Origin of the sequence: Pseudomonas rossensis (genome assembly GCF_039888995.1) — a bacterium.
Lineage (GTDB): Bacteria > Pseudomonadota > Gammaproteobacteria > Pseudomonadales > Pseudomonadaceae > Aquipseudomonas > Aquipseudomonas rossensis.
On the sequence record NZ_JBBWCB010000019.1, the window covers coordinates 1 to 57,671 of the forward strand.

54 protein-coding genes and 1 pseudogene (1 of these 55 running past the window's edge) are annotated in these 57,671 nt (G+C 59.1%); 33 read left to right on the top strand and 22 right to left on the bottom strand.

Going from position 1 to position 57,671, the window contains the following annotated elements; genetic code table 11:
- From WLY71_RS07800 to WLY71_RS07830, 7 genes are all read left to right on the top strand, one after another.
- On the top strand, positions 1–1,350 hold a 1,350-nt coding region (locus WLY71_RS07800; RefSeq protein ID WP_347803105.1), incomplete at its 5' end, for a complex I 51 kDa subunit family protein.
- Positions 1,347–4,229, top strand: a complete 2,883-nt coding sequence (gene fdhF / locus WLY71_RS07805; protein WP_347803106.1) for a formate dehydrogenase subunit alpha — start codon at positions 1,347–1,349, stop codon at positions 4,227–4,229. The genes WLY71_RS07800 and fdhF, both read left to right, overlap by 4 nt.
- Positions 4,226–4,447, top strand: coding sequence for a formate dehydrogenase subunit delta (locus WLY71_RS07810; protein ID WP_095131521.1), 222 nt, complete (start codon positions 4,226–4,228; stop codon positions 4,445–4,447). The genes fdhF and WLY71_RS07810 overlap by 4 nt, the downstream gene beginning before the upstream one ends.
- A gap of 173 nt (positions 4,448–4,620) precedes the next feature.
- On the top strand, positions 4,621–6,543 hold the full coding sequence (locus WLY71_RS07815) for an alkaline phosphatase D family protein (protein WP_347803107.1): 1,923 nt from the start codon (positions 4,621–4,623) through the stop codon (positions 6,541–6,543).
- Positions 6,544–6,598: 55 nt separating this feature from the next.
- Positions 6,599–7,108 (top strand): P-loop NTPase family protein, encoded by a 510-nt coding sequence (locus WLY71_RS07820; protein WP_347803108.1) that lies wholly within the window; start codon positions 6,599–6,601, stop codon positions 7,106–7,108.
- A 182-nt stretch (positions 7,109–7,290) separates the two neighbouring features.
- The gene (locus WLY71_RS07825) at positions 7,291–7,545 is read left to right on the top strand and encodes a type II toxin-antitoxin system prevent-host-death family antitoxin (RefSeq protein WP_134096615.1); all 255 of its coding nucleotides are present in this window, start codon (positions 7,291–7,293) and stop codon (positions 7,543–7,545) included.
- Positions 7,542–7,796: a Txe/YoeB family addiction module toxin gene (locus WLY71_RS07830; RefSeq protein WP_140683793.1), complete on the top strand. Its 255-nt coding sequence runs from the start codon at positions 7,542–7,544 to the stop codon at positions 7,794–7,796. The genes WLY71_RS07825 and WLY71_RS07830 overlap by 4 nt, the downstream gene beginning before the upstream one ends.
- A gap of 8 nt (positions 7,797–7,804) precedes the next feature.
- Here the strand turns inward: WLY71_RS07830 and WLY71_RS07835 are convergent, their stop codons facing one another.
- Positions 7,805–8,980 carry an aspartate aminotransferase family protein gene (locus WLY71_RS07835; RefSeq protein ID WP_347803109.1) on the bottom strand — a complete coding sequence of 392 codons (1,176 nt, stop codon included), beginning with the start codon at positions 8,978–8,980 and terminating at the stop codon, positions 7,805–7,807.
- A gap of 102 nt (positions 8,981–9,082) precedes the next feature.
- On the opposite strand from WLY71_RS07835, the gene WLY71_RS07840 reads away from it, so the two are divergent.
- The 3 genes from WLY71_RS07840 to WLY71_RS07850 all read left to right on the top strand — a co-directional run bounded on the left by WLY71_RS07840 (position 9,083) and on the right by WLY71_RS07850 (position 11,478).
- Positions 9,083–9,988: a LysR family transcriptional regulator gene (locus WLY71_RS07840; RefSeq protein ID WP_347803110.1), complete on the top strand. Its 906-nt coding sequence runs from the start codon at positions 9,083–9,085 to the stop codon at positions 9,986–9,988.
- Between the two features lie 75 nt (positions 9,989–10,063).
- Complete coding sequence (locus WLY71_RS07845; protein WP_347803111.1) at positions 10,064–11,077, top strand: sensor domain-containing diguanylate cyclase; 1,014 nt, start codon at positions 10,064–10,066, stop codon at positions 11,075–11,077.
- Positions 11,074–11,478 carry a GNAT family N-acetyltransferase gene (locus tag WLY71_RS07850; RefSeq protein ID WP_347803112.1) on the top strand — a complete coding sequence of 135 codons (405 nt, stop codon included), beginning with the start codon at positions 11,074–11,076 and terminating at the stop codon, positions 11,476–11,478. The genes WLY71_RS07845 and WLY71_RS07850 overlap by 4 nt, the downstream gene beginning before the upstream one ends.
- 12 nt (positions 11,479–11,490) lie before the next feature.
- Here the strand turns inward: WLY71_RS07850 and msrA are convergent, their stop codons facing one another.
- Positions 11,491–12,198, bottom strand: coding sequence for a peptide-methionine (S)-S-oxide reductase MsrA (gene msrA, locus WLY71_RS07855; RefSeq protein ID WP_347803113.1), 708 nt, complete (start codon positions 12,196–12,198; stop codon positions 11,491–11,493).
- A 68-nt stretch (positions 12,199–12,266) separates the two neighbouring features.
- A complete protein-coding gene (gene msrB / locus WLY71_RS07860; protein WP_347803114.1) occupies positions 12,267–12,785 on the bottom strand; it encodes a peptide-methionine (R)-S-oxide reductase MsrB in 519 nt (172 codons plus the stop codon).
- A 151-nt stretch (positions 12,786–12,936) separates the two neighbouring features.
- On the opposite strand from msrB, the gene WLY71_RS07865 reads away from it, so the two are divergent.
- The 3 genes from WLY71_RS07865 (at position 12,937) to WLY71_RS07875 (ending at position 16,119) form a co-directional block, all read left to right on the top strand.
- Positions 12,937–13,653 (top strand): response regulator transcription factor, encoded by a 717-nt coding sequence (locus tag WLY71_RS07865; protein ID WP_347803115.1) that lies wholly within the window; start codon positions 12,937–12,939, stop codon positions 13,651–13,653.
- Positions 13,650–15,167 carry a sensor histidine kinase gene (locus WLY71_RS07870; RefSeq protein ID WP_347803116.1) on the top strand — a complete coding sequence of 506 codons (1,518 nt, stop codon included), beginning with the start codon at positions 13,650–13,652 and terminating at the stop codon, positions 15,165–15,167. The genes WLY71_RS07865 and WLY71_RS07870 overlap by 4 nt, the downstream gene beginning before the upstream one ends.
- A 247-nt stretch (positions 15,168–15,414) precedes the next feature.
- A complete protein-coding gene (locus WLY71_RS07875) occupies positions 15,415–16,119 on the top strand; it encodes a hypothetical protein (RefSeq protein WP_129438257.1) in 705 nt (234 codons plus the stop codon).
- 73 nt (positions 16,120–16,192) lie between these two features.
- Here the strand turns inward: WLY71_RS07875 and WLY71_RS07880 are convergent, their stop codons facing one another.
- Together WLY71_RS07880 and WLY71_RS07885 are read right to left on the bottom strand one after the other, a co-directional pair.
- Positions 16,193–16,687, bottom strand: a complete 495-nt coding sequence (locus tag WLY71_RS07880) for a RidA family protein (protein WP_347803117.1) — start codon at positions 16,685–16,687, stop codon at positions 16,193–16,195.
- Between the two features lie 109 nt (positions 16,688–16,796).
- A complete protein-coding gene (locus WLY71_RS07885) occupies positions 16,797–17,015 on the bottom strand; it encodes a DUF3077 domain-containing protein (protein ID WP_347803150.1) in 219 nt (72 codons plus the stop codon).
- Here WLY71_RS07885 and WLY71_RS07890 point away from each other — a divergent pair.
- Positions 16,972–17,193 (top strand): annotated as a pseudogene (locus tag WLY71_RS07890) (GntR family transcriptional regulator); the annotation flags it as partial. The gene WLY71_RS07885 and the pseudogene WLY71_RS07890 overlap by 44 nt on opposite strands.
- A 65-nt stretch (positions 17,194–17,258) precedes the next feature.
- Here the strand turns inward: WLY71_RS07890 and cyoE are convergent.
- The 12 genes from cyoE to WLY71_RS07950 form a co-directional block, all read right to left on the bottom strand.
- Complete coding sequence (gene cyoE / locus WLY71_RS07895) at positions 17,259–18,146, bottom strand: heme o synthase (RefSeq protein WP_095132943.1); 888 nt, start codon at positions 18,144–18,146, stop codon at positions 17,259–17,261.
- Positions 18,147–18,157: 11 nt separating this feature from the next.
- On the bottom strand, positions 18,158–18,493 hold the full coding sequence (gene cyoD / locus WLY71_RS07900) for a cytochrome o ubiquinol oxidase subunit IV (protein WP_347803118.1): 336 nt from the start codon (positions 18,491–18,493) through the stop codon (positions 18,158–18,160).
- On the bottom strand, positions 18,494–19,120 hold the full coding sequence (locus WLY71_RS07905; RefSeq protein ID WP_347803119.1) for a cytochrome o ubiquinol oxidase subunit III: 627 nt from the start codon (positions 19,118–19,120) through the stop codon (positions 18,494–18,496).
- Between the two features lie 3 nt (positions 19,121–19,123).
- Positions 19,124–21,154: a cytochrome o ubiquinol oxidase subunit I gene (gene cyoB, locus WLY71_RS07910; RefSeq protein ID WP_095132947.1), complete on the bottom strand. Its 2,031-nt coding sequence runs from the start codon at positions 21,152–21,154 to the stop codon at positions 19,124–19,126.
- 3 nt (positions 21,155–21,157) lie between these two features.
- Complete coding sequence (gene cyoA / locus WLY71_RS07915) at positions 21,158–22,102, bottom strand: ubiquinol oxidase subunit II (protein WP_347803120.1); 945 nt, start codon at positions 22,100–22,102, stop codon at positions 21,158–21,160.
- An 826-nt stretch (positions 22,103–22,928) separates the two neighbouring features.
- Entirely contained in the window at positions 22,929–23,438 is a 510-nt protein-coding gene (locus tag WLY71_RS07920) for a disulfide bond formation protein B (protein WP_347803121.1), read from the bottom strand.
- Positions 23,439–23,628: 190 nt separating this feature from the next.
- The gene (locus WLY71_RS07925; protein WP_347803122.1) at positions 23,629–24,405 is read right to left on the bottom strand and encodes an ABC transporter substrate-binding protein; all 777 of its coding nucleotides are present in this window, start codon (positions 24,403–24,405) and stop codon (positions 23,629–23,631) included.
- Between the two features lie 309 nt (positions 24,406–24,714).
- Positions 24,715–25,167, bottom strand: a complete 453-nt coding sequence (moaE, locus tag WLY71_RS07930; protein ID WP_046045949.1) for a molybdopterin synthase catalytic subunit MoaE — start codon at positions 25,165–25,167, stop codon at positions 24,715–24,717.
- 3 nt (positions 25,168–25,170) lie between these two features.
- Positions 25,171–25,413: a molybdopterin converting factor subunit 1 gene (gene moaD, locus WLY71_RS07935; protein WP_347803123.1), complete on the bottom strand. Its 243-nt coding sequence runs from the start codon at positions 25,411–25,413 to the stop codon at positions 25,171–25,173.
- Positions 25,410–25,883, bottom strand: a complete 474-nt coding sequence (gene moaC, locus WLY71_RS07940; RefSeq protein ID WP_033061025.1) for a cyclic pyranopterin monophosphate synthase MoaC — start codon at positions 25,881–25,883, stop codon at positions 25,410–25,412. The genes moaD and moaC overlap by 4 nt, the downstream gene beginning before the upstream one ends.
- A 140-nt stretch (positions 25,884–26,023) precedes the next feature.
- Positions 26,024–27,418, bottom strand: coding sequence for a PhoH family protein (locus WLY71_RS07945; RefSeq protein ID WP_129438280.1), 1,395 nt, complete (start codon positions 27,416–27,418; stop codon positions 26,024–26,026).
- Positions 27,419–27,754: 336 nt separating this feature from the next.
- Positions 27,755–28,879, bottom strand: coding sequence for a polysaccharide deacetylase family protein (locus WLY71_RS07950; RefSeq protein WP_347803124.1), 1,125 nt, complete (start codon positions 28,877–28,879; stop codon positions 27,755–27,757).
- A 232-nt stretch (positions 28,880–29,111) separates the two neighbouring features.
- Here WLY71_RS07950 and yaaA point away from each other — a divergent pair, with 232 nt between their 5' ends.
- The 16 genes from yaaA (at position 29,112) to WLY71_RS08030 (ending at position 49,355) form a co-directional block, all read left to right on the top strand.
- Positions 29,112–29,891, top strand: a complete 780-nt coding sequence (yaaA, locus tag WLY71_RS07955; RefSeq protein ID WP_347803125.1) for a peroxide stress protein YaaA — start codon at positions 29,112–29,114, stop codon at positions 29,889–29,891.
- A gap of 804 nt (positions 29,892–30,695) precedes the next feature.
- Positions 30,696–32,012 (top strand): nucleotide sugar dehydrogenase, encoded by a 1,317-nt coding sequence (locus tag WLY71_RS07960; RefSeq protein ID WP_347803126.1) that lies wholly within the window; start codon positions 30,696–30,698, stop codon positions 32,010–32,012.
- Positions 32,013–32,222: 210 nt separating this feature from the next.
- On the top strand, positions 32,223–33,704 hold the full coding sequence (gene alg8 / locus WLY71_RS07965; RefSeq protein WP_403139969.1) for a mannuronan synthase: 1,482 nt from the start codon (positions 32,223–32,225) through the stop codon (positions 33,702–33,704).
- 35 nt (positions 33,705–33,739) lie between these two features.
- Entirely contained in the window at positions 33,740–34,909 is a 1,170-nt protein-coding gene (locus WLY71_RS07970) for a PilZ domain-containing protein (RefSeq protein ID WP_347803127.1), read from the top strand.
- A 12-nt stretch (positions 34,910–34,921) separates the two neighbouring features.
- Complete coding sequence (gene algK / locus WLY71_RS07975) at positions 34,922–36,328, top strand: alginate biosynthesis TPR repeat lipoprotein AlgK (protein WP_347803128.1); 1,407 nt, start codon at positions 34,922–34,924, stop codon at positions 36,326–36,328.
- Positions 36,325–37,812 carry an alginate export family protein gene (locus tag WLY71_RS07980; protein ID WP_347803129.1) on the top strand — a complete coding sequence of 496 codons (1,488 nt, stop codon included), beginning with the start codon at positions 36,325–36,327 and terminating at the stop codon, positions 37,810–37,812. The genes algK and WLY71_RS07980 overlap by 4 nt, the downstream gene beginning before the upstream one ends.
- Before the next feature lie 26 nt (positions 37,813–37,838).
- Positions 37,839–39,428, top strand: a complete 1,590-nt coding sequence (gene algG, locus WLY71_RS07985; protein WP_347803130.1) for a mannuronan 5-epimerase AlgG — start codon at positions 37,839–37,841, stop codon at positions 39,426–39,428.
- Between the two features lie 10 nt (positions 39,429–39,438).
- Positions 39,439–40,887, top strand: a complete 1,449-nt coding sequence (locus WLY71_RS07990) for an alginate O-acetyltransferase (protein WP_347803131.1) — start codon at positions 39,439–39,441, stop codon at positions 40,885–40,887.
- A 7-nt stretch (positions 40,888–40,894) separates the two neighbouring features.
- Entirely contained in the window at positions 40,895–42,019 is a 1,125-nt protein-coding gene (locus tag WLY71_RS07995; protein WP_347803132.1) for a mannuronate-specific alginate lyase, read from the top strand.
- A gap of 212 nt (positions 42,020–42,231) precedes the next feature.
- A complete protein-coding gene (locus WLY71_RS08000) occupies positions 42,232–43,797 on the top strand; it encodes an MBOAT family O-acyltransferase (RefSeq protein WP_347803133.1) in 1,566 nt (521 codons plus the stop codon).
- 11 nt (positions 43,798–43,808) lie between these two features.
- Positions 43,809–44,987 (top strand): alginate O-acetyltransferase, encoded by a 1,179-nt coding sequence (locus WLY71_RS08005; RefSeq protein WP_347803134.1) that lies wholly within the window; start codon positions 43,809–43,811, stop codon positions 44,985–44,987.
- A 17-nt stretch (positions 44,988–45,004) separates the two neighbouring features.
- Positions 45,005–45,670 (top strand): alginate O-acetyltransferase AlgF, encoded by a 666-nt coding sequence (locus WLY71_RS08010; RefSeq protein WP_347803135.1) that lies wholly within the window; start codon positions 45,005–45,007, stop codon positions 45,668–45,670.
- A 252-nt stretch (positions 45,671–45,922) separates the two neighbouring features.
- On the top strand, positions 45,923–47,374 hold the full coding sequence (locus WLY71_RS08015) for a mannose-1-phosphate guanylyltransferase/mannose-6-phosphate isomerase (protein ID WP_347803136.1): 1,452 nt from the start codon (positions 45,923–45,925) through the stop codon (positions 47,372–47,374).
- Between the two features lie 264 nt (positions 47,375–47,638).
- Positions 47,639–48,103, top strand: a complete 465-nt coding sequence (locus WLY71_RS08020; RefSeq protein WP_347803137.1) for a multidrug transporter — start codon at positions 47,639–47,641, stop codon at positions 48,101–48,103.
- 32 nt (positions 48,104–48,135) lie between these two features.
- Complete coding sequence (locus WLY71_RS08025; RefSeq protein WP_347803138.1) at positions 48,136–48,963, top strand: SDR family oxidoreductase; 828 nt, start codon at positions 48,136–48,138, stop codon at positions 48,961–48,963.
- Entirely contained in the window at positions 48,960–49,355 is a 396-nt protein-coding gene (locus tag WLY71_RS08030) for a DUF4440 domain-containing protein (RefSeq protein WP_347803139.1), read from the top strand. Before WLY71_RS08025 ends, WLY71_RS08030 begins: the two co-directional genes overlap by 4 nt.
- A gap of 93 nt (positions 49,356–49,448) precedes the next feature.
- Here WLY71_RS08030 and WLY71_RS08035 read toward each other — a convergent pair whose 3' ends face one another.
- From WLY71_RS08035 to WLY71_RS08050, 4 genes are all read right to left on the bottom strand, one after another.
- A complete protein-coding gene (locus WLY71_RS08035) occupies positions 49,449–50,300 on the bottom strand; it encodes an efflux RND transporter periplasmic adaptor subunit (RefSeq protein ID WP_347803140.1) in 852 nt (283 codons plus the stop codon).
- A 39-nt stretch (positions 50,301–50,339) separates the two neighbouring features.
- On the bottom strand, positions 50,340–50,540 hold the full coding sequence (locus WLY71_RS08040) for a DUF1656 domain-containing protein (RefSeq protein ID WP_347803141.1): 201 nt from the start codon (positions 50,538–50,540) through the stop codon (positions 50,340–50,342).
- Positions 50,530–52,734, bottom strand: coding sequence for an FUSC family protein (locus tag WLY71_RS08045; RefSeq protein ID WP_347803142.1), 2,205 nt, complete (start codon positions 52,732–52,734; stop codon positions 50,530–50,532). The genes WLY71_RS08040 and WLY71_RS08045 overlap by 11 nt, the downstream gene beginning before the upstream one ends.
- 138 nt (positions 52,735–52,872) lie before the next feature.
- Complete coding sequence (locus tag WLY71_RS08050; protein ID WP_347803143.1) at positions 52,873–54,384, bottom strand: efflux transporter outer membrane subunit; 1,512 nt, start codon at positions 54,382–54,384, stop codon at positions 52,873–52,875.
- Positions 54,385–54,678: 294 nt separating this feature from the next.
- Here WLY71_RS08050 and WLY71_RS08055 point away from each other — a divergent pair, with 294 nt between their 5' ends.
- From WLY71_RS08055 to WLY71_RS08065, 3 genes are all read left to right on the top strand, one after another.
- Positions 54,679–55,647, top strand: a complete 969-nt coding sequence (locus WLY71_RS08055; RefSeq protein ID WP_347803144.1) for a LysR family transcriptional regulator — start codon at positions 54,679–54,681, stop codon at positions 55,645–55,647.
- Positions 55,648–55,791: 144 nt separating this feature from the next.
- Positions 55,792–56,766 (top strand): 2-hydroxyacid dehydrogenase, encoded by a 975-nt coding sequence (locus tag WLY71_RS08060; RefSeq protein WP_347803145.1) that lies wholly within the window; start codon positions 55,792–55,794, stop codon positions 56,764–56,766.
- Between the two features lie 140 nt (positions 56,767–56,906).
- Positions 56,907–57,416 (top strand): DUF2165 family protein, encoded by a 510-nt coding sequence (locus WLY71_RS08065; protein ID WP_347803146.1) that lies wholly within the window; start codon positions 56,907–56,909, stop codon positions 57,414–57,416.
- A 27-nt stretch (positions 57,417–57,443) separates the two neighbouring features.
- Here the strand turns inward: WLY71_RS08065 and WLY71_RS08070 are convergent, their stop codons facing one another.
- Positions 57,444–57,671: the final stretch of a DMT family transporter gene (locus WLY71_RS08070; protein WP_347803147.1), read on the bottom strand. 675 nt of this gene lie beyond the right edge of the window; the window shows 228 of its 903 coding nt (coding positions 676–903); its start codon lies off the right edge, out of view; the stop codon is at positions 57,444–57,446.

A 57,671-nucleotide genomic window follows, 5' to 3' on the forward strand; every position in this document is an offset into this window, starting at 1 on the left:
GTGCCGTCCGTGCTCGAGGCGCTGCGAGGCGAGCCGTCCGCTCATCCGCTGGCCTTGGGTCTTGTAGAAGAGTTGCCTTATCTGAAGACTCAACAACGCCTGCTGTTCGCCCGAGCCGGTATTACCCGGCCGCTGTCGCTGGACGATTACCGGGCCCACGGCGGTTTCGAGGGCTTAAAAAGGGCCGTCACCATTGGCGGCGAGCAGACCGCGACGGAAGTGTTCGATTCGGGCCTGCGTGGCCGTGGCGGCGCGGCTTTCCCGGCCGGGATCAAATGGCGCACGGTGCGCGCCACCCAGGCTGCCCAGAAGTACATTGTGTGCAACGCCGACGAAGGCGACTCCGGCACCTTCGCCGACCGCATGCTGATGGAAGGCGACCCCTTCCTGCTGATCGAAGGCATGGCCATTGCCGGCCTGTGCGTCGGCGCCACCTACGGCTACATCTATGTGCGCTCGGAATACCCGGCTGCCGTGACGACACTGCGTGCGGCACTGGACATCGCCCGGTCCGCCGGTTACCTCGGCGCCAATGTCGGCGGCAGTGGCCAGGCCTTCGATATGGAAGTGCGCGTCGGTGCCGGTGCTTACATCTGCGGTGAGGAAACCGCGCTGCTGGACTCGCTCGAAGGCAAACGCGGGATCGTCCGCGCCAAGCCGCCGATCCCTGCGTTGAAGGGCCTGTTTGGCCTGCCGACCTTGGTACACAACGTGCTGACCCTGGCCTCGGTGCCGCTGATTCTGGCCAAGGGCGCGCAGTTCTATCGCGATTACGGCATGGGCCGTTCCCTCGGCACGATGCCTTTCCAGCTGGCAGGCAATATTCGTCATGGTGGTTTGGTGGAACGGGCCTTTGGCCTGACGTTGCGGGAACTGGTGGAAGACTACGGCGGTGGTACCGCCAGTGGCCGGCCGCTGAAAGCCGCTCAGGTCGGCGGCCCGCTCGGTGCCTGGGTGCCGCCGTCGCAATTCGACACACCGCTGGATTACGAAGCCTTCGCCGCCATCGGGGCGATGCTCGGTCACGGTGGTGTGGTGGTGGCTGACGACAGCCTGGACATGGCCCATATGGCGCGCTTCGCCATGCAGTTCTGTGCCGAGGAATCCTGTGGCAAATGCACCCCCTGCCGCATCGGCTCGACCCGGGGCGTGGAGGTGATCGACCGCCTGCTGGCAGCGCCTGACCAGAGCGGTCGTGATGAGCAGGTAATCATCCTCAAGGACCTGTGCGACACCCTGCAATACGGTTCGCTGTGCGCGTTGGGCGGCATGGTCTCCTTTCCGGTAGCCAGCGCCCTCAAGCACTTCCCCGCCGACTTCGGTCTGCAATCTTCGGAGACCGAGCAATGAATACTCTCTTCGACCCGAACACCGATATCGATCTGGGCACCCCGGCCCGCGAGAGTCAGGTTCAAGTCACCCTGAACATCGACGGCCGCAGCATCAGCGTGCCCGAAGGGACCTCGGTGATGCGCGCCGCCGCGCTGCTGGGCACCACCATTCCCAAACTGTGCGCCACCGACAGCCTGGAAGCCTTCGGCTCCTGCCGCATGTGCCTGGTGGAGATCGACGGCATGCGCGGCTACCCGGCCTCCTGCACCACGCCGGTCACTGAAGGCATGAGCGTGCACACCCAGACGCCGAAGCTCGCAACGCTGCGGCGCAACGTCATGGAGTTGTACATCTCCGATCACCCGCTGGATTGCCTGACCTGCTCGGCCAACGGCAACTGCGAGCTGCAAACCGTCGCCGGCCAGGTCGGCCTGCGGGAGGTGCGTTACGGCTATGAAGGCGACAACCATCTGGCTGACGTGAAGGACACGTCCAACCCGTATTTCGATTACGACCCGAGCAAGTGCATCGTCTGCAACCGCTGCGTACGCGCCTGCGAAGAAACCCAGGGCACCTTTGCCCTGACCATTACCGGACGCGGTTTCGAATCCCGGGTCGCGGCCGCCGGAGGCGAGAACTTCCTCGACTCGGAATGCGTGTCCTGCGGCGCCTGTGTGCAAGCCTGCCCCACCGCGACCCTGATGGAAAAAAGCGTGGTCGAACTGGGTCAGCCCGAGCGCAGCGTGATCACCACCTGTGCCTATTGCGGCGTGGGCTGCTCGTTCCGCGCCGAGATGAAAGGCGACAAACTGGTGCGCATGGTTCCGGACAAGAACGGCCAAGCCAACCACGGCCACTCCTGCGTCAAAGGACGCTTTGCCTGGGGCTACGCCACTCACCCGGATCGCATCACCAAGCCGATGATCCGCCAGAACATCAACGACCCTTGGCAGGAAGTCAGCTGGGATGAAGCGGTGACCTACGCCGCCAGCGAATTCCGCCGGTTGCAGCAAAAATATGGCCGCGACTCCATTGGTGGCATCACCTCCAGCCGCTGCACCAACGAAGAAACCTACCTGGTGCAAAAACTGGTGCGCGCCGCGTTCGGCAACAACAACGTCGACACCTGCGCGCGGGTTTGCCACTCGCCGACCGGCTATGGCCTGAAACAAACCCTGGGCGAGTCCGCCGGCACCCAGAGTTTCGACTCGGTGATGCAGGCCGACGTGATCCTTGTGATGGGCGCCAACCCCAGCGACGCCCACCCGGTGTTTGCCTCCCAGCTCAAACGCCGTCTGCGTGAAGGCGCGAGACTGATCGTCATCGACCCACGACGCATTGATCTGGTGGACTCGGTGCATGCCCGCGCCGAACTGCACCTGGCCCTGCGCCCAGGCACCAACGTCGCCATGCTCAACGCCCTGGCCCACGTCATCGTCACCGAAGGCCTACTCGATCAGGCCTTTATCGACGCCCGTTGCGAGGGCAGCGATTTCGCTCACTGGAGCGAGTTCGTCAGCCGCGCGGAAAACTCGCCGGAAGTCCTTGGCCCCATCTGCGGTGTAGACGCTGCCGACATCCGTGCCGCCGCCCGTCTGTATGCCACCGGCGGCAACGCGGCGATCTACTACGGCCTGGGCGTCACCGAGCACAGCCAGGGCAGCACCGCGGTCATGGGCATCGCCAACCTGGCCATGGCCACTGGCAACATCGGCCGCGAAGGCGTGGGCGTGAATCCGCTGCGTGGGCAGAACAACGTTCAGGGCTCCTGCGACATGGGCTCTTTCCCCCACGAGTTGCCCGGCTACCGGCACATCTCCAACGAAGTGGTTCGGGCGCAGTTCGAACAGGCCTGGAACGTCACCCTGCAACCCGACCCGGGCCTGCGCATCCCCAACATGTTCGAGGCAGCCCTGGGCGGCACCTTCAAGGGCTTGTATTGCCAGGGCGAAGACATCGCCCAAAGCGACCCCAATACCCAGCACGTCACCGCGGCGCTGTCGGCCATGGAGTGCGTGGTGGTGCAGGACATTTTCCTCAACGAAACCGCCAAGTTCGCCCACGTGTTCCTGCCGGGCAGCTCGTTCCTGGAAAAAGACGGCACCTTCACCAACGCCGAGCGGCGCATCTCCCGAGTGCGCAAAGTCATGGAGCCTCTGGGCGGCAAGGCCGATTGGGAAGGCACCGTGGCCTTGGCCAACGCCCTGGGCTACCCGATGAACTACACGCACCCGTCAGAAATCATGGATGAAATCGCCAGCCTGACGCCGACCTTCACCAACGTCAGCTACGCCGCACTGGACAGCCACGGCAGCCTGCAATGGCCGTGCAATGCCGCGGCACCGGACGGCACGCCGACCATGCACATCGAGGAGTTCGTGCGTGGCAAGGGGCGTTTCATGCTCACCGGCTACGTGCCCACCGAGGAAAAGGTCAACAACCGCTATCCGCTGCTGCTGACCACCGGGCGCATCCTCAGCCAGTACAACGTCGGCGCTCAGACCCGGCGTACCGAAAACGTCGCCTGGCACGATGAAGACCGCCTGGAAATCCACCCGACCGATGCCGAGAGCCGTGGCATCAACGAAGGTGACTGGGTCGGCATCGGCAGCCGCGCCGGCCAGACCGTACTGCGTGCGCGGGTCACCGAACGGGTCGCCCCTGGCGTGGTGTACACCACTTTCCACTTCCCTGAATCGGGGGCCAACGTGATCACCACCGACAACTCCGACTGGGCCACCAACTGTCCGGAGTACAAGGTCACGGCCGTGGAAGTCAGCCGCGTCTACCACCCTTCCGAGTGGCAAAAACGCTATCAGGAGTTCAGCGACAACCAACAACGCCTGCTCGACGAACGCCGCCAGGCGCGTGGCTCTAAAGCCGAGGTACGCCGATGAGCACTGAAAATCTGATCAAAATGGCCAACCAGATCGCCCAGTACTTCGCCAGCCAACCGGACCAGCAACAGGCCGTGCTCGGCGTGCGTAATCACCTGCAGATGTACTGGACGCCCGGCATGCGCAAGGAATTACTGGCCTGGCAAACGGAGCATCAGGGGGCAGACTTGCACCCACTGGCGCAGGCCGCGGTCAGTGGGGCGGGCTGGGAGGCTTAGGTTCAGTTCACACGATCCCTTGGAATTAGCCCCGAGTGTTTCGGGGCTTTCAATGGTGCAGTGCTTGGCGGGCGGGCAGCCTGTAGTTGCCTTGACTGTCGGATTCAAGCCCGTTGCAATTCATTGACGTCAGCTGCGTTATCATCCCGCGCTTCTCTGTTCCAAAAAACCGGATGTCCATGTCTTTGCCGCTGCCTGACGATCATCAATCCCTGCCACCTGTCCTGGTCGGGCCGCTGTTGCGGCGTCTGGAGCCCACGCGGCTGGTGATGTGGCTGGTGGGGTCGCGGGCGCTGTCGCTGACGTTGCGTCTGCATGATCGCGACGCTATCCACCTCGACGCGAGTCAGTGCACGGTCATTGCGGTGGGCACCCAGGCCTTTGTTCATTTGATCGATGTGGCGCTGGACGCCGCCCTGCCCTGCGATACGTTAATCGAATACGACCTGCTGATTGACGACGCTGGCACAGGCATCGCCGATTGGGCCCCGCACTTGCTGTACGGAGACGCCCGTTGCCCCAACTTCGTCCTGCGTAAACGGGCCGATCATCTGCTGCACGGTTCCTGCCGCAAACCTCACCATCCGGCCCCGGACGGTTTGCTTTGCGTTGATCGTTTGCTGGAGTCCGAGCCGGACTCACACAAACGTCCGGCGCTGTTGATGATGAGCGGCGATCAGGTTTATGCCGACGATGTCGCGGGGCCGATGCTGCGAGCCATCCATGCCTTGATCAAGCGGCTTGGGTTGTTCGAAGAGCACCTCGAAGGCGCAGTGGTCAGCGACAGCGCCAAACTCTACGAGCACCCCGCCAGCTACTACCATCGTGCGGATTTATTACCGGCGCTGGAGAGCAACGAAACCCTGCGCGAGCGATTTTTCGGTGGGGCGCGTAAGCCGATTTTCACCAGCAGCAGTGCCGACAACCATCTGGTGACGTTCGCCGAAGTCATGGCCATGTACCTGCTGGTCTGGTCGCCAACACCCTGGACATTGATCGCCCCGCAACCACCGGCACTGACGCCTGCAAGACGCGAGCGTTATGCGCTTGAGCAGACGCGCATCGATGGCTTCAAGACCGGCCTTGGAGGCGTCGCCCGAGCACTCGCTCACCTGCCGTGCCTGATGATTTTCGACGATCACGATATTACCGATGACTGGAATCTTTCCGCGCAATGGGAGGAAACGGCCTACGGCCATCCGTTCTCCAGGCGCATCATCGGCAACGCGCTGATTGCTTATATGCTGTGCCAGGGCTGGGGCAACAACCCGGATGCGTTCGGCGCTGTGCTGAAGAAGGCCGGCGGATTGAGCGCGACCGGGCATGACCGCTACCTCGACAGTGACACTCAGGACGAGTTGATTGACGAGCTGCTGAGGTTTCAGAACTGGCATTACGTGCTGCCCACGAGCCCGGCCATCGTGGTGCTCGACACCCGCACCCGACGCTGGCGCAGCGAGATGAACCTCAAGCAGCCATCGGGTTTGCTGGATTGGGAAGCCCTCAGCGAACTGCAACAGGAACTGCTCGATCACCCTTCGGCCATCATCGTTTCGCCGGCACCGATTTTCGGCGTCAAGCTGATCGAAACCGTGCAGCGCGTTTTCAGCTGGTGCGGTTATCCCCTGCTGGTGGACGCCGAAAACTGGATGGCCCATCGCGGCGCAGCCCAGGTGATCCTGAACATTTTCCGACACTCGCGTACACCCGGTAATTACGTGGTGCTGTCGGGCGATGTGCATTATTCCTTCGTCTACGAAGTACTGATCCGACACCGCAAGGCCGGCCCGCGCATCTGGCAGATCACCAGCAGCGGCATCAAAAACGAGTTCCCGCCGGCCCTGCTCGAGTGGTTCGACCGCCTCAACCGCTGGCTCTACTCGCCCCGCTCGCCACTGAATTGGCTGACCAAACGCCGGCGCATGCGCATTGTTCCCCATGTCCCGGAACATGCTGAAGCGGGTGAACGGCTGTGGAATTCGGCGGGGATCGGGCAAGTGTTCTTTAATGAAAAAGGACAGCCGCAGGAGATCTATCAGCACAACTCAAACGGTTCGCCGAAGACGCGGATGGTTGCGCCTGAGAATGACGACTGAAGGCTGATCGTTCCCGCGCTCTGTGGTCTGCGCCCTTACATGATCGGTGTCGCTCATGAACCTCACCCGAACCCTGATCATCGGCAACTCCGGCTCCGGCAAAAGCTGGCTGGCCGAACGGCTGGCCGAGCACCTGCACGTGCCATGGGTCGATCTCGACTCGATTCACTGGTTGTCCGATGAACACAGCATCCCGCGCCCCGGTGCCGAGGCGTTGGGCATTGCACGGGTGCTTGCCGGTGAAGAGCGCTGGGTGATCGAAGGCGTTTACGGCGGGATCGTCAGTGAACTCTTGCACCGGGCAACAGCGCTGATCTGGCTGTGTCTTGATGATGACGAATGTGTCGCCAATGTTCGTCATCGAGAGGCACAACGGGACGAGCATGACGAGTTGTTGATTGCATTGCTGGACTGGGCCCGCAGCTATCGTACGCGCGAAGAGTCCAGTGGATTTGCCGCGCATCAGCGTCTGTTCGATGGGTTTAGCGGTTCGAAACTGCAACTCATGAACCGAGCGCAAACGACCGATTTCATCCATCCCTCATCCCACACCCGGCGCATTTGAGCACAGGGGATGGCGTGTTAATCGGATCGGGATTACATCGATCACGGAAACGTCTCGGAGAATCTTCGGCGATACTCAGTACAAACGTAGATGCATCGTCTGCGTAACGACCACTCGTAGGTATCACCTTGTCATCCTGTACTCATTTCTGTACGTTCTTTGCATCGAGCGAGGACTACAACATGCAAACCATCAACTACACCACAGCACGTGCACACCTTGCCGAAACCATGGATCGGGTCAATGAAGACCGCGCCCCACTGTTGGTCACTCGCCAGAAAGGCGAACCCGTGGTGATGATGTCTCTGGCGGAGTACAACGCTCTCGAAGAGACTGCCTATCTGCTTCGCTCCCCTGCTAATGCTGAACGCCTGATCAAATCGATCGGCAACCTGCGGGCAGGGAAAACCAAAACCAGGCAACTCATCGAAGAATGAATATCGAGTTCACTCCTGAAGGTTGGGAAGACTATCTGTGGTTCCAACAAAACGATAAGGCAGGACTTAAGCGAATCAACCTGCTGATCAAATCAATCCAGCGCGAGCCGTTCGATGGACTCGGAAAACCTGAACCGCTCAAATACAACTTGAGCGGCTTCTGGTCGCGCCGGATTACAGCCGAGCATCGCTTGGTCTATGCAGTCGAGGACGGCGAAATACGCATCGTGATGTGTAGATACCACTACTGAGATAAATCTCAGGCCGCGCTCACCGCCCGACACACCCCTCTCACAATCATCTCAACTTCCCGCTCATCAATCGTCAGCGGCGGCAGCAAGCGAATAGTCTTGCCCCGTGTCACGTTGATCAGCAAGCCGTGATCCCGCGCGGCGATCAGGGTCAGGTCGCGAATCGGCTGTTTGAGTTCGATGCCGATCATTAAACCCTGGCCGCGGATCTCCAGGATGTTCGGGTCGTCCGCCAATTCAATGCGCAATCTGGCCAGCAAACGCTCGCCCTGAAGTTTGGCGTTGTCCAGCAGTCCTTGTTCTTCGATGATCTCCAGCACGGTGCAACCCACGCGACAGGCCAGTGGATTGCCGCCGAAGGTGCTGCCGTGACTGCCGGGGGTGAAGAGGTCGGCGGCTTTGCCCCGGGCCAGGCAGGCGCCGATGGGAATGCCATTGCCCAGGCCTTTGGCCAAGGTCATGACATCCGGAATAATGCCTTCGTGCTGAAAGGCAAACCACTGGCCAGTGCGGCCGATGCCAGTCTGGATTTCGTCGAGCATCAGCAGCCACGAACGCCGAGTGCAGAGTTCGCGAATGGCTTTCAGGTAACCGGGCGGGGCCATTTGGACACCGCTTTCACCCTGAATCGGTTCCATCAGAATCGCCACGATGCGCGGGCCGTGGGCTTGCTGCACCTTGTCCAGCGCCTTGAGGTCACCGAAGGGCACTTTGACGAAGTCCCCCGGCAACTCGTTGAAGCCCAGGCGCACGGCCGGGCCATCACTGGCGGACAAGGTGCCGAGGGTCCGGCCGTGAAAGGCGTTTTCCATGACCACCACCAGCGGTTGCGCAATGCCTTTTTGCCAGCCATATAGCCGCGCCAGTTTCAGCGCCGTCTCGTTGGCTTCGGCACCGGAGTTGTTGAAGAAGGCTCGCTCCATGCCCGCCAATTGCGTCAATTTCTGCGCCAGCCGCTGTTGCCAATCAATGCTGTAAAGGTTGGAAGTGTGCAACAGCAACCCAGCCTGTTCGCTGATGGCTGAGACAATTTTCGGATGGGAGTGACCAACGTTGGTCACTGCTACGCCCGCCACCGCGTCCAGGTATTCACGACCGGCCTGATCCCACAGGCGTGTGCCCAGGCCCTTGCTGAAACTCAAGGCCAAGGGTTGGTAAGTGGTCATCAGGCAGGCGGCGGTCATGACATCAAGCTCCATCAATTGTCGGTGTTTTTGCAGTATGGTTAGCCACCTGAGCTAGATAAACGCTGCAACACTTCAATCATTTTAAAGCTGGGCTTGATAATGGATTTGTTCCAGGCAATGACCGTTTACGTCCGGGTGGTGGAAACCGGCAGCATGACCGCCGCCGCGTTGCAGTGCGAAATGTCCACCACCATGGTGGGCAATCACCTGCGGGCGTTGGAGCAACGCCTGGGTGTGCGTCTGCTCAACCGTACGACGCGACGCCAGCGGTTAACGGAATTCGGCACCGCTTATTACCAGCGCTGCCTCGAAGTGCTGGGGCTGGTGGCCGATTCCGAACGGTTGGCCGAGCAGGCCCTCGACGAGCCGAGCGGCACCTTGCGCATCACCGCACCACTGACGTTCGGCACCGAAAAACTGGCACCCGCCCTGAGTGAATTCACCCTGCTGTGTCCACGCGTCAAATTGGATGTGGTCCTCACCAATCGCCGTCCGGACCTGCTAGAAAACGGTTTCGACGTGGCGTTTCGCCTGGGAAATACAGTGGAGACCCACCTGATCGCCCGTCCACTCCTCGACTACAGCCTGACCATGTGTGCATCACCGGAGTACCTGGCGCGCAAAGGCACACCGGAGAAACCTGATGATCTGCAACACCACGACTGTCTATCCTTTGCCTATCCGGCCGGGGATGACTGGCAGTCGGTGGAAAAACATTGGCGCCTGACCGGTCCCGAGGGCGAAGTGGCGGTAGCGGTCAATGGACCGATGTTGATCAACAGTTCGGCAGGACTGCATCAAGCGGCGCGAACCGGTATGGGCATCGTGGTGTTGCCTGATGCGTTGATGGAGCAAGATCTCAAGGACGGAAAACTGGTGGCATTGATGAAGAATTACTTGCCGCCGAGCCGACCGATGAACCTGATGTATGCCCAGGATCGCTACCGTTTGCCAAAACTGCGTAGTTTCGTCGACTTTGCCTTGCAGAGATGGGGCAAGCACTAGCCGACCGAATACCCCATGCACTAATCTCCTCGACAGGCGGGTCACTTAGATATCAGGGCAGCAAGGAGTGCGGAGATGGGTGAGGCGTCGAATATCGAGCCGTTGAAGTTCAATCTGTCGGATTTGAACGAAGACATGGTGCACACCATTCTGGAACTGGTCAGCGACGGCATCTGGGACTGGAACGCCAACACCGGGTTCGTCTATCGCAACCCCGGTTGGTACGAGATGCTCGGCTACCCGCCTCATTCCCTGGATAACAACGTGTTGACCTGGGAAAACGTGATCCATCCCGACGATTACCAGCAGGTCATGGCCCTGTTCGATGACTACCTGAATCAGCGCGCCCCCCGCTATCAGGCCGAGTATCGCTGCCGCATGCAGGATGGCAGCTACACCTGGATCGAAGACCGTGGCTACGTATTGGCACGCAATGCCGACGGCTCGGTGGCGCGGATGGTCGGCGCGCACCGCAGCATCGAAGACAAGAAGCGCCTGTACGAAGCGCTTGAACGGCGCAACCAATCCCTTGAAGCGATCGTTGAAGAACGCACCCGAGAGTTGTCTCGCGTCAATCAGCAACTGCACATCCAACTCGAAGAAAACCGCAAACTGGCGGAAACCGACACACTGACCTCAATCGCCAATCGCTATCTTCTGGAAAAAGCCCTGCCCCAGGAATGCGAACGCGCCCAACGCTTTCGACAACCGCTGTCGCTGATCGCCATGGACATCGACGACTTCAAGAACATCAACGATCACTATGGCCACGCGCTGGGTGATGCGGCATTGGTGCAGGTGATCGATAGCGTGAAGCACTGCGTACGCGAGGGCGATCTGCTCGCGCGTTGGGGCGGCGACGAGTTCATCCTGATCCTACCCAATACACCACTCGTCGATGCCCGGGCCCTCGCCGAACGTATCCGCCGTGGCCTCGCAAGCCTGCTACCAGTGGGGGACTTTCAAGTGACCATGAGTTTTGGCGTGGTTCAGCGCTTTGAAGAAGAACAACAGACCGGGTTGCTGGCCAGGGCCGATCAAGCGCTGTATCGGTCGAAGATCGCGGGCAAGAATGTGATTTCGGGATGAACAATGCCTTGCATGTCCGCGATGTACTGCCCTCGGAAGTAGAGTCCGTACGCCATTTTCTGGGGCAGAACGGATGGGCTCACCGCACAGGCTCCGCTGAACATTTTGTGCAGTTGATCACTAACTCCCAACGCACCGCCCTTGCTGTGAAGAACTCCCGCATTGTCGGTTTTGCCCGAGGCATCACTGACGGCCTTTCAAACGGTTATCTGTCGATGGTCGTCGTCTGTGCGCAGCATCGACGTGATGGTATCGGGCGTGCACTGGTTGAGCATGTCATGGGCGAGAGCACCGACATTACCTGGGTTCTGCGAGCAGGCCGGGAAGGCGCTTCGGATTTCTTTTCAAGCCTGGGTTTTGAAGCGTCGACCATTGCGATGGAGCGCCCACGTCGTAAATAACACACCCGCCATTCACATCCCCGCCTTCACCAACACCGGTTTCTCCTGATACCGATCCGGATACAGCTGCTTCAACTGCGCGACCTTCGGTAGATCGTTGATCACGATGTAGGGATAGGTCGGATGCTCGGTCAGAAAATCCTGATGCTCCTCCTCCGCCGGGTAGAAACCGTTGTAGGTCTCCAGCTTGGTGACAATGGGTTTGTTGAACGAACGAGCAGCGTCCAGCTGGGCGATGTAGGCCTGAGCGACACGTTGCTGTTCGCTGTTTTCCGGGAAAAGCGCCGAGCGATACTGAGTGCCGCTGTCAGGTCCCTGACGGTTGAGTTCGGTAGGGTTGTGAGCCACCGAGAAGTAGATTTGCAGCAAGGTGCCGTAGCTGACCTGACGGGGGTCGAAGGTGACTTCGACGGATTCCGCATGACCGGTATCGCCATTGCTGACCCGCTCGTACTGAGCAGTGTTGGCTGCACCGCCGGCGTAACCGGAGACAGCTTTCTTCACCCCTTTTACATGCTGGAACACGCCTTGGACGCCCCAGAAGCAACCGCCGGCAAAGACCGCCCTTTCGCTGTCGGCCTGGGTGGTTTCGTCGAGGGTGGGTGGAGGAATAATGACCGCGTCTTCCGCCGCACCGAAGGAGAACGCCAGGCATTGGCCGATGACGCCGGCAGCAGCCAGGCCGAACAGGGTGCGGCGCCAGGTGAATAGGGTTTTCATGAGGCTGACTCCTGAATAAATGGAATGACGATCAACCGAACGTAAACGCGAAAAAGTGTGTCCATGGATCAAGCCGTCTTCGGCACAAAAGTCATCGCCAGGCCGTTCATGCAGTAGCGCAAGCCGGTGGGTTTGGGCCCATCATCGAAGAGATGACCCAAATGACCGCCACAACGCCGACAGTGGACTTCTTCGCGCAGCACCCCGAAGGAACGGTCCTGACGAGTGGCCACAGCCTTGTCCAGCGGTGCCCAGAAGCTCGGCCAACCGGTGCGGCTGTCGAACTTGGTCGTGGAAGAAAACAGCGGCAGATCGCAACCGGCGCAGGCAAAAGTACCTTCACGGTGCTCGTTGTTCAGCGGGCTGCTGTAGGCCCGTTCAGTGCCCTCTTCGCGCAGGATTTCGTACTGCTCGGCGCTGAGCATGGCGCGCCATTCGCTGTCGCTGTGAGTCACCTCGAACACCTCTCCCGCGTCGGCATCACTGACCAGTGCAGAACGCGCGGCAAATTTTGGCAATACACCGATGACCAGGGCTGCAGCGCCTAGCCCGCCGCTTGCTACGAGAAACTGTCGCCGTGAAAACATGGTCGTCTCCGAAAATTCCAGATGCCTGACATGGAACACAGCCTAGGCTTGGGTTGATCGCCAAATCCTCACGAGAAGTTAAACAATTCGTGATAACTCAGGCCCCGGAAAACCCGCACAATGCGCTCATTGCGCCGAAGGATTGAGCTTGATGGAACAGACCAAACGCGTCCTCGTGGTCGAGGACGACCTGCATATCGCCGACCTTATCTGCCTGCATCTACGCGATGAGCAGTTCGAGGTGGTGCACTGCGCCGACGGCGATGAAGGCATGCGCCTGCTGCAGCAAGGAAGCTGGGACGCACTGATCCTCGACCTGATGCTGCCCGGCGTCGACGGCCTGGAAATCTGCCGCCGGGCCCGCGCCATGGCCCGCTACACACCGATCATCATTACCAGTGCGCGCTCCAGCGAAGTGCACCGGATTCTCGGGCTAGAACTCGGCGCCGACGATTACCTGGCCAAACCCTTTTCCATGCTCGAACTGGTGGCCCGGGTCAAAGCGCTGTTGCGACGGGTCGACGCCATGGCTCGCAATCTGAAAATGGACGCCGGCAGCCTGATCTCGGACGGTCTCTCCATCGACCCGATCACTCGCGAGGTGTCCCTTGACGGTCGCCGCCTCGACCTCACGCCACGGGAGTTCGACCTGTTGTATTTCTTCGCCCGTCAGCCCGGCAAAGTGTTCTCGCGCATGGACCTGCTCAACGCCGTCTGGGGCTACAGCCATGAAGGCTACGAGCACACGGTCAACACTCACATCAACCGCCTGCGGGCAAAGATCGAGGCTGATCCGGCACAACCGGCGCGCATCCTCACGGTGTGGGGACGAGGCTACAAATTCGCGGCTAGGGAGGAGCAGCCGTGAGACTGACCCTGACTCATCGCCTGTCGCTGGTGTTCGCCGTGTTGCTGCTGGTGTGCTGCGGCACGTCGGCATGGATGCAGGTGCGGTCCAACAAGATGCATGAGCTGGAAGTGGTGCAAGGGTTGTCGCGGGATCTGGCCCGGCACATCGCCCATGACACCGTGCTGATGGACACCAAAGGCCTGATGCCCGACGCCGTGCGCGACCTGTTCAGCCAACTGATGCTGGTCAATCCCAGTGTCGAGGTCTATCTGCTCGACCCCGAGGGCCGGATTGTCGGCAGTGCTGCGCCCGAGGGTCGGATACGCCGGGAGCGGGTCGATCTGGCGCCGATCCAGCGTCTGCTCAAGGGCGATGCCCTGCCGGTTCTCGGCGACGATCCGCGAAGCGTCGATGGCCGCAAAGTGTTCAGCGCCGCGCCATTGCAGGTCAATGGAAAACCGGTGGGCTATCTCTATGTGGTGCTGCTGAGCGAAGAGCACGACCGCTTCGCCGAACGCGGGGCCACCAGCGCCGCCCTGAATACCGCGCTGTTGTCCATCGGGCTGGCGGCATTGCTGTGCCTGATTGCCGGTCTCACTGCATTTGCGCTGATCACCCGCCCGTTGCGCCGTCTGACCGAAACCGTCAGCCAGTTCGACATTGATGGTGCTCCGGTAACGCCGCCTGCATCCGTCCCGGTGGAAAAAGCCGTCAGCCACGATGAAATTGCCATTCTCGACGCGACCTTCCGGCAGATGCAGGCGCGCCTCGGCGAGCAATGGCGTTCGTTGACCCGCCAGGATCAGGAACGCCGTGAACTGGTGGCAAACATCTCCCACGACCTGCGCACGCCTCTGGCCTCGCTGCACGGTTACCTGGAAACCTTGTCGCTCAAGGACGCCACGTTGTCACCCGCCGACCGCCGCCGTTACCTGGGCATCGCGCTGGATCAAAGCCGCAAGGTCGGTGGTCTGGCGCAATCGCTGCTGGAACTGGTGCGTTTGGAACATGGTTTCGTGCAACCGGTGCTGGAGCGCTTCTCGCTGACCGATCTGGTGCAGGACATTTTCCAGAAGTTCGAACTGACGGCCGAGGCGCGTCAGGTCGAACTCAAGGCCACCTTCGCACCCAATGTTTCGGCGGCCTGCGCCGACCTTGGGTTGATCGAGCGGGTGCTCACCAACCTGTTTGACAACGCCCTGCGCCATACTCCTCAAGGGGGGGAAATCGAGCTCAGCCTGCGCCCTCAAGGACCTTTTATTGAAGTCACCGTCAGCGACACCGGCCCCGGCATCACTGCCGAACTGCGCGAAGGTCTGTTCCTGCGCCCGTTCAACATTGGCGGCGCACGGCGTGACGGCGGACTGGGGTTGCGAATCGTGCACCGGATCCTGCAATTGCACGGCCGCGAAATCCAGCTGATTGATGTTCCCGGCCGCGGCGCGACCTTTCGCTTTTCGTTGGCGGTGGATCAGCAAACGGCCGAGCAGTTGGCGGTGCGGTCGATGAATCTGAATACGCTGGGGAAATAGTCGACTGCCTTGGCCGCAGCAACGGCTAATATCCCGGTACCCATTTCGGCAGGTTTTATCGGCTACTGCTGACACTTCAGGCAAAACGCCCCCCGATAGCCACCGGTTAAAAGCCGCTGTGCCAAAAATGATGACCAGCCGCCTGTTCATCCGTGACAACGCCGCCTCGGTCCAATAGATTAGGCGGCCTGAAAAGGCCCAGAGCTTTCTCGCCTCAACCCAAGTTAAAAGAAGTAGTGAAATTTCAATGTCCGATTCCAATACCGCTGAATCCGTAGTCACCTTGTCGTCCAAAGCGGAATACGAAAACTCCATCAATCTTTCACAGCACGTGCCCCAGGCCAAGACTATCAGCGAGATGGTCCTGGACGCTTTCCAGTCCACCCGGGAAAGCGACCAGATCCGCGAGCTGCGCGCCGCGATTCGCCAGGCTCACGACAGCTTCGACGACGATAAAGCCTACGATTTGATGGGCGAACTCAAGCAGCTCAAGGACGCCGAGGCTGCCGACATCGCAGCCCTGGAAGACTTGAGCAGCAAATTCCCGATCAGCCGGATTCTCTCCAGCTTCAAGGACGACCCGGCATTTCAGGAATTGGTCTACGGCCTCGCACTGAAGGTGCTGAACCAGACCCACCAGGCCATCAGCAACCCGAGCAGTGGCAAGAGCAAGGCTGCTCGCGCCAAGAAAGATGTCGAAGTGTTCACCATCAGCAAAGACGGTATCAGCGTGACGCTGCCGCTGCGCACCCCGCGTTCGCGACTGAACGTTGACCGTGAAGCACTGGAGTTCCTGGGCTTCACCTTCGTCGGCGAAGGCGAAGAAGCGGAGCTGGAAAGCGAGACCTTCCTGGACAATGCCGGGGCCGAACAAGCGGTTAACCGCAAGAACATCATCACCGCGCTTCAGCAGCAAACCGCGTTCGATGGCTACAGCATCGCCGCGCAGTAACACACGCCATCGATGACTGAAAGGCCCGCACTGAGATTCAGTGCGGGCCTTTCTATTGCCTGCTGGTTCATCGTTAGAGCGTTGATGGCCGTATCGCCACGATCATGTCAACTTCAATGGCTGCGTCTTTCGGCAGTTGATAAACGCCGATCGTGGTTCGTGTATGTTTACCGGCATCGCCCAGTACATGACTGAAAACGTCCGATGCACCGTTGGCCACTTCGCTCAAATCGACAAAATCCGCGGTGGACTTTATGTAAACCGTGACGCGCAATAGCGACTTGATCTTGTCCAGCGAACCGATGGAATCAACAATCAATGCCAGACCGCGCAACGCACTGATGCTGGCAGCGCTCTGTGCATCTGCCAGCGTCAGATCCTTGCCTACCCTGCCCGGATACTGAATTTCACCATTCATCCGCGGCACCAGACCGCTGATGTAAAGCTCATCGTGATGCCGCACCAACAGCGCGTAATGCCCGCCGGCCGTATTCTCACCGTAGATGTCGTAACCGAGCTCTTTTGCCAGCGCGATGAATCGTTCATCACAGGTCATGTGTTCAGTCATCTATCCTCCTCGATCAAAAATTGGATCCGTTTTTTTTTGACAGATTAGCCCAAAGATCTCGATTCGGGGGCTGGCCTATGAAAATCAGCTTGGATCAAATTGATGTCCCTTAGATTCGAAAACGATTGAACTGACGAGCGAACACCTGAATGCCCCGCCTTCGAAAGAAGTGCGGGGCTTTTTTGTTCAAGCGCGGGACGTGGAGCAGATCAAAGGCGTGGGAGAGGGCTTGAATAACCGGGGCGCCGCCGTTGATGCGCAATAGTGGTTGGTTAGCGTGATAGGTGCTGGTCCAGCAGATCGTCGACCAATTGTCGGTGGCGATCAGCCAGGGCGGGCCGCCTCACGGGGCCAAACTGCCGCCAATCCGCGAACTTTCCGACTTGATGAACGTGGGCAAGTCCACGGTGGTGGATGCGTTGGACCGCTTGCGGGCCAAGGGTCTGGTGGTTTCACGCCAGGGCTCGGAGCATTACGTGTACCGTTCCAGCACCACGATCAAGACCGATGCCCCAATAAAAAGCCCCGCTCTTCTCTCGAAGGCGGGGCTTTTCAATGCAGCCTCTGAATCTTAAGGCGCGTACGTCAGCAGCAGCTCACTCGGCACTTTAAAGTCCAGCGACATCATCACGCTCAACGCGGTAATGGTGAAGATCGAGAACACGAACAGCTTGCGTGCCCAGACCGTGTCATCCACTGCCTTGTAGCCGGTCCAGGCCATGTACAACCAGTACATGCCCATGGCCGCGGCGACGGCGAGGTAGCTCATGCCGGCGTAGCCGCTGAAGGTCAGCATCAAGGTCGCCACGAGGAACGCCAGGATGTAGAGCAGGATGTGCTTCTTGGCCACTTGAATCCCGCGCTTCACCGGCAACACCGGAATCGATGCAGCCAGGTAATCGTTGAAGCGGAAGATAGCGATGGCGTAGGAATGCGGCATCTGCCACAGGCTGAACATCACCAGCAACGTCAGTGCCGCCATGTCGAAGCTGTTCGTCACAGCGACGTAGCCAATCACCGGCGGCATGGCGCCCGACAGACTGCCCACCAGCGTGCCGTGAACCGACTTGCGCTTGAGGTACAGGCTGTAGAAACCGACGTAGATGACAAAGCCGATCACGGCGAACAACGCGGCCAACGGGTTGGCCACTTTGTACAACAGTGCAACGCCGAAAACACCCAGGACGGTCGCAAAAGCCAGGGCCAGTTTCAGGGAGATCAAGCCCTGGACCAGCGCCCGGTTTTTGGTGCGTTCCATCTTCAGGTCGATGTCGCGGTCGATGCAGTTGTTGAACACGCAACCGGAAGCCACCACCAGCGACGTGCCGATCATGGCGGCCAGGAAAATGGCCAGATCGACATGCCCTTTCGAGGCCAGGAAAAATCCGCCTGCCACAGAAAGCACGTTACCGAAAATGATCCCCGGTTTGGTGATTTGGATAAAGTGCTTAAAGGACATCCGGACTTTCCTCAGTGCGCCATCATGTTGGAGTGGATGCTGAACATGATCCACAGCGACAGGCCAACCAGCAGGACAATCACGATCGCGGCGAAAACAAACGCAATCACGTTGTTACGCTGCGCGGCCGAACGGTCCAGGTGAAGGAAGTACACCAGGTGTACCAGCACCTGGATGACTGCGAAGGCCAGTACGATCCACAGGGTCAGGGCTTTCGGCAGCGACGGGTACATCACCAGGCCGAAAGGAATGACGGTCAGGATCACCGACAGGATGAAGCCGATAGCGTAAGACTTGACGCTGCCGTGGCCGGCGTCGTGGCCATCGTGGGAATGAGCGTTAGCCATTTACATAGTCCCCATCAGATAAACAACGGTGAATACGCAGATCCACACCACGTCCAGGAAGTGCCAGAACAGGCTCAGGCAGCTCAGACGGGTCTTGTTGGTCGCCGTCAGGCCGTTTTTCTGCACCTGATACATCATGATCGCCATCCAGATCAGACCGCTGGTCACGTGCAGACCGTGGGTGCCGACCAGGGTGAAGAACCCGGACAGGAAGCCGCTGCGGCTCGGGCCGAAGCCTTCGGAAATCAGTACGTGAAACTCGTTGATTTCCATGCCGATGAAGCCGGCGCCGAACAGGAAGGTCATGCCCAGCCAGCCCAGGACCTGGTTCTTCTTGCCCTTGAACAACGCCAGCATGGCGAAGCCGTAGGTGATCGAACTGAACAGCAGCAGAGCGGTTTCGCCCAGCACGTAAGGCAGTTCGAAAATGTCGGCGCCCGACGGGCCACCCGCTACGTTGTTAACCAGTACCGCGTACGCCGCGAAGATCGACGCAAACAGAATGCAGTCGGTCATCAGGTAGAGCCAGAAACCGAATACGGTCATCTCGCCCGAGTCGTGGTGATGGTCGTCGTGCCCATGGTCCGTGCCATGGGCGTGTCCAGCAGTGGTCACTAAGTTCGACATGGTTTAAGCCTGTTCCAACGAGGTTTCAACACGGGTGGCGGTGGCTGGAACTTTCCCGGCCGCTACCAGACGCTTGTGCTGCTCGGCTTCGATGCGCTCGATCACGTCGACCGGCACCATGTAGCCTTGATCATCACGTGCAGCGTGGATCACGAAATACACCACGGTGCCGACCAGGCCGACGATGGCCAACCACCAGATGTGCCAGATCATCGCGAAACCGAACACGGTCAACAGAGCACCCATGACCACACCGGTCGCGGTGTTGTTTGGCATGTGGATCGGTTCGTACTTGGCCGGAGCCTTGTACGCGGTACCGTTTTCCTTGGCTTCGGTGAACGGATCGATGGTGTCCGCTTTTGGCAGCACGGCAAAGTTGTAGAACGGTGGTGGCGACGAGGTCGACCATTCCAGCGTGTGGGCATTCCACGGGTCACCGTGTTCGCACATGTTTTCCGGCTTGTTGCGATCACGCACGCTGACGTACAGCTGAATCAGCTGGCAGGCGATACCGACCGCGATCATCACCGCACCGAACATGGCGACGTACAGGTACGGCACCCACTCAGGGTTGGTGGTGGCGTTCAGACGACGGGTCATGCCCATGAAGCCCAGTGCATAGAGCGGCATGAACGCGACGAAGAAGCCCGAGATCCAGAACCAGAACGCTGCCTTGCCCCAACCTTCGTGCAGCTTGAAGCCGAACGCTTTAGGGAAGTAGAAGCTGAAGCCGGCGATGTAGCCGAATACCGCGCCGCCGATGATCACGTTGTGGAAGTGAGCGATCACGAACAGGCTGTTGTGCAGGACGAAGTCCGCACCCGGGATGGCCAGCAGTACGCCGGTCATGCCGCCGATGGCGAAGGTCACCATGAAGCCCAGGGTCCACAGAACCTGGCTGGTGAAACGCAGACGCCCTTGGTAAATGGTGAACAGCCAGTTGAATAGCTTCACCCCCGTCGGGATCGAAATCAGCATCGTCGCCAGACCGAAGAAGGCGTTGACGCTGGCACCCGAACCCATGGTGAAGAAGTGGTGCAGCCAGACCATGAAGCCCAGGATCGAGATCGCGCCGCTGGCGTAGACCATCGAGTGGTGGCCGAACAGACGCTTGCCGGTGAAGGTCGAGATGACTTCGGAGAAGATCCCGAACGCCGGCAGAATCAGGATGTAAACCTCGGGGTGACCCCAGGCCCAGAACAGGTTGACGTACATCATCGGATTGCCACCAAGTTCATTGGTGAAAATGTGGAAATCCATGTAACGGTCAAGCGTCAGCAGTGCCAGGGTAGCGGTCAGGATCGGGAACGAGGCCACGATCAGGACGTTGGCCCAGGTGCAGGTCCAGGTGAAGATCGGCATGTCCATCAGCTTCATGCCCGGGGTACGCATTTTCAGCACGGTGGCCAGGAAGTTGACCCCCGTCAGCGTCGTACCCAACCCGGAAAGCTGTAGCGCCCAGATGTAGTAATCCATCCCCACGCCCGGACTGTATTGCAGGCCCGACAGCGGTGGATAGGCAACCCAGCCGGTCTTGGCGAATTCGCCAACGCCCAGGGACAGGTTGATCAGCACCACGCCAGACACCAGCAGCCAGAAGCTCAGGGAGTTCAGGAACGGATAGGCAACGTCACGCGCACCGATCTGCAGCGGCACTGCAAGGTTCATCAGGCCGGTGAAGAATGGCATCGCCATGAAGATGATCATGATCACACCGTGAGCGGTGAAGATCTGGTCATAGTGTTCAGGCGGCAGGTAGCCAGGCGAACCCTCGGTGGCCATGGCCAACTGGGTACGCATCATGATGGCGTCGGCAAAACCGCGCAGCAGCATGACCATGGCAACGATGATGTACATCACGCCGATTTTCTTGTGGTCGACCGAGGTCAGCCACTCGGACCACAGGTAGGTCCACTTCTTGAAATAGGTGATTGCAGCGAACAGCGCCAGACCACCGAGCGCGATCATGGCGATGGTTATCATCACGATCGGTTCGTGGAACGGGACCGCTTCCCAACTTAATTTACCAAACATCGTTTACTCCTCTGCCCCGGCAGCTGAATGCGAACTCATGTCCATCCCTTCCATATGGGCCACTTCTTTCTCTTTCTTCTCGTGGTGCATCGGCTTGCCCGGTTTCATCCCTTCGTACTTATCGACGATGATCTGGAACAGGTTCGGCGTGACCGAGGAGTAGAGCTCGACTGGGTTGTTCTGGCTTGGCTTGGAAAGGGCTTCGTATTCAGCTTTTTCAAGCTGTTTAGGTGCCTTTTTGACTTCGCTGACCCAGGCGTCGAAATCTTCCTGAGAGGTGGCGATAGCTTTGAACTTCATACCGGTGAAACCAGCGCCGCTGTAGTTGGCGGAGATACCGTCCATTTCAGCGTTCTGGTTGGCGATCAGGTGCAGTTTGGTCTGCATGCCGGCCATCGCGTAGATCTGGCCGCCCAGCGCCGGGATGAAGAACGAGTTCATCACGGAGTCCGAAGTCACCTTGAAGTTGATCGGCGTGTGCGCCGGGAACACGATCTTGTTGACGGTGGCGATGCCTTGTTCCGGGTAGATGAACATCCACTTCCAGTCCAGCGCGACCACTTCAATGGTGATCGGCTTGACGTCGGACTCCAGCGGCTTGTAAGTATCCAACGCGTGGGTCGACTTGTAGGTGACATAACCCAGAGCAATGATGATCAGCACTGGAACAGCCCACACCGCGATTTCAATCTTGGTGGAGTGCGACCATTTTGGCGTGTAGACGGCGTCGGTGTTGGACGCGCGGTATTTCCAGGCGAACAGGAAGGTCATGACGATGACCGGAACCACGACCAACAGCATCAGCAGCGTTGCGGTGATGATCAGGTTTCGCTCGTCCAGGCCGACCTGGCCCTTGGGATCGAGCAAGGTCATGTTGCAGCCTGACAGCAACAACGTGCCGATCAGCGGCAATAAGCCTAGTAGTCTGGGGTACCTGTTTTTACTCATCTCACGACCTCTAAAGCAGCTTGCGCAATGCAGTTGGGTTTTGATCGCCAACACTTCACCCTGCCAAGGGTTGGCATTTTTCTTGGATTGAATAAGTGGCTGCCCGTCGCGCGTCAGACGCTGTTCGACAAATCCTGGGCTAGCGTTGAGTTCTTATTCGAATTCGTGGGCAAAGGCCTTGTTACAGACCAATTCCATTTGGTGCGGATAATTGGAAGGCACCGACACCTGGGAGTCGCATGAAGCCAACGGGCCTCTCGACGCCCTATTGCTGCTCATGCACCTGAGTAAGGGTGAGCAGTGTCGGGAATTCAGTGCGGGCGATTGTAGATATGTAACGTTCTATAAACCATGTCTCATCCCGAAATAATTTTTATCCATTCCAGCAACAATCATTAACGGTATTTGCAAAAGTGCGCCATGGTATCGAAATTAATTCTCAACAAAAACACCAAAAATTGTAGGTCTACCTCAGGCAGTTCAGACAGTATCGAAGGCTCTGCACCCTCCTTCGACCCTGCCAAAGCCCCCATGTGACAAGGGCTTCGGCAATTCGCCAGGGCCTGTTAAAACTGCATGTTCCGGATTTTTGAGACTGAAGTTGCCGGACGCTAAAACACGCCAGTTTTGTTGCGTAGCCATGTACCAATTCGGCGCCTTGAAATGCCTTGCGACACTCCTGCTGTGACAACATGTCGCACACGTGCCGCCCCCATACTTGTCGCGCATCAAGGTCATTTTACCTGTGCCCTGAAATGCAAAACGCCCCGGCCACCTCAACGAGGGCCGGGGCGTTTTTTGTGTGGCAGCGATGCGGCGGATGACTTCAGCGCAGGGCTTTGCGATTACGCGACGTGAGCAGCGGCACCAGTACCACGATCAGCACAAAAGCTAGCAGCGCCCATTGTGCAAGCGACAGACCGAGGATCGGCGGGTACGGCGTGGAGCAGAAGCCGTCGACCTGGAAGCCCAGCGGGAAGATCTTCGCCAGTGGCAAACCGTCGACAATCGGTTGCAGCACGTCGATGCCGCAGCTGACCGCCGGATAGAACTGGGTATAGACGTGATGCCCGGCCACCCCGACGCCTGCAATGGCGCAGATCACCACCAGGGTTTCAAATACCGTGATGCTGCGGCGGGTGCGCATGACCGCGCCGATGAACGCGAAGAGCGCGATCAGCAGCAACGCATAACGTTGCAGGATGCACAGCGGGCATGGCGCCTCGCCCAGAACAATTTGCATATACAGCGCGCCACCGATCAGCGCCAGGCAGATGATACCCAGCAACACCAGATAGCGCCGTTCACGGCCCAACCGCATCGTTTCATCGCTCATTGCGTTTCCCTTCTAAATATCGATTGCCCAGAAGTCTACACGCTGGCCCTGACCTTTGAGAGTCCGGCGCGCACAGCGGGGTATCGGGGAATAGACGACGAGCCGGTTAAGAAGGGATTAACTTTGAAGCATTTTTCAAAAATCGGAACCGCGCGGGGGCTTTCAAAAGAAAGCCCCCTCCAGCATTTGATCAATCGCCGTAGATATCAGACTTGAAGTACTTCTCTGAAATCTTCTGGTACTCGCCACTGGCGCGAATGCCGTCGATGGCTGTGTTCAGCTCGGAGACCAACTCAGTGTTGCCCTTGCGCACCGCAACCCCGGCGCCCTCGCCCACGTATTTCGGATCCTTGAGCTCCGGCCCGACAAACGCATAGCCTTTGCCACGGGGCATCGTCAGGAAGTCATTCAGTGGAATGGTGTCGGCAAAAATGGCATCGAGGCGACCGGCTGCCAGATCCATGTAGATCTCTTCGTTGTTGCCGTAACGCTTGACGTTGATACCCTTCGGTTCAAAAACCTCGGTGGCGTAACGGTCGGTGGTGGTTGCGCGCTGCACGCCGACAGTCTTGCCCTTGAGGCTGGCGTACTGGTCATCCACGACCGCGCCGTCCTTCATCACCAGACGTGATGAGGTGAAGTAATACTTGTGGGTGAAATCCACGGACTTCTTACGGTCTTCGTTGATGGTCATGGACGACAGCGCCATGTCGATTTTCTTCACTTTAAGGGAAGGAATCAGACCGTCGAACTCACCTTCGACCCAAACGCACTTGACCTTCATCTGCGCGCACAGGGCATTGCCGATGTCGTAGTCGAACCCGACAATCTCACCTTTATCGGTTTTGGACGCGAACGGTGGATAAGCCGCTTCGATGCCGATGCGCAGGGTTTTATCGGCGGCGAACAGGCTGCTGCACGCCAACAGGCTCAGAGCCAGACCGGTGATGAGGGGGAATTTCTTCATGTTCGTTCTCTCGCGGGTTGTTGTTGGTTTGGCAAGACAGAAGAAAGAGCAGAAACGGGGGAAGTGCTTTTTTGTACTTGTAATTCCATACTGGACTTTTATGTATAGGTCGTCAATCAGGGCGATCGAGGATGTGCGGGCCGGTGGTCGGGCGGTGGGTCTTTGGGATTTTTGGTGTTGCTGATGACCTCTTCGCGGGCAAGCCACGCTCCCACAGGTTTTTGTGTTGTTCACGTAATGTGTTCCCGACACAAAAACCTGTGGGAGCGTGGCTTGCCCGCGAAGGCGTACTTGCAGACACCGCAGGAACTACTGCTTCCAGCGATCCGCCGCCGCATGATCGCTGTCACGCCCTTCAACCCAACGCGACCCGTCAGGGGTGTTTTCTTTCTTCCAGAACGGTGCGCGGGTTTTCAGGTAGTCCATGACAAAGGCACAGGCATCGAACGCGGCCTGGCGGTGGGCGCTGGCGGCGCCGACGAAGACGATCGGTTCACCTGGTTCCAGGGCGCCGATGCGATGCAGCACTTCAAGCTTGAGCAGCGGCCAGCGCTGCTCGGCCTCTGTGGCGATCTTGGCGAGGGCTTTTTCGGTCATGCCCGGGTAGTGCTCAAGGAACATCCCGGCGACGTCGAGTCCGTCATTGAAGTCGCGAACATAGCCGACAAAACTCACCACCGCACCGACGCCCACATTGGCTGCATGCATGGCGTTGACTTCAGCACCCGGATCGAACGCCGTGGATTGCACGCGAATCGCCATGGCTCAGCCTCCGGTCACGGTCGGGAAAAATGCCACTTCATCGCCATCGCTCACCGGCTCATCGAGCTGGCACAGGTCTTCGTTGCGGGCGCACATCAGGTTCTGTTCACTCAGCACATCGGCACCGTCGCGGCGGGCCAGCAGCGCACGCACATCGTCGACCGTGGCGAAATCACCTTCAACCTTCACCGAGTCCACGCCGAGCGCCTCACGGTAACGGGCAAAAAACTTCACGGTGACGTTCATGGTTGATCCGCCTGGAAATGGCCGCTCTTGCCGCCGAGCTTCTCCAGCAGCCGCACGCTTTCGATAGTCATGCCGCGATCCACGGCTTTGCACATGTCGTAGATAGTCAGCGCCGCGACGCTGGCGGCGGTCAGGGCTTCCATCTCCACGCCGGTTTGTCCGGACAACTTGCAGCGCGCCACGATGCGCACGGTGTCGTCGCCTTCGGCACTGAGCTCGACCTTGACGCCGGTGAGCAGCAGCGGATGGCACAGAGGGATCAGATCGCTGGTTTTCTTCGCGGCCTGAATGCCGGCGATACGCGCCACCGCGAACACATCACCCTTGGGGTGACCGCCGCTGACGATCATCTGCAGGGTTTCGGGCAGCATGCGTACGAGGGCTTGGGCCGTTGCTTCACGGAACGTCACGGCTTTTTCAGTGACGTCGACCATATTGGCGCGACCTTGGGAATCGAGATGAGTCAGCACAGGGATACTCCTGATCAGGAGCACCGATTGTAAACCTGCGGGTCAAAATTCCGCACGTTTGATTATCGGGTCACCACAGGGTTATGTGTTGGGCATAAAAAAACCGGGCGACCTGTGAGGCCGCCCGGTTTTGATGAGGGTTACAAATGCGATTCGGCGTATTCGGCCAGAATCGAACGTGGCACCCCTTGCAGGGTGATGTGCACACCGTTGGGGAAATCCTTGAAGCGTTCTGTCAGGTACGTCAGCCCGGAACTGGTCGCGGACAGGTAAGGGGTGTCGATCTGCGCCAGGTTACCCAGGCACACCACTTTGGAACCGGCGCCGGCACGGGTGATGATGGTTTTCATCTGGTGCGGCGTGAGGTTCTGGCATTCATCGATCAGGATCAGACTCTGCTGGAAGCTGCGACCTCGAATGTAGTTGAGGGATTTGAACTGCAACGGCACTTTGCTGAGGATGTAATCGACACTGCCATGGGTGTTTTCGTCATCCATGTGCAAGGCTTCGAGGTTGTCGGTGATGGCGCCCAGCCAAGGCTCCATTTTTTCCGCTTCAGTGCCGGGCAGGAAACCGATCTCCTGGTCCAGACCCTGCACGCTACGGGTCGCGATGATCCGGCGATAGCGTTTGCTGACCATGGTCTGCTCGATCGCCGCCGCCAGTGCGAGGATGGTTTTACCGGAACCTGCTGCCCCGGTCAGGTTGACCAGGTGGATATCCGGGTCGAGCAAGGCGTACAGCGCCAGGCTTTGATAGATGTCACGCGGTTTCAGGCCCCAGGCTTCCTGGTGCAACAGGGGTTCCTGATGCAGGTCGAGAATCAGCAGCTTGTCTTCCTCGATCTCCTTGATCCAGCCGACAAAACCCTGTTCGTCGATGATGAACTCGTTGATGTGCACCGCCGGCAGGTTGTCGATCAACTGCACCTGGTGCCAGGTGCGGCCATGATCCTGACGGGTGTCGACATTCCTCACACGGTCCCAGAAGGAGCCGGTCATGTTGTGATAACCGTTGGGCAGCAGCGACACGTCGTCAACCAGTTGGTCGGTGCTGTAGTCCTCGGCCGCAATCCCGCAAGCCCGGGCCTTGAGGCGCATGTTGATGTCTTTGGTGACCAGCACCACGGGCAGTTTTGGTTCGCGCGCGTGCAGGTCGATCAACTGGTTGATGATGATGTTGTCGTTCAGGTGCTCGGGCAGAATGATGTTCGGTTCGGCACGTTTGCTCATCAAAATTGACAGCAAACCCTTGGGCCCACTCTTGCCGCGCTGGATCGGCACACCGAGTTCGACATCTTCGGGGCTGGCATCGCCCAAGGTCTTGTCAATCAGGCGAATCGCCTGACGGCATTCTGCAGCCACACTGTGATGCCCGCTCTTGAGCTTGTCGAGCTCCTCAAGCACGGTCATCGGGATGGCGACGTGGTGTTCTTCGAAGTTAAGCAGGGCGTTTGGATCGTGAATCAATACGTTGGTATCGAGTACATAAAGGATTGGCTGGTTGGAGGAAGAACTACGTCCGTGATCATCCATACTCGGTCACCTTTGTGGGAGCCAGTCGACGCAATACCGTGACAGTGCTGCGCCTCGAAGTGGCCACCGAATTCACCTGCGAGGATTCAAGTGAACTGCACACAAATTGGGGTCTTGGAAGACGCCACCTGTCTGCAGGTTTCGGCGGTCTGTCTTCGTAATACTCCAAAACCTGTGACAGAAAAAAGTACTTTGACGTTTTTTTGAAGTTTATTTTTCAGAGTGACCAATAGCACTAGGCGGATTGCCATCACCCCGTTAAAGTCGGAAGTCCGCCTGCACCGAATTCTCGCCAAAAATCGCCCACCGCCCAATGTTTACGGCCTTTCGCCATTTTCAGCGAAACGCGTCCTGACAGTCTTCCCAGCCGATTCCGCTTTGCGCCGTTTGCGTGATGAGCCAGGGCATCGCCGTTTTCAGCGCATCCTGCTTCACGTTGAAGTTGATCACCCCGTGGCGCCACAACAACATCAGGCTCAACACCCGTTGCGCGCTCTGATTGGCTTTTAGCTTGCCGGCACCATCCTGGGCATCGATATCCCACAGCGCCACCTGCAAGCCCTGGGATTTGAAGAATCCTTCAGCGTCAGACCGACGCTGACCATCGGGCGGCCGAAACAATGGCACGTAGTTCTCGGGCAGTTTGCTTTTGACCAGTTCGACGCTGCGTCGCACCGAGTCCTGCCAGTCCTGCCAGTGGCTGTGGGAGCGAAATTCCCAGCCTTGCGCGCCAATGCACTGCTTCGAGTACGTCGCTTGCAGGCTGGCTACCGAACGATCGGCCAGACGGGCCTGGATGTCCTTGCCGAGGACGAAGAACGTGCCACTCATGTTCGACTTGCGCAGGTATTCCGTGGCCCAGGCGGTGTTATCCGGCGCGGTATTGGCGGCACTGTCGAAGGTCAGCAAAAACAGCCGGTCATGCATCTGATCGCCGTTGCGCTCATAGTCGCCAAAACGATCGACTTCGCTGCTGGTTTGCGGAAACAGCGCTGCCTTGCGCAATTGCTCGTCCAGGTACTGGGCGTGGAACAGTCGGCTCGGCTCGGCCCACTTTATGTAGTAGCTCTCATCGCTGACCTGAAACTTGGCGGCTTGCTGGCGCAGGGTGTCCATGTCCTCGACCAGGAAACAGAAGGAGGCATCCTGATCGCAGCTCTGCTGGGCGTAGTTGTAGTTGGTCAGCAGTCGCTGCCACATGCGCTGGCGCAGGTAGTTGATCGATTCCAGATTGACCGTGCGCAACCCCAGGCGCTGGGCAAGGCTCACTTCATCCAGGGATTCGCTGGCCAACAGGACGTGAGCGAACATGAGTATCTCGGCCCGTGACGCCACATCAAACAGGGTCGGGCTGTTGAGCTGTTCAGGCCAGGTGCTGCGATCCAGCGTCGCCACATCGCCTGGCGCCGCCATGGCACCGAAGCTCAACAGCCAGGCCGAGAATAGAAAAACGATACGCAATGGGATGTCTCCATAACAAAACCCGCGCGGCACTATATCGCGGGAAGATCAAAAGATCGCAGCCTCGCTTCGCTCGACAGCTCCTACAGATGTACGCACACCGTAGGAGCTGTCGAGCGAAGCGAGGCTGCGATCTTGTTCCATGACACCACCGATCACCTATGACGCTCATAGCTGGAGTCAACACGGACAACCCCCTAGAATCGCCCCCACGATTAAAGGAGACGACTTCATGCTGATGGTGATTTCCCCCGCCAAGACCCTCGATTACGAAACACCGCCGGCGACCCAGCGCTTCACCCAGCCACAATACCTCGACCATTCCCAGGAGCTGATCCTGCAATTGCGCGAGCTGGCCCCTGCGCAGATTAGCGAGTTGATGCACGTCTCCGACAAGATCGGCGGGCTCAACGCCGCGCGTTTCGGCAGTTGGACGCCCGCGTTCACTCCGGAAAATGCCAAGCAGGCACTGCTCGCCTTCAAGGGCGACGTCTACACCGGGTTGAATGCTCAAACTTTCAGCGAGGCCGATTTCGATTACGCCCAGCAGCACTTGCGCATGTTGTCCGGCCTCTACGGCTTGCTGCGCCCGCTGGACCTGATGCAGCCGTATCGACTGGAGATGGGCACCAAACTGGCGAATGCCCGTGGCAAGGACTTGTATGCCTTCTGGGGCACACGGATCAGCGAATGGCTCAACGAAGCCCTGGCCGATCAAGGCGATGACGTGCTGCTGAACCTGGCCTCCAACGAGTACTTCTCGGCGGTCAAACGCAACGCCCTGAACGCGCGCATCATCAATACCGAATTCAAGGACCTGAAGAACGGCCAGTACAAAATCATCAGCTTCTACGCAAAAAAGGCCCGCGGCATGATGAGTCGCTTCGTTATAGAAGAACGCATCAATGACCCGGCAGCCCTCAAGCAGTTCGATGTACAAGGCTATCGCTACAGCGCCGAGCAGTCTAAACCGGACAATCTGGTGTTCCTGCGCGATCACGCGCCGGAGTAAGCACCCAATCGGTGCGCGCCCCATTAACGGGTCGTGCGCCGACGTCCGATCGCCCAACAATTCCCCGCTCAATTCGCCACCTTACTGGCGTCAGAAAACAATCATTCGCTTTTCTAACTTTAGTTTCACTCGACATTGATAATTTTTTTCAGTAGTGGCACTTAATTTTTTTATCGGTAGTGGCACATAACTATCTAACCCGATAATAACCCTATGTATCAAGGGTCAAACAGCCGTTGCTATCAATATGAGAGCAGTGCCATCTTTTCCAATATTTCAAAAAATTTCAGCATTCGCGATGGGCTGACTGGAACTATGTCCAAATGCGTAGCTCATACCACCGGTAACCATTCTCTCGGCGCCTGTACGAGATAACTTACGCAGAGAAGAGATTCACGTAGCAAAGTTGTCACATTAACTTTTGCGAACGTGCCCCTGATTTGGGCAACACATGAAGGACAGGAGATAATCATCAAAATATCCCCTGCAAGGAAGGCTGAGCCCCTATAAACGTGCTCACCTGAGCACCCAACCGCTTGATTTACGGGCTTCCGCCTGGCATTGAGCGCGCAAGACCTTTGCACGAATGTCTTCTGATTAGAAGATCTGCTGCATAACAGGGCACGCCATAACAATAAAAGCCTAGTTGCGCACCTTTTGAGTGAACTTATTTAGACACTCGGAACTTATATGCCTGCACGCGGCATTGTGACGCCTTTAAGGCGCACTTCCGAGTGCACTACGACCGCTGAACACCATTAACTCCGGCCATGTAATGGCTTGATAAACACAGAGGTAATTGCGATGCGCATCAGCATATTTGGTTTGGGTTACGTCGGCGCAGTATGTGCCGGTTGCCTGTCTGCACGGGGCCATGACGTCGTTGGCGTCGATGTTGCCAAAGACAAAATCGATATGATCAACGCCGGTAAATCGCCGATCGTTGAACCGGGTCTGGGCGAGCTTCTGCAGAAGGGTATCGAGACGGGCAAATTGCGCGGCACGACCAACTTCGCCGAGGCGATTCGCGACACCGACCTGTCGATGATTTGCGTCGGCACGCCGAGCAAGAAGAACGGCGACCTGGAGTTGAACTACATCGAAGCTGTGTGCCGCGAGATCGGTTTTGTCCTGCGTGACAAGACCACCCGTCACACCATCGTGGTTCGCAGCACCGTACTGCCAGGCACTGTGGCAAACGTGGTGATCCCGATCCTCGAAGACTGCTCCGGCAAGAAAGCCGGTGTCGACTTCGGCGTTGCAGTGAACCCTGAGTTCCTGCGTGAAAGCACCGCGATCGCCGATTACGACCTGCCGCCAATGACCGTCATCGGCGAGTTCGACAAGGCGTCGGGCGACGTTCTGCAATCGCTGTACGAAGAACTCGACGCTCCGATCATCCGCAAGGACATCGCCGTGGCCGAGATGATCAAGTACACCTGCAACGTGTGGCACGCCACCAAGGTGACCTTCGCCAACGAGATCGGCAACATCGCCAAGGCCGTCGGCGTCGATGGCCGCGAAGTGATGGAAGTGGTCTGCCAGGACAAGACGCTGAACCTGTCCCAGTACTACATGCGCCCTGGTTTCGCGTTCGGCGGTTCCTGCCTGCCGAAGGACGTTCGCGCCCTGACCTACCGCGCCGGTTCCCTGGACGTGGAAGCACCACTGCTGAACTCACTGATGCGCAGTAACGAGTCCCAGGTGCAGAACGCCTTCGACATCGTCTCCAGCCACGGCAAACGCAAAATCGCCCTGCTGGGTCTGAGCTTCAAGGCCGGTACTGACGACCTGCGCGAAAGCCCGCTGGTTGATCTGGCGGAAATGCTGATCGGCAAGGGCTACGACCTGAGCATCTACGACACCAACGTCGAATACGCCCGTGTCCACGGTGCGAACAAGGATTACATCGAGTCGAAGATCCCTCACGTCTCGTCCTTGCTCAACGCCGATTTCGACGACGTGATCAACAACTCCGACGTGATCATCCTTGGCAACCGTGACGAGAAATTCCGCGCCCTGGCGCAGAACGCTCCACACGGCAAGCAAGTGATCGACCTGGTCGGTTTCATGTCCCAAGCCACCAGCGTGAGTGGCCGGACTGAAGGCATCTGCTGGTAATGCGGTCGTAGGAGCTGTCGAGTGAAACGAGGCTGCGATCTTTCCAGGTCCACTTGAGTTTCAAGCGAAAGATCAAAAGATCGCAGGCTTCGCCAGCTCCTAAAGGATTTCTGGCGTCATCCAGACCGGATGTCGCCAGTTTTCGTAAGCCTGCCTTAACCCCATCGGGCCACCCCACAGGCTCGCCCGAGATAGAGACGGATGCAGATTATGCACAGGCTAAAGCACGGCCTACTTCAGGTCGCCGGTTGGCTGTTTTACTTAAGTATTTTGATGGGCATCGCCATGGCGTTGCCTGCGTCCACGTTCGACTCCGAGTCGAAGGACTTCATCCTCCTGATCGGTATCGTCGGTATCTGGCGCTACTCGATGGGTGCTACGCACTTTCTGCGCGGCATGCTGTTTCTGTACGTCGTCTACCCGCACCTGCGGCGCAAAGTGCGCAAGCTGGGTAAAGCGGCAGACCCGTCCCATGTGTTTCTGATGGTCACCAGTTTTCGTATCGACGCGCTGACCACCGCCCAGGTTTACGCCTCGGTGATTCGCGAAGCGATCGACTGCGGCCTGCCGACCACCATGGTCTGCTCCATCGTGGAAATGTCCGATGAGAAGCTGGTGAAAAGCCTTTGGGCCCGGATGAACCCACCGGCTCGCGTCAAGCTCGACTTCGTGCGCATTCCCGGCACCGGCAAGCGCGATGGCCTGGCCTACGGTTTCCGCGCCATCTCCCGCCACCTGCCGGACGACCGCGCAGTGGTTGCAGTGATCGATGGCGACACAGTGCTCGCCGAAGGCGTCGTGCTCAAGACCGTGCCGTGGTTCCAGCTGTTCGGCAATGTCGGCGGCCTGACCACCAACGAGTTCTGCGAAGTGCGCGGCGGCTACATCATGAGCGAGTGGCACAAACTGCGATTCGCCCAGCGCCACATCAACATGTGCTCGATGGCCCTGTCCAAGCGCGTGCTGACCATGACCGGGCGGATGTCGGTATTCCGCGCCACTGTGGTGACCAACCCGGACTTCATCGCCGACGTGGAAAGCGACTCGCTGCAACACTGGCGCCTGGGTCGCTTCAAGTTCCTCACCGGTGATGACAAGTCGAGCTGGTTCAGCTTGATGCGGCTGGGCTACGACACGTTCTACGTGCCGGACGCCGCCATTCACACCGTGGAACACCCGCCGGAAAAAAGCTTCATCAAGGCCAGTCGCAAACTGATGTTCCGCTGGTACGGCAACAACCTGCGGCAGAACTCCCGCGCCTTGGGCCTGGGGATGAAACGTCTCGGTCTGTTCACCTCAGTGGTGCTGTTCGACCAGCGTGTGTCGATGTGGACGTCGCTGCTGGGCCTGACCGTCGCGATCATCGCCACCATCAAGTACGGCGCCGCGTTCATCCTGGTTTACCTGCTGTGGATCGGCATTACTCGTCTGATCCTGACCGTGCTTCTGTCTTTGTCCGGTCACACGATCGGCCCGGCCTACCCGGCGATTCTCTATTACAACCAGATCGTCGGCGCGCTGGTGAAGATCTACGTGTTCTTCCGCCTCGACCAACAGTCCTGGACTCGCCAGCCCACTTCCCTGACCCGTGATCTCGCCAGCTTTCAAGGTTGGTTCAACACTTGGTCGTCTCGGACCATGACCTTCTCCGCCGGCAGCATCTTTGTTGCTGTGCTGCTGATGATGGTCTGACCGAACTCGCCTGAATTAACTAGGAAATCGTCCATATGAATACCGCCGTCAACGCCAACGTAGTGCATGAATCAGAAGCCCAGCGCCAGCACGCCCGGGTAAAAATCCCGGCCAAGCTGCGTTTCTACGGTCCTGACCGGACCCCGGTGGAAGCTCGGGTCCTCGACCTCTCCGCTGGCGGCCTGGCCTTCAACGCCGGTCAGCTGCCACTGAAGATCGGCGACAAGTACAAGGCCCGCCTGCAGTTCGTCATCGATAACCTCGGCCTGGCCATGGACGTCGAGCTACTGGTCCGCTCCCACGAGCGCGAAACCGGCCGTACCGGTTGCGAGTTCCAGAACCTCGAACCTCAGGACATTTCCACCCTGCGCCACCTGATCACCTCGCACCTGGCCGGCGACATCGTCAGCATGGGTGAAGTGCTGGCAACCCTGCAGCGCGACAACTTCACCAAGGCGCGCAAGGTCAAGGATGGCGGCCACGGCATGACCGCGTTCGGTCGTCTGCGTGCAGTGACCTTCAGCTTCGCGATTTTCCTCGTCGGTCTGACGGCATTCGGCTTCATTTTCAAGTCGGTGTACGGCATGTACTTCGTCAGCCACGCCCAGGCCGGTCTGGTCAGCGTGGCGGGCATGAACATCACCATGCCGCGCGACGGCACTGTGCAGAGCCTGGTGAAAACCGACGGCGTTGCGGCCAAGGGCGCCCCGTTGGCGACGTTCAGCACCAGCATGCTCGACGTACTCAAGGGCCATCTGGACGATAACCAACTGCAACCGGCCAAGGTTGAAGAGCTGTTCGGCAAACAAATGACCGGCACCCTGACGTCGCCGTGCGATTGCACCGTGGCGCAGCAAATGGTCGCCAACGGCCAGTACGCCAACAAGGGCGACGTGATCTTCCAACTGGTGCCGCGTAACAGTGAAGCCAACGTTGAAGCGCGCTTCTCCTATCGCCAGTTCGGCGATGTGCTTCCAGGCAGCACCGTCAGCTTCCAGATCGCCGGCGAAGACAAAACCCGCAGCGGCACGATCGTCAGCAGCACCAGCCTGAAAAGCGCCGACCTGTCGTCCGACATCCGCGTGCTGATCAAGCCTGACGAGCCGCTGGACAGCAAATTCGCCGGTCGTCCGGTTGAAGTGAACAGCACCCGTGGTCCGAACCTGAACTGGCTGATCGATAAAGCCATGGCCGCCGGTCGTTAAAAACAAGAGGACATGCCCGTGACTAGCCCACTCAGAATCCTGCCAGTCCCGCTGACTCTGGCCATGGCAATTGCCTTGGCCGGATGCGCCGGCCTGCCCGACCAGCGTCTGGCCAACGAAGCCCTCAAGCGCGGTGATACCACGCTGGCGGCGCAGAATTACCAGCAATTGGCAGACCTGGGCTACAGCGAAGCACAGGTTGGCCTGGCCGATATCCAGGTCGACAGCCGTGACCCGGCGCAGATCAAGAAAGCTGAGGCGACTTATCGCGCCGCGGCCAGCGTTTCGCCGCGGGCTCAGGCTCGCCTGGGTCGTCTGCTGGTGGCCAAACCCGGCTCCACCGAAGCCGAACAGCACGAAGCCGAAGGCCTGTTGAAGAAAGCCACTGCCGCAGGCGAAGGCAACACCCTGATCCCGCTGGCCATGCTGTACCTGCAATACCCGCACAGTTTCCCGAACGTCAACGCGCAACAGCAGATCAGCCAATGGCGCGCCGAAGGCAAGCCGGAAGCGGGCCTGGCCCAAGTGCTGCTCTATCGCACCCAGGGCACTTACGACCAGCATCTGGACGAAGTGGAAACGATCTGCAAAGCCGCGTTGAACACCACCGACATCTGCTACGTCGAACTGGCCACGGTCTATCAGAAAAAAGCCCAGCCAGAGAAACAGGCCGAGCTGATCAAGCAAATGCAAGCCGCTCAGGCTCGCGGCGCGGTTTCCGCCCAACGGGTGGACAGCGTGGCCCGCGTACTGGGCGATGCATCCCTGGGCACGACCGACGAGAAAACCGCCCAGTCGTTGCTCGAAGGCATCGCACCCGGCTACCCCGCTTCCTGGGTCAGCCTGGCGCAACTGCTCTACGACTTCCCGGAACTGGGTGACGTAGACATGATGATGAAGTACCTGGACAACGGCCGCGCCGCCGACCAGCCGCGCGCCGAACTGTTGCTGGGCAAGCTCTACTACGAAGGCAAAATGGTGCCGGCCGACGCGAAGGTCGCCGAAGAACACTTCAAGAAAGCCGCCGGCAGAGAAGTGGCCGCCGATTACTACCTCGGCCAGATCTACCGTCGCGGTTACCTGGGCAAGGTCTATTCGCAGAAAGCGCTGGATCACCTGCTCAAGGCTGCGCGTAACGGCCAGAACAGCGCCGACTTCGCCATTGCCCAACTGTTCTCCCAAGGCAAGGGCACCCGGCCCGACCCGCTTAACGCTTATGTCTTCAGCCAATTGGCCAAGGCCCAGAACACCCCGCAAGCCACCGAGCTTGCGCAAACACTCGAAGCCCAACTGCCGCCTGCCCAGCTCGCCGAGGCCCAACGCCTGTTGAAACAAGAACAGGCCGTTCGTGGTGCCTTGAGCCAGAACACGCTGGAACTGCATGCCCTGGAAGAAGAAGACGGCGAGGAATCCCTATGAAGTTGAATCCATTTGTTAAGGCCGGTATTGGCCTGTCTTTCGCCCTCTTGTGGTCGTGCCCGACCCTGGCGGCCCTGACTGAAAGCAAGAACTACGGCCTTGACGTGAAAGTCACCGCCCAGTCCGAAGACGATACTGACCTCGGTACGGCGAGCGGCGGCGACGTTAATGGCGTCGGCCTCGACCTGCGTCCATGGATCTACGGCGAGAGCGGCGCGTGGAGCGGCTACGCCATGGGTCAGGCCGTGACGTCCACCGACATCATCGAGACGGACACGCTGCAACAGTCCGACAGCGACGGCACCCAGGCCACCGACAACGGTGATCGCAAGAGCAAGAAAAACTACCTGGCGATGCGTGAGTTCTGGGTCGGCTACAGCGGCCTTACGCCCTACCCCGGCGAGATTCTCAAGCTCGGTCGCCAGCGTCTGCGCAATGACGATGGCCAATGGCGCGACACCAACATCGAGGCCCTGAACTGGACCTTCGACACCACCCTGTTGCGCGCCAACGCCGGTGTTGCCGAGCGCTTCAGCGAGTACCGCACCGATCTCACAGAACTCGCGCCCAAGGACAAGGATCGCCTGCACGCTTACGCCGATGCGGCGTACCAGTGGAACCCGGGCAACTGGGTCGGCATTCGTGGTCATCACACCCACGATGACGGCAAGCTCGATTACCCGACGCCGGGCGTTGCCGCCGATTCTCTGGACAAGAAAGAGAACGGCGACATCAGCTGGATCGGCCTCACCGCCGACAGCGATGCCTACAACTGGCGCAACACCAACACCGTCAATTACTGGGGCAGCGTCACCGGCATGAGTGGCGACCGCGACACGGTCAACCCGCTGACCGCCGAGGGCACCGCTCCGGCACAAGCCAAAACCAGCGGCAATGTTGATGGCTGGGCCACTGACCTGGGCGTGCGTCTGCGTCTGGATCCGCAATGGCAAGTCGGTGCAGCCTATGCCCGCGCCAGCGCCGATTACGAACAGAACGGCCTGCAAAGCAACCGCTCGAACTACACCGGTACTCGCTCGCGGGTTCACCGTTTCGGCGAGGCTTTCCGTGGCGAAACGAACAACATGCAGAGCGCTACCTTGTTCGGCTCGTGGATGCTCAACGACGAATACGACGCCAGTGTGATCTACCACAAATTCTGGCGCGTCGACGGCAACAAGCCGGTCGGCAGCAACGGCATCAACGCCGTCCAGAATGACACCGACGATGTGACCGGCGCGATTCTTTCCAGCACGTCCCTGCCGCTGGAAGATGGCAACAAAGACCTCGGCCAGGAAATGGACGTGGTCGTCACCAAGTACTTCAAGCAAGGCCTGCTGCCCGCCTCCTTGAGCCAGTCGATCGATGAGCCTTCGGCCCTGGTGCGGTTGCGTGGCGGTGTGTTCAAGCCCGGCGATGCGTATGGCAAAGGCGTCGACTCGTACATGCACCGCGCGTTTGTCGACGTGATCTGGCGCTTCTGATGCGAACCGCTAAGGGAGTTCCTGACATGAACAGTCCGAAGAGAGGCTCGATAACCTTGCTGGCCGGCGCGATGTTGCTGGCCAGCACGGCAGTCTTCGCCGCAGTGGAGCCGGCCTCGCCCGTTCAAAAAGGGCAACCGGCGACCATTGCAAAAGGCTTGCAACAGGCCAGGACCTACACCGTCAGCAGCGCACCGACCGCGCCGCTGGAGCTGGCCAAGCCGAAACTGCCGGACACCTCCGGCTACACCGCCGAAGCCATCGCCGCGAAAATCGTGCGCACCATGCCCGGCAAAATCAGCGTGCGCCGGATGATGCAGGAAAATGCCCTGAAGGACTTCATCGGCGGCGATAACAAGATGGCTGAATGGGTGGTGCGTCAGCACGGCATCCCGCAGGCCATCTTCATTGATGACGGCTATATGAACCTCAAGGATCTGGCCAAGAAAGTGCCCAAGCAGTACTTCAGCGAAACCTCGCCGGGCGTGTTCCTGGCGAAGTTGCCGATCGTGGTGGGTAACAAGGGCATTCTGGAAATCGACAAGCAGACCCAGGAACTGCGCCTGTCTCAGGAGGCCGGTTCGTTCCTGGTCAACGACGGTCAGCTGTTCGTGCGTGATACCAAAATCACCGGTTGGAGTGAGAAGGCAAACGGTCCGGCGATGTTCAAGTCGGCGAAGGAATTCCGTCCGTTCATGTTGTCCTGGGGTGGCACCGAGACTTACATCGCCAACAGCAAGATCGCCAGTTTCGGTTATGCCAACAGTAAGTCCTACGGCGTGAGTATTTCCCAGTACACGCCGAACATGGCCAAGGTGCTCAAGCGTCCTGACCCAAGCGGCTGGATCATCGATTCCGAGTTCTCGGATATGTGGTACGGCTTCTACTGCTACGAAACCCGTGACTTTGTGGTCAAGGGCAACACCTACAAAGACAACATCGTCTACGGCATCGACCCGCATGACCGTTCCCACGGTCTGATCATCGCGGACAACACCGTTTACGGGACCAAGAAGAAGCACGGGATCATTATTTCCCGTGAGGTCAACGACAGCTTCATCTTCAACAACCGCAGCTACGACAACAAGTTGTCGGGCCTGGTGATCGACCGTAACAGCGTTAACAACCTGATCGCCTACAACGAGATTTACAAGAACCACACCGACGGCATCACCCTCTACGAGAGTGGCGACAACCTGCTGTGGGGCAACAAGGTGATCAGCAACCGTCGTCACGGCATCCGGATTCGTAACAGCGTGAACATCCGCCTCTACGAAAACCTGTCCATGGCCAACGGGCTGACCGGTGTCTACGGCCACATCAAGGACCTGAGCGACACCGACCGTGACATCAAGCTCGACCCGTTCGACGCCCAGGTGTCGCTGATCATCGTCGGTGGCGAACTGGCCGGCAACGGCAGCGGCCCGCTGTCCATCGACTCGCCACTAAGCGTCGAGTTGTATCGCGTGTCCATGCTCGCGCCGACCAAATCCAGCGGCATCAGCTTCAACGGAATTCTTGGCGAGCGCCAGGATGAAATTCTCGACCTGCTGGTGCGCCAGCAGAAAGCCGTGCTGATCGACCCTGTCGAACGCCAGACCGAAATGCGGGACTGAGGATAATTTTATGCACCCACACTTGATCAAATTACTCAGCCTGTCGGCCCTGACCGCCGGCATTCTCGCGGCCAGCGCCGGTGCTCGTGCCGATGAAGCCAAAGCACCTGCCTTCAGCGCCGAACCGTGCTGCAACCTGTGCCCGGCAGCGCACGACGCGAAAAACTACACCACGCGTTACCAGCAGAACTTCACCACGCTGGTGCAGGCCCAGGGCGATTGGCTATTCCGTACGCAAGAAGACTTGCGCACCGAGTTCGACACCACACCCGCCGGCTACAAACGCATGAAAGAACTGCACGATGCGTTCAAGAGCAAAGGCGTGGAACTGGTCATCGTCTACCAGCCGACCCGTGGTCTGGTGAACCGCAACAAACTCAACCCGGAAGAAAAGGCCAAGTACGATTTCGACAAGGCCCTGAAGAACTACAAGACCATGCTCGGGCGTTTCGCCGCCATGGGCTACACCGTGCCGGACCTGTCGCCGCTGACCAACGAGTCGCTGCCTGACACCCTGCCGGCCCACGATTTCTACTTCCAGGGCGACCAACACTGGACGCCGTATGGCGCCCAGCGCACGGCGAAAATCGTCGGTGAGCAAATCAAGAAAATGCCGGCCTTTGCCGACGTGCCGAAACGCGAATTCGAGAGCCATAAGTCGGGTCGCATGGGCAAGACCGGAACGTTACACAACATGGCTGGTCAACTCTGTGGCACCAGCTACGCGGTCCAGTACATGGATCAGTTCACCACCGAGCCGAAAGGCGAAGCAGCTGATGGCGATCTGTTCAGTGACTCCGGCAATCCGGAAGTTACCCTGGTTGGCACCAGCCACAGTGGCAAGAACTACAACTTCGCCGGTTTCCTCGAAGAGGCCATCGGCGCCGACATCCTCAACGTGGCGTTCCCCGGTGGTGGCCTGGAAGGTTCGATGCTGCAGTACCTGGGCAGCGAAGAGTTCCAGACCAAGCCGCCGAAGATTCTGATCTGGGAATTCTCGCCGCTCTATCGCCTCGACCAGGAAACCATCTACCGCCAGATGATGGCGCTGCTGGACAACGGTTGCGAAGGAAAGGATGCGCAGATGACCGGCAGCACCACGTTGAAACCGGGCAAGAACGAATTGATGGTCAACAGCAAGAACCTGAACCTGCAAAACAGCAGCCACCAGGTTGATATCCGCTTCGCCGATCCGTCGGTGAAAACTCTGCAAGCCACCCTCTGGTACATGAACGGTCGCCACGAGGACATCAAGATCGAAAAACCGGAAACCTCCGACACCGACGGGCGTTTCGCCTTTGAGTTGCGCACGGACGAAGACTGGGCCTCGCAGAATCTGCTGGCCGTCGAAATCCAGGGCCCTGAAGCAGGTGCCGCGCCACAGAAAGTCGAAGCGAAAATCTGCAAACGCAACGTGTTCCCTGGCGCTGGGCAGCGTACCGCTCAGACCGGGCAATGAGGCAACTATGCAAACCCGAACTTTGAAAAGATTGATCGCACCGTCCCTGTTGAGCCTGGCCATGTTTGCCGGTGCCACCCAGGCCGCCGCGCCACTGCGCCCTCCACAGGGGTACTTCGCGCCGATTGAAAAAGTCAAAACCGGCGACAAGAGCGAAGGCTGTGATGCGATGCCGACGCCGTACACCGGCTCGCTGCAATTTCGCAGCAAATATGAAGGTTCCGACAAGGCCCGTTCGACCCTGAACGAGGCATCGGAAAAAGCCTTCCGTGACACCACGGCCGACATCACCAAGATTGAGCGCGGCACCAGCAAGCGCGTAATGCAGTACATGCGTGACGGTCGTCCGGAACAGCTGGAATGCACCCTGAATTGGTTGACCGCCTGGGCCAAGGCCGATGCGTTGATGTCCAAGGACTTCAACCACACCGGCAAGTCCATGCGCAAATGGGCATTGGGCAGCATGGCGTCGTCCTATATCCGCCTGAAGTTCTCCGACTCGCATCCATTGGCGAACCACCAGCAAGAGTCGCAGTTGATTGAAGCCTGGTTCAGCAAAATGGCTGATCAGGTGGTCAGCGATTGGGACAACCTGCCGCTGGATAAAACCAACAACCACTCGTACTGGTCCGCCTGGTCGGTGATGGCAACGTCCATCGCCACCAACCGCCGCGACCTGTTCGACTGGTCGGTGAAGGAATTCAAGGTCGGCGCCAATCAAATCGACGCCCAGGGTTTCCTGCCTAACGAGCTCAAGCGCCAGCAACGCGCCCTCGCCTACCACAACTACGCCCTGCCGCCGCTCGCGATGATCGCCAGTTTCGCTCAGGTCAACGGTGTGGACTTGCGTCAGGAAAACAACGGCGCGCTCAAACGCTTGGGTGATCGAGTGCTCGCGGGTGTCGAAGACCCGGAAGAATTCGAGAAGAAGAACGGTAAGGAACAGGACATGACCGACCTGAAAATCGACTCTAAATTCGCCTGGCTCGAACCGTTCTGCTCGCTCTACACCTGCTCGCCGGATGTGCTTGAGAAAAAGCACGAGATGCAGCCGTTCAAGACCTTCCGCCTCGGTGGTGACCTGACCAAGGTCTACGACCCGGCGAACGAGAAGGGCAAAAAAGGCTCCTGAAGGCACATATAAAACCTGTGGGAGCGAGCTTGCTCGCGATGACTGAGTGTCAGTCGACATCGATGTGAATGTCAGACCGCTATCGCGAGCAAGCTCGCTCCCACAGGGGTCAGTGTCGAGTTTGAGTTTTGTGTGTTACGCCCTCCGGTTTTCGGTGGGGGGTTTGGGGGGGCTGCGGCCCTTGACTGTTGGTTAAACATGGAGAGACCGGGATGGTATTTTCATCCAACGTGTTCCTGTTTTTGTTCTTGCCGATCTTTCTCGGCATGTACTACTTAAGCGGAATACGCTATCGCAACCTGCTGCTGCTGATCGCCAGCTACGTGTTCTATGCCTGGTGGCGTGTGGACTTCCTTGCGCTGTTCGCAGCCGTCACCCTATGGAACTACTGGATCGGCCTAAAAGTCGGTGCCGCCGGCGTTCGGACCAAACCGGCACAACGCTGGTTGCTCCTGGGCGTGGGCGTCGACCTGTGCATTCTCGGCTACTTCAAGTACGCCAACTTCGGCGTCGACAGCATCAACGCGATGATGACCTCCGTCGGTCTGTCGCCGTTCATCCTGACCCACGTGCTGTTGCCGATCGGGATCTCGTTCTACATCTTCGAGTCCATCAGCTACATCATCGACGTCTATCGTGGTGACACGCCGGCGACCCGCAACCTGATCGACTTTGCCGCTTTCGTGGCGATCTTCCCGCACCTGATCGCCGGTCCGGTGTTGCGCTTCCGCGATCTTGCCGACCAGTTCAACAACCGCACCCACACCCTCGACAAGTTCTCCGAAGGTGCGACGCGATTCATGCAGGGCTTCATCAAGAAGGTCTTCATCGCCGACACCCTGGCGGTCGTGGCCGACCATTGCTTCGCCTTGCAGAACCCGACCACGGGCGATGCCTGGCTCGGCGCGCTGGCCTACACCGCGCAGCTGTATTTCGACTTCTCCGGTTACAGCGACATGGCAATCGGTCTGGGCTTGATGATGGGTTTCCGCTTCATGGAAAACTTCAAACAGCCGTACATCAGCCAGTCGATTACCGAGTTCTGGCGTCGCTGGCACATCAGCCTTTCCACCTGGTTGCGTGATTACCTGTACATCACGCTGGGCGGTAACCGTAAAGGTACGCTGATGACCTATCGCAACCTGTTCCTGACCATGCTGCTCGGTGGTCTGTGGCACGGCGCGAACATCACGTACATCATCTGGGGCGCCTGGCACGGCATGTGGCTGGCGATCGAAAAAGCCCTCGGCCTGAATACGTCGCCGCGCAGCATCAACCCGATCCGCTGGGCGCTGACCTTCCTGCTCGTGGTCATGGGCTGGGTGATCTTCCGCTCGGAAAACCTGCACGTTGCCGGTCGTATGTACGGCGCGATGTTCAGCTTCGGCGAATGGTCGCTGTCGGAACTCAACGCGGCCAGCCTCACCGGCCTGCAAGTGGCGACCCTGGTGGTGGCTTACATGACCCTGGCGTTCTTCGGCATTCGTGACTTCTACAGCAACCTGCCGCCTGAGAAGACCAAGCCTGTTGTGAACGTCGAGGCCGATGGCCCGGCTGCCGCGACCCCTGGAATGATCAAAGCCGTACCGGGCGACAACCCGGGCAGCATCCACGAGCCTGGCTACACCGTCGGCACTGAAGCGACTGTGCAACCGGCCTACTGGACGGCGGACTGGTCTCGTTACGTGATGCGCACGCTGGTACTGGTGCTGTTCATCGCCTCGATTTTCAAACTCTCGGCGCAAAGCTTCTCGCCGTTCCTTTACTTCCAGTTCTGAGGGATCTGACTATGACCCGCTCATTACGCATCCTCTACATCAGCCTGTTCATGGTGACGCTGTTGGTCCTGGGCCTGTGGTCCACGCGCAGTTTCTTCGGTTTCAGCACCTCTGCCGAAACGACGGTGCTCAACGGCCGCTGGACCAAAGCCGTGGAAACGCATTACGACGACGAGTTCCCGATCAAGCGCCTGGGCACCAACCTTTGGGCTGCGCTGGATTTCAAACTGTTCAACGAAGGTCGTCCGGGCGTCGTGCTCGGCCGCGATCAGTGGTTGTACAGCGATGAGGAATTCAACCCGATCGTCAACGAAGAGCTGAACCTGCAAGGCAACTACGCGCTGGTTGAAGGCGTACGCCAGGAATTGAAGGCGAAAGGCGTGAAACTGGTCATGGCGATCGTGCCGGCCAAGACTCGCCTGTACCCGGAACACCTGGGTGAAGTGAAGCCTTCGAGCATCCACGCCAACCTCTATGAGGACTTCCACGCTCGTGTGGCGGCCAACAAGATCCTCGCTCCCGACCTGTTCGGCCCGATGCTGAAAGCCAAGCTGAACGGTCAGCAAGTGTTCCTGCGCACCGACACTCACTGGACCCCGGAAGGCGCGCAAATCGCTGCCGAGACCCTGGCCAAAACCATCGCCGAAAAAACCCCGCTGAGCGGCGAGCCGCAACACTTCGTCACTGAACCTGCGGAGAAGGTGACTCACAAGGGCGACCTGCGGTTGTTCCTGCCGCTGGACCCGCTGTTCGAAAACCTGATGCCCAAGCCTGAGCCGTTGCAGAAGCGCAACACCGTTGCGGCACAAGACCAGCCGGCCGGTGATGACGCCCTGTTCGCCAACACTGAAGTGCCGGTGGCCCTGATCGGTACCAGCTACAGCGCCAACCCCAACTGGAACTTCGTCGGTGCGCTGAAACAAGCGCTGAACAGCGACGTGGTCAATTACGCCGAAGACGGCCACGGCCCGATTCTGCCGATGCTCAGCTATCTGAAAAGTGATGCTTTCAAGAACAGCCCACCACAGGTGCTGATCTGGGAGTTTCCTGAACGTTATCTGCCTGTGAACAACGAAATCGGTGACGCCGACCCGCAGTGGGTCGCAGAGCTCAAAGCTGCCGGCGTAAACCAACAAAACGTTGCAATAAACAACCCTAAATCCGAGACGCCCGACCGGGCGCAAAACTGAAAGAGAGAGGTACTACCATGACTTTCACTACTACTCCTCGCCGTCTCGCCGCTCGCTCCTTAAAAGCAGTCGCACTCGTCGCTGGCATGAGCGTTCTGTCGATGTCCGCCTTCGCTGGCGACGCCGCGCTCTACGGCCCGACCGCACCGAAAGGCTCAAGCTTCGTGCGTGTCTACAACGCCGGTAACGCTGAAGTCAGCGCCACCGTCGGCACCACCAACCTGGCCGAAGTCGCGCCGCTGTCCAGCACTGACTTCAGCTTCATGCCAGGCGGCGACTATAGCGCCAAGGTCGGTAGCCAGTCCCTGCCGGTGAAACTGGCCGGTGATCACTATTACACCCTGGTCAACAACGCCAGCGGCGCACCGCAACTGATCGAAGAGCCGCCGTTCAAGAACAAGCAGAAATCCCTGGTCCGCGTGCAGAACCTCAGCGACAAGGCCCTGACCCTGAAAACCGCTGACGGCAAGACCGAAGTGGTCCCGACCGTGGCCGCCAAGGGCCGTGGCGAACGTGAAATCAACCCGGTCAAAGTCAGCCTGGCGCTATACGATGGCGACAAGAAAGTCGGCGACGTGAAACCGGTTGCCCTGGAACGCGGTGAAGCCGCCGTGCTGTATGTCACCGGCACCGGCAGCAGCCTGGCGCCAGTCTGGGTAAAACGCCCGGTTTCGACGCGCTAATCATTTTGTCAGGACGGTGATCCCTGTAGCAGCTGGCGAAGCCTGCGTCCGGCTGCGCAGCAGTCGTAATCCAAGCAATTCGGTCTTTCTGAATGACCGCATTGTCTGGATTCACGACGGCTACGCCGCCGAACGCAGCCTCGCAGGCTCGGCAGCTGCTACAGGTGAATCGACCTGACCACGGAATAAGAACAAGAGTGAAACGACAGAACGCAGTAGCTCTGACCCATACGATTTTCAAGGAGTAACAACATGATTCCGGTGATCTTGTCAGGTGGTAGTGGCTCACGTCTTTGGCCGCTTTCGCGTAAGCAATTCCCTAAGCAGTTTCTCGCCCTGACCGGCGAACAAACATTGTTCCAGCAAACCCTGGAACGCCTGGTGTTCGAAGGCATGGACACCCCCATCGTGGTCTGCAACAAGGAACACCGTTTCATCGTCAACGAGCAACTGGCCGCCCGTAAACTGGACGTGCAGCGCATCCTGATGGAACCGTTCGGCCGCAACACCGCGCCAGCCGTGGCCTTGACCGCACTGATGCTGGTCAACGAAGGTCGCGACGAATTGATGTTGGTGCTGCCAGCCGACCACGTGCTGGAAGATCAGAAAGCCCTGCAACGCGCGCTGGCCCTGGCCACGGTCGCTGCAGAAAACGGCGAAATGGTGCTGTTCGGCGTACCGGCCACCAAACCGGAAACCGGCTACGGCTACATCAAGTCGGCCAATGATTCGCTGCTGCCCGAAGGTGTCAGCCGCGTCTCGCACTTCGTCGAAAAACCGGACGTGAAGCGCGCCACCGAGTTCGTCGAGTCCGGCGGTTACTTCTGGAACAGCGGCATGTTCCTGTTCCGTGCCAGCCGTTTCCTGGAAGAGCTGAAAAAACACGATCCGGACATCTATGACACCTGCGTGCTGACCCTGGAACGCAGCGAGCAGGATGCCGACACGGTCGACATCGACTCCGCCACCTTCGCTTGCTGCCCGGACAATTCCATCGACTACTCGGTGATGGAAAAAACCCAGCGCGCCTGCGTTGTACCGCTGACCGCGGGCTGGAGCGATGTCGGCTGCTGGGCGTCGTTGTGGGAAGTGAATGAAAAAGACGCCAACGGCAACGTAACCAAAGGCGATGTGGTCATCCAGGACAGCAAAAACTGCATGATCCACGGCAACGGCAAACTGGTGTCGGTGATCGGCCTGGAAAACATCGTGGTCGTCGAAACCAAGGACGCCATGATGATCGCCCACAAGGACAAGGTCCAAGGCGTGAAACAGATGGTCAACACCCTCAACGAGCAGGGTCGCAGCGAAACCCAGACCCACTGCGAAGTCTATCGTCCATGGGGCTCCTACGACTCGGTGGACATGGGCGGTCGCTTCCAGGTCAAGCGCATCTCGGTCAAACCGGGCGCATGCCTGTCGCTGCAGATGCACCATCACCGCGCCGAACACTGGATCGTGGTCAGCGGCACCGCTGAAGTGACCTGCGACGAAAACGTGTTCCTGCTCACTGAAAACCAGTCGACCTACATCCCGATCGCCTCGGTCCACCGCTTGCGCAATCCGGGCAAGATCTCGCTGGAAATCATCGAAGTGCAGTCGGGCAGCTACCTGGGCGAAGACGATATCGAGCGGTTTGAAGATATTTACGGTCGCTCTACCCCGATCGAACGCGGCGTGTCGGTGAAAACCATCGCGCGGTGATTGATCTGTAACACAAGAAGCCCCCGCCCGACCCGCTGCGTTTCCCTATCCGCAGCGGGTTGGGTGGGGGCTTTTTTTGCCTGGATTTTCGCTGCCTGACAGGGCCCATCGCGAGCAAGCTCGCTCCCACATTGAAATGCGATCAACTGTGGGAGCGAGCTTGCTCGCGATGAGGCCCGCAATGACGCTGAAGATCTAATGCCCCATCGCCAACCGCACCTACGCTTAGGTAGGATGACCGTCTCCCTTCCCGAGGTTTGCGTCATGTTCATCGGCGTCCTGCTGGTCATTACCTGGCTGATCCTTTTGCTGCGCTACCCGGCAAAAGCCTTGCCCGTCTCTGTGGCAGCCGCTATCGGGTTGGGTGTGGTGGCAACGTGGGTGATCTGGATGGACAACCGCGAGGTCAAGCAACTGGCGCGCCTGGAGTTGCGCATCACCTACGCGCCCGAACACTGCCCGGCGGACCGGCCGTTGCATCTGACAATGAACAACGGCAACGACGTGCCACTGACCGAGTTACGTTGGCGCGTCGCCGCGTATGCGCCGGGCGATACGGTGAATCTGGCCGACAATCAATATGCCGCCCCGCGCTATCGCGGCCCCGGCGAACTGCAGGCCGGCGCGAACTGGGAAGACTGTTTGCCCCTGCCGCCGCTGCGCCCTGGCTATCGCCCGCAAACACTGGAGTTTCGCGCAGAGCGTTTGCAGGGTAGTTTCTCCGACTAATTCTCTTCCTCTTTTTGCACAAGGACCGCGCCATGCCCGTTGCGTTGATTACCGGTTGTTCCAGCGGCATTGGCCGCGCCCTCGCTGATGTTTTCAAAAATGCCGGATACGACGTCTGGGCCAGCGCCCGCAAGACTGAAGACGTGGCGGCCCTGGCCGCTGCCGGGTTCACTGCCGTGCAACTGGACGTCAACGACGGTGCAGCACTCGAACACTTGAGCGAGCGCATAAACCAGCAACATGGCGGCCTCGACGTGCTGATCAATAACGCAGGTTACGGCGCCATGGGGCCGTTGCTCGACGGCGGTGTGCCGGCCATGCAGCGGCAATTCGAAACCAATGTGTTCGCCATCGTCGGCGTCACCCGCGCCTTGTTCCCGGTGCTGCGTCGCGCCAAGGGTCTGGTGGTGAACATCGGCAGCGTGTCCGGGGTTTTGGTCACGCCATTCGCCGGCGCCTACTGCGCCTCGAAAGCGGCGGTGCATGCCTTGACCGATGCGTTGCGCATGGAACTGGCGCCGTTTGGCGTGCGGGTCATGGAAGTCCAGCCGGGCGCCATCGCTTCCAGTTTTGCCAAGAATGCCGGCCATGAGGCGGAGCAGCTGATTACCGAACAATCGCCGTGGTTTCCACTGCGTGAAGGCATTCGCGCACGGGCCAAGGCCTCCCAGGACAACCCGACCCCGGCCAGTGAATTTGCTGCCGGATTGCTCAAGGCCGTGCAGCAGAGCAAACCACCGCGCCTGATTCGTCTGGGCAATGGCAGTCGGGCGTTGCCGTTGCTGGCGGGGTTGTTGCCCAAAGGGCTGCTGGAGGCGGGGTTGATGAAGCGGTTCGGACTGAAGGGGCAACTTCCATGACTGACTACACCGAATACTTTGACGAGGTGATCCAGGCCCACGTCGCCATCGAGCAATGGTTGGCCGAGGAACAGGACGAGCCGGCGCTTGAACAATTACTGACGCGTTTTTCGCCGCAGTTTTCCATGGTCTCGCCGTTGGGGCGGGTGCTGGATTTCGACGCGTTGAGCGAATTGTTTTTGATGGCAGGCGGGAAGAAGCTCGGGTTCAGAATTGAGCTCAGCGAGTTGCGCGGCATTACCTGGCACGATGGTGGCGCGACGGTGAGTTATCGCGAGCAGCAGACCGATGCGACGGGGTTGCACTCTGATCGACGGTCAACGGTGGTGTTTGAGAAGCAGGCGGATGGCAAGGTAGTTTGGCGGCATTTGCATGAGACGTTTTGCAACTGAAGCGCCCCAAAAGATCGCAGCCTTCGGCAGCTCCTACAGAGATTGCGATTCCCTGTAGGAGCTGCCGAAGGCTGCGATCTTTTGATCTTGCGGTTACTGCTTAACCACCACCGTGCAAGTAATCCCCGCCGCCAACAGCACACCCTCCGGCACTTCATCAATGTGAATCCGCACCGGCACCCGCTGCGCCAAACGGACCCAGTTAAAGGTCGGGTTCACATCTGCAATCAGCTCGCGGCTCTGCGGGTTATCACGGTCGTAGATGCCGCGAGAAATGCTTTCCACATGCCCCTTCAACACTTCCCCACTCATCAGCTGCATGTCGGCTTTATCGCCGACCCGCACGTGGGGCAATTTGGTTTCTTCGAAGAAGCCGTAGACCCAGAACGAGTTCATGTCGACCACGGCCATTTTCGCTTCGCCGATGCGCGCGTAGTCGCCGCGATGGACGTTGAGGTTGGTGACATAGCCGTCCACCGCTGCGCGGACCTCGGTGCGTTTGAGGTTCAGTTCGGCGGCTTCGAGCTGCGCCTGAGCATGCTGGTAATCGGCTAACGCCGAGTCGGCGATGTTGCTGGCGTCGTCGCGGTTTTCCCTGGAGATCACCAGGTTGTCCATGTCAGCGCGGCGGTGGGCGTTGACCTTGCGCATCTCCCACGTCGACTTGCGCGAGGCCACCAGCGCCTGTGCCTGTTTGACCGCAATGCGGTAGTGCTCGGGGTCGATCCGCATCAGCAAATCGCCCTTCTTCACCTGTTGATTGTCGCGCACCGGCACGTCCACCACTTCCCCGGTGACGTCGGCGGCGACGTTGATGATGTCGGCGCGCACCCGGCCGTCGCGGGTCCATGGCGTGTCCATGTAATGCACCCACAGGGTCCGGCCGATCCACATCGCAAGGGCCAGCACCAGCAGGGTCGCAAGCAGGCTGAAAAGCTTTTTCATCAGGGCCTTCTTCAGTGATAGAGAGTCAGTGATAGAGAGTCAACGGTAAACAGTCAGCGCCAAGGCGCCGAACAGACAGGTAAACAGACTCAGGCGCAGCAGCGCCGGGTGCCAGAAGAAGCGGTACAGATCGAATCCGGACAGGAACCGATCAAGTGCCCAGGCCAGCGCCGCCGCGACGAAAAACATCAGGGTCATGGTCGGCATGTACACGCCGTGGAAGGCGATTTCACGAGGCATGTTCAAGTCCTTGGGGCCTGGCGGTAGTGTTGGCATTTATGTAGCCGGCGAGCGGTGATTGCGGGTCCAGCAACGAAGTGCGGATGAAGTGCAAATAGCTCTTCACCCGACGCAAGGCCGAGGTGTCGAAGTGCGGCGCGAAAGGTTCATCGGTGGCTTGCACGCGGCTGATCGCGTGATCGACGGCGATCAATCCACGCTCCAGATTGCTCTGGCTCGGTTGCAGAAACAGCCGCACCAGCGAGCGTCCCATCACCCGGATCGCCTGACGCCACGGTTGGGATTCGGCATAGGCCGGATGCACCGGCAGGATCGCCTGTTCCTTGCGTAACTCGATGATCGCGTGGCCGACTTCCAGCACCACGAACATCCAGCGCAGCAAGTCCCGTTGCACCTGCGGCTGCCCTGCCGCGAGACCGTAGGCCTGATGCAGCAAGTCCCGCGTACTGCTTTCGAAACTCGACGCCAAACCCTTGAGTTTGCCGCTGATGGCGTACACCACTTGCCCGCGTAAATCCTGCTCCAGCCGACGCCACAACCAGCGGCTGTTGGGCGGCAGAATGATCGCCCCGGCCGCCGCGCACACCAGCATGCCAAGCACCATGGCGATGTAATCGTTGATGAAGGCGTAAGGGTTGTAAACGGTGAGGTTGTCCGGCACTGAACCGGTGCTGAAGAAGATCAGCAAACCGAGACCGACACCGGCGTATTGCGGCCGCGAAGTGAGGAACGAACCGAGCACGATCACCGGCGCGAGCATCACGCAGAGCAACGCAAAGCCGTCGATCCACGGGAAGATGAAAAACATCTCGACGAAGCCGATCAGGGCCCCGAGGAGCGTCCCGCAAGCCATCTGAAACGCCATGCGTTTTGGATTCGGTGTCGCCGCTGAAAGGCCCACGGTCGCGGCGGCGATCAGCGTCATCGTCGCCCCGCTCGGCCACGCGGTGGCGACCCAATAGCTGCCCAGAACTACCAGAATGAACGCCGCGCGAATCCCCGAGGCGGCCGATGCCATCCAGTTGGTTTGCGGGGTGAACGGCTCATCCCATTGCTCGCGCGCATGGCTGTGATCGGCCAGCGACGCATGGGTCTGTGCATAACTGTGCAAGTCGTCGACGAAGCGATAGAGCAGTTCATACGCGGTATGAAAATCCAGCTGCTCGGCGTCGCTCGGATCGCTCTCCTGAAAAGTCGCCCGCAAGCTGCGAACGCGCGCCGGCAAATCTTCTTTATAGGCGGTCAACGCGATCACCAGACGCCCTGCATCAGCGTTGGTCAGGGCGCGGCCGCTGAAGCCGTCGAGCAGTTCCGCGAGGTCCTGCAAACCCGGTTTGATCGCCGCAACCACGTGATCGGTGCCGCTGCTGCGCAAGCGTTCGAGCAACTGGTGCAAGGCGTTGAAACGGGTGGTGATGCCCATGAATTCGCTGTTCAGTCGACTGAGCCGACCGTTGCGCCGACGCATGTGCGGGTCTTCGAAAACGGTGACGCTGCGCAGCCCTTCCAATCCGACAGCCTCGGCGATGAAGCGCACGTTGCTCGCCTCGAAAGCCTCCCGTTTACTGCGACCACGCAAGCCATCGGTGACGAATAGCGCGAACACGCCGAAGCGCTGATACAAGGCGTTGCGCATGGCGGCGCTGGCGGATTGCGGCAGGATCGCGGCGCTGACCAGCGTGGAGCAAATAATTCCCAGGGAGATTTCCAGCACCCGCCACACGGCAGCCATGAACGCGCCGTCCGGGTGCGCCAGTGCGGGCAAACCAACCATCGCGGCGGTGTACCCGGCGAGCACGAAACCATAGGCGCGGAAGTTGCGATAGCGCGCCGCGCCCGCCGAACAGATGCCCACCCAGATCGCCAGCGAACCGAGGAACAACTCGGTGTTCTGCGCAAACAAGGCAATCAACGCGACCATCACCGCCGAGCCGGCCAATGTCCCAAGAAAACGATAGAAACTCTTGGCCAGCACGTGGCCGCTTTGCGGTTGCATGACGATGAACACGGTGATCATCGCCGTGCGCGGTTGCGGCAACTCCAGGCGCATGGCCAGCCACAGCGTCAGGAACGCCGCGAACAGCACCTTGAAAATGTAGACCCAGGTCACGCCATCGCTGCGCGCCCAGTCGAAGAAACCCCGGCGCCATTCAAGGGAATACAGCCAGCGCAAAGGTGCGGGCAAGGGAGTCATGAAATCCTGCTCATTGATATTCAGTCAGGCTGGGAACCTGTGGGAGCGAGCTTGCTCGCGATAGCGGAGTGTCAGGCGACACAAGCATTGACTGACACGCCCTCATCGCGAGCAAGCTCGCTCCCACAGGGTCCGTGCTCACTTCGAGATGCTCTTAAGAAGAGTCGGGGTTTTCGGTACAGCGGTCTGACTGTCTTTCGGCACATCGTCGCCCGCGCCCAGTCCGCCGCCGAGCGCCGTCACCAGTTCAGCGTGAGCACTGAGGCGTGCGGCCTGAACCTGCTGCTGAACCTGCTGCTGTTTGAACAACAAGGTCTGGGCATTGAGCACATTGAGGTAATCGGTGAGGCCGCGCTGGTAGGCGATCATCGCGATGTCGTAAGTCTTCTGGGCCGTGGCCACCGACTCGGCAGCGAAGGCCTGCTGCTTGTCCATGGATTCGCGGCGGATCAACTGGTCGGAGATGTTTTTCAGCGCGTTGACCAGCGTCTGGTTGTACTTGGCCACGGCGATGTCGTAACCGGCCGAGGCTTCGCCCAGCTCCGAGCGCAAACGGCCGCCGTCGAAGATCGGCAACGAGATGGCCGGGCCGACGCTGTAGTTGAGCTTCTTGCCGGTCAAAAACTCCAGCGCCCCACCGCCGGTGGCCATGTAGCCGAGGCTGCCGACCAGGTCGACGTTGGGGTAGAACCCGGCGTGCGCGACATCAATACCCCGTGCCTGGGCCGCCACTTGCCAACGACTGGCGACTACGTCCGGGCGTTGACCGAGCAGCTGCGCGGGCAACGACGACGGCAGTTTCAGCGCTGCGCCTAACGACAACGTTGGCCGCTGCAACTGCGCGCCCTCCCCCGGACCAAAACCTGCCAAGGCTGCGAGTTGATTGCGACTCAGGGCGATTTCTTCGTCCAGTGCATCGATCTGGCGGTGAGTTTCCGGCAGCGGCGTTTCAGCCTGACTGACTTCGAAATGGGTGCCGATGCCACCGTTCAGGCGCTTCTGCGCGAGGTCGAGAATTTGCTGCTGCTGTTTCAAGGTCGCCTCGACGATGTCCCGTTGCGCGTAATGCAACGACAGCTCGATGTAGGCGCGCACGATGTTGTTCTGCAATTCGAGCTGAGCCAGACGCGCTTCGGCGGCGCTCATGTGCGCCATGTCCACGGCGCGCTCGGTGGCGTTGCTTTCGCGCCCCCAAAGGTCAAGGGCGTAGCTGAAGCCCAGCGCGGCGTTGTTGTCCCAGGTGGTGGTGTTGGCCAACTCGCCCGGCCCGTAGAACTGATCGGTAGGCCAGTTGTGGCGTTTGAGAGTGGATTCGCCATTGATCTGCAGCGACTCGGCGGACTCGGCGATCCCGGCCATGGATTTGGCCTGACGCACTCGCGCCGCCGCCATGGCCATGGTCGGGCTGCCTTGCAGGGCGAGGTCGATCCAGCGGTTCAATTGCGGGTCGCCATAGGCCTGCCACCATTGCGCGGTGGGCCAGTGAGCGTCCTGTGCAGCGTTGTGGATGGCTTCGTCGGTGGTCAATGAATTGGCCTCCAACGCCTTGCCCTGCGGGGCAATACCTCCGGTACCGATGCAGCCGCTGATTGCCAGGGTTAAAGCCAAAACACTGAGCGTCTGAAGCGCTCTGTTGATGCGACGCGGCACTGCTGCGATTTCCTGAGGTGAGATAGATCCCCTGTAGGAGCTGTCGAGTGAAACGAGGCTGCGATCTTTTGATGTTGCCTTTAAAAGCGAAGATCAAAAGATCGCAGCCTCGTTTCACTCGGCAGCTCCTACAGAGGTGGGCGCAATTCTAGGGGTCGGCTTTGTTGGCGATAAGCTGGGAATCCTGTGAATCTTTGTTACCGTTAACGCGATAATCAGTTAGTCCATCTTTAGTCGCCTGTAGAAAGTCAGCAACTTCGTGTCACAATTTGCCATTCGCCTAGAGAGCACCCCATGGACACTTTGCAAAACATGCGCGCCTTCAGTTACGTGGCCGAGGCCGGCAGCTTCACCGCCGCCGCCGTGCAACTCGACACCACCACGGCCAACGTTTCGCGCGCGGTCTCCAACCTGGAAGCCCACCTGCAAACCCGCCTGCTCAACCGCACCACCCGACGCATCGCCCTGACCGAGGCCGGCAAGCGCTATCTATTGCGCTGCGAGCAGATCCTGGCCTACGTCGAAGAAGCCGAAGCCGAAGCCAGCGACGCCCACGCCCGCCCGGCCGGGCAGCTCAAGGTGCACACCATGACCGGCATCGGTCAGCACTTCGTGATCGACGCCATCGCTCGCTACCGCAAGACTCACCCCGACGTCACCTTCGACCTGACCATGGCCAACCGCGTGCCGGACCTGCTCGACGAGGGTTACGACGTGTCCATCGTCCTCGCCAGCGAGCTGCCGGACTCGGGTTTCGTCTCCCAGCGTTTGGGCATCACCTACAGCATCGTTTGCGCTTCGCCCGCGTATGTGAAAGCCAACGGCTGCGCGCACAAGCCCAGCGATTTGCTGAACCACGCGTGTTTGCGGCTGGTGAGCCCGGTGATTCCGCTGGAAAAGTGGACCTTCGACGGTCCTGAAGGCCAGGAAATGGTCACCATTAATAGCTCGCCGTTTTTGGTGAACTCCGCTGACGCGATGAAGACGGCAATCATCAGCGGCATGGGGGTTGGCGTGTTGCCGGTGTATGCGGCGATTGAAGGGTTGCGTAATGGGAGTCTGGTGCGGGTGATGCCCAAGTACCGCTCGCAGGAGTTGAATCTGTATGCGATCTACCCGTCGCGGCAGTACCTGGATGCGAAGATCAAGACGTGGGTCGAGTATTTGCGTGGATCGTTGCCAGAGATATTGGCGGCGCATCAGGCGGAATTGGTGGCGTATGAGTTGAGTGGGAGTATGGGTGGGGTTCGGGTGGCGAACTGATGTCGCAGAACCGCGACGCGCCGGGTCTGCGCTACACCGCTCCCACAGTTGGGCGAAGGGCACCCGGCAATCCGGGCACTCGCACAATAACGAGGAAGAATGTTAGCGTGCTTGGCATTCACCTGCGCCGAGAGCCCTCCTCCCATGAAAAAGACCGTCCTCGCCTTCAGCCGCGTCACCCCCGAAATGGTCGAACGCCTCAAGCAAGACTTCGACGTCATCGTGCCAAACCCGAAAAACGGCGACATCAACGCCCAATTCAACGAAGCCCTGCCCCACGCGCATGGCCTGATCGGCGTCGGTCGCAAACTCGGTCGCGCACAATTGGAAAACGCCGCCAAACTGGAAGTCGTCTCCAGCGTCTCGGTCGGCTACGACAACTACGATGTCGCCTACTTCAACGAACGCGGGATCATGCTCACCAACACCCCCGACGTCCTTACCGAAAGCACCGCCGACCTGGCCTTCGCCCTGCTCATGAGCAGCGCCCGCCGCGTGGCCGAACTGGACGCCTGGACCAAGGCCGGCCAATGGCAGGCCACCGTCGGGGCGCCATTGTTCGGTTGCGATGTGCATGGCAAGACCCTGGGCATCGTCGGCATGGGCAACATCGGTGCGGCCATCGCCCGTCGTGGGCGGCTGGGCTTCAACATGCCGATCATCTACAGCGGCAACAGCCGCAAGACCGAGCTGGAGCAAGAACTCGGCGCGCAGTTCCGCAGCCTTGATCAACTGCTGGCCGAAGCCGATTTTGTCTGCCTGGTGGTGCCGCTCAGTGAAAAAACCAGACACCTGATCAGCCATCGCGAACTGGCGTTGATGAAGCCGAGCGCGATTCTGGTGAACATTGCCCGCGGCCCGGTGGTGGACGAACCCGCCTTGATCGAAGCCCTGCAAAACAACCGGATTCGCGGTGCCGGGCTGGACGTTTACGAGAAAGAACCGCTGACCGAGTCACCCCTGTTCCAACTGAAAAACGCGGTGACATTGCCGCACATCGGCTCGGCGACTCATGAAACCCGCGAAGCCATGGCCAACCGAGCCTTGGCCAACCTGCGCAGCGCTTTGCTGGGTGAGCGACCACAAGATCTGGTGAACCCACACGTCTGGAAAGGCTAACTAAAACGGGCAGGTGTTTAACCGCCTGCCCGTGACCTACACACCTTGCAATTCAGTTAACTGCTAAAAAAAAGATACTCACTATAGACTCCCCATTACTTAGTCTAACTTACAGACCTTAGTTATGGAGAGCACCTACATTGAACCACCTTACGACCGACAAACTGATTAGATACAGCAAAGTAATACTAATGACCTATATAAGCTTCTTTGGCTTGATGGTGATGTACAGCAACTTTACCGACTACCCATCCAATTACGAATACGTCGGCCATATTCTCAGCATGGACACCACCCGAGAAAACCTGAACCTGAGTTACAGAGCAATCACTTCGCCCATGCTCCACCACCGCATTTATTGGTTCATCATCACTCTGGAAGTTATTTACACGGCTTTCTGCTTGCTGGGCACTTACCATCTTTATAGAAACATCAATGCACCTGCCGCCGATTTTCACGAAGCGAAGAAGTTTGCGATCATCGGACTATTGATCGGCTTTTTTGTCTATTACATCTGCCTGCAAGTGATCGGCACCGAATGGTTCAATATGGATGAATCCGCAACGTGGAACGCCAAGGATTGGGCCAGGCACATCGTGGACTTCATGTTTCCACTGCTGATTTACATCGTGCTCAACATCGAACGCTGAAGTTTCAGCGCTCGATTAACCAAACCTTCACGCCAGTTTGCCGTTCCCTTGCACCCTCGGCGCCCTCGGCTTACGAAACACCAGCACATTGCCCAGCATCACCAGTACCAAACCCACCAAGGCGGGCGCGGTCCATTGATAGCCTTCGGCAAACGCCGACACGTTCAGCGCCACGACGGGGAACAGTACGGTGCAATAGGCTGCGCGTTCCGGCCCCATCCGCCCGACCAACGTCAGGTAGGCAGTGAAACCGAT

Bases quoted from the DNA above. Each gene is read 5' to 3' on its own strand.
- fdhF (WP_347803106.1), top strand. From the start codon at position 1,347: ATGAATACTCTCTTCGACCCGAACACCGATATCGATCTGGGCACCCCG.
- WLY71_RS07810 (WP_095131521.1), top strand. From the start codon at position 4,226: ATGAGCACTGAAAATCTGATCAAAATGGCCAACCAGATCGCCCAGTAC.
- WLY71_RS07815 (WP_347803107.1), top strand. From the start codon at position 4,621: ATGTCCATGTCTTTGCCGCTGCCTGACGATCATCAATCCCTGCCACCT.
- WLY71_RS07820 (WP_347803108.1), top strand. From the start codon at position 6,599: ATGAACCTCACCCGAACCCTGATCATCGGCAACTCCGGCTCCGGCAAA.
- WLY71_RS07825 (WP_134096615.1), top strand. From the start codon at position 7,291: ATGCAAACCATCAACTACACCACAGCACGTGCACACCTTGCCGAAACC.
- WLY71_RS07830 (WP_140683793.1), top strand. From the start codon at position 7,542: ATGAATATCGAGTTCACTCCTGAAGGTTGGGAAGACTATCTGTGGTTC.
- WLY71_RS07835 (WP_347803109.1), bottom strand. From the start codon at position 8,980: ATGACCGCCGCCTGCCTGATGACCACTTACCAACCCTTGGCCTTGAGT.
- WLY71_RS07840 (WP_347803110.1), top strand. From the start codon at position 9,083: ATGGATTTGTTCCAGGCAATGACCGTTTACGTCCGGGTGGTGGAAACC.
- WLY71_RS07845 (WP_347803111.1), top strand. From the start codon at position 10,064: ATGGGTGAGGCGTCGAATATCGAGCCGTTGAAGTTCAATCTGTCGGAT.
- WLY71_RS07850 (WP_347803112.1), top strand. From the start codon at position 11,074: ATGAACAATGCCTTGCATGTCCGCGATGTACTGCCCTCGGAAGTAGAG.
- msrA (WP_347803113.1), bottom strand. From the start codon at position 12,198: ATGAAAACCCTATTCACCTGGCGCCGCACCCTGTTCGGCCTGGCTGCT.
- msrB (WP_347803114.1), bottom strand. From the start codon at position 12,785: ATGTTTTCACGGCGACAGTTTCTCGTAGCAAGCGGCGGGCTAGGCGCT.
- WLY71_RS07865 (WP_347803115.1), top strand. From the start codon at position 12,937: ATGGAACAGACCAAACGCGTCCTCGTGGTCGAGGACGACCTGCATATC.
- WLY71_RS07875 (WP_129438257.1), top strand. From the start codon at position 15,415: ATGTCCGATTCCAATACCGCTGAATCCGTAGTCACCTTGTCGTCCAAA.
- WLY71_RS07880 (WP_347803117.1), bottom strand. From the start codon at position 16,687: ATGACTGAACACATGACCTGTGATGAACGATTCATCGCGCTGGCAAAA.
- cyoE (WP_095132943.1), bottom strand. From the start codon at position 18,146: ATGTCCTTTAAGCACTTTATCCAAATCACCAAACCGGGGATCATTTTC.
- cyoD (WP_347803118.1), bottom strand. From the start codon at position 18,493: ATGGCTAACGCTCATTCCCACGATGGCCACGACGCCGGCCACGGCAGC.
- WLY71_RS07905 (WP_347803119.1), bottom strand. From the start codon at position 19,120: ATGTCGAACTTAGTGACCACTGCTGGACACGCCCATGGCACGGACCAT.
- cyoB (WP_095132947.1), bottom strand. From the start codon at position 21,154: ATGTTTGGTAAATTAAGTTGGGAAGCGGTCCCGTTCCACGAACCGATC.
- cyoA (WP_347803120.1), bottom strand. From the start codon at position 22,102: ATGAGTAAAAACAGGTACCCCAGACTACTAGGCTTATTGCCGCTGATC.
- WLY71_RS07920 (WP_347803121.1), bottom strand. From the start codon at position 23,438: ATGAGCGATGAAACGATGCGGTTGGGCCGTGAACGGCGCTATCTGGTG.
- WLY71_RS07925 (WP_347803122.1), bottom strand. From the start codon at position 24,405: ATGAAGAAATTCCCCCTCATCACCGGTCTGGCTCTGAGCCTGTTGGCG.
- moaE (WP_046045949.1), bottom strand. From the start codon at position 25,167: ATGGCGATTCGCGTGCAATCCACGGCGTTCGATCCGGGTGCTGAAGTC.
- moaD (WP_347803123.1), bottom strand. From the start codon at position 25,413: ATGAACGTCACCGTGAAGTTTTTTGCCCGTTACCGTGAGGCGCTCGGC.
- WLY71_RS07945 (WP_129438280.1), bottom strand. From the start codon at position 27,418: ATGGATGATCACGGACGTAGTTCTTCCTCCAACCAGCCAATCCTTTAT.
- yaaA (WP_347803125.1), top strand. From the start codon at position 29,112: ATGCTGATGGTGATTTCCCCCGCCAAGACCCTCGATTACGAAACACCG.
- WLY71_RS07960 (WP_347803126.1), top strand. From the start codon at position 30,696: ATGCGCATCAGCATATTTGGTTTGGGTTACGTCGGCGCAGTATGTGCC.
- alg8 (WP_403139969.1), top strand. From the start codon at position 32,223: ATGCACAGGCTAAAGCACGGCCTACTTCAGGTCGCCGGTTGGCTGTTT.
- WLY71_RS07970 (WP_347803127.1), top strand. From the start codon at position 33,740: ATGAATACCGCCGTCAACGCCAACGTAGTGCATGAATCAGAAGCCCAG.
- algK (WP_347803128.1), top strand. From the start codon at position 34,922: ATGCCCGTGACTAGCCCACTCAGAATCCTGCCAGTCCCGCTGACTCTG.
- WLY71_RS07980 (WP_347803129.1), top strand. From the start codon at position 36,325: ATGAAGTTGAATCCATTTGTTAAGGCCGGTATTGGCCTGTCTTTCGCC.
- algG (WP_347803130.1), top strand. From the start codon at position 37,839: ATGAACAGTCCGAAGAGAGGCTCGATAACCTTGCTGGCCGGCGCGATG.
- WLY71_RS07990 (WP_347803131.1), top strand. From the start codon at position 39,439: ATGCACCCACACTTGATCAAATTACTCAGCCTGTCGGCCCTGACCGCC.
- WLY71_RS07995 (WP_347803132.1), top strand. From the start codon at position 40,895: ATGCAAACCCGAACTTTGAAAAGATTGATCGCACCGTCCCTGTTGAGC.
- WLY71_RS08000 (WP_347803133.1), top strand. From the start codon at position 42,232: ATGGTATTTTCATCCAACGTGTTCCTGTTTTTGTTCTTGCCGATCTTT.
- WLY71_RS08005 (WP_347803134.1), top strand. From the start codon at position 43,809: ATGACCCGCTCATTACGCATCCTCTACATCAGCCTGTTCATGGTGACG.
- WLY71_RS08010 (WP_347803135.1), top strand. From the start codon at position 45,005: ATGACTTTCACTACTACTCCTCGCCGTCTCGCCGCTCGCTCCTTAAAA.
- WLY71_RS08015 (WP_347803136.1), top strand. From the start codon at position 45,923: ATGATTCCGGTGATCTTGTCAGGTGGTAGTGGCTCACGTCTTTGGCCG.
- WLY71_RS08020 (WP_347803137.1), top strand. From the start codon at position 47,639: ATGTTCATCGGCGTCCTGCTGGTCATTACCTGGCTGATCCTTTTGCTG.
- WLY71_RS08025 (WP_347803138.1), top strand. From the start codon at position 48,136: ATGCCCGTTGCGTTGATTACCGGTTGTTCCAGCGGCATTGGCCGCGCC.
- WLY71_RS08030 (WP_347803139.1), top strand. From the start codon at position 48,960: ATGACTGACTACACCGAATACTTTGACGAGGTGATCCAGGCCCACGTC.
- WLY71_RS08035 (WP_347803140.1), bottom strand. From the start codon at position 50,300: ATGAAAAAGCTTTTCAGCCTGCTTGCGACCCTGCTGGTGCTGGCCCTT.
- WLY71_RS08040 (WP_347803141.1), bottom strand. From the start codon at position 50,540: ATGCCTCGTGAAATCGCCTTCCACGGCGTGTACATGCCGACCATGACC.
- WLY71_RS08045 (WP_347803142.1), bottom strand. From the start codon at position 52,734: ATGACTCCCTTGCCCGCACCTTTGCGCTGGCTGTATTCCCTTGAATGG.
- WLY71_RS08055 (WP_347803144.1), top strand. From the start codon at position 54,679: ATGGACACTTTGCAAAACATGCGCGCCTTCAGTTACGTGGCCGAGGCC.
- WLY71_RS08060 (WP_347803145.1), top strand. From the start codon at position 55,792: ATGAAAAAGACCGTCCTCGCCTTCAGCCGCGTCACCCCCGAAATGGTC.